This window comes from Streptomyces sp. NPDC029292, from assembly GCF_055569295.1.
Map to the genome: position 1 here is coordinate 1 of NZ_JBVHXR010000036.1, position 56,110 is coordinate 56,110.

Below are 56,110 nucleotides of genomic sequence, written 5' to 3' on the forward strand. Positions count from 1 at the left end.
GGCTCCACACCTACAATCACCACCGCGGACACACCGCGCTCAAGGGCCAACCACCCGCCAGCCGCGTCCCCAACCTCACGGGTCAGTACAGCTAGTGCTCCAGTGCGCGGACTGCCCTTATGGGAGCTTCAGTGAGTAAGCTGTCCCATCCCTGAGCACCGGGTGAGGAAATTCAGGGGTCTGGTCGGCATTTCGTGACGGTCACGATCGCAGCAGGACGCGGGTGCGAAGGAGCCGGAAGGAGCCTCGGCCGTACATCTGCCGCTTGATCGTCTTAAACGGTTGACGTGCCCTTCGACGACTCCGGAGCTGTAGTCGAGCGTCATGCCGGCCAGGACGGCGTCCCAGTCCTGGCGGAGGAATCCGGCGAAGCCCTGCACGGGTCCGGGCCCGTTCGTCTCGGCCTCGCGGACCCAGTCGGCGAGGAGATGCCCTCGCCGGTCGCGGACCAGGCCGGCGAAGACGCGGGCCAGGTCGCAGGCGGTGGCGATGTCCGGGCAGGCGATGCGCACATCGTCGAGTTGGTCTTGTTCCTCACGGCTGAGCCCGTCGCGCGGTCTCATGATCCATGAGGTGATCTTGCGTGGTGTGGGGATGGGACGGGGAGGCTCCGCCGCGGCGGAGCCGCCGCGCATGGAGCGGATGTAGAGGCGGACGGCCTGATGGTTGCCGCGGTAGCCGTGCTCGTGGATCTCGCGGTAGAGCTGGGCGGCGTTGGTGCAGCCGTCAGTGAACCGTTGTTGCAGGTAAGGCCGGTAGGGGTCGAGTTGGCGGGGGCGGCGGTCGCGGGCCGAGGCGATCAGCACCTCAAGATCGGTGGTCAGGTAGCGGCGGACGGTTTTGCGGTCCAGTCCGAATCGGCGGGCGATGGCGCTGATCGTCCACGCAGCCTCTCGTAATCGGTGGATCTCCGCATGCCGTTCAGTCACCCGCTGCATGAGGGGGGTGGCGGGGATGTTGTCGAGCGGCGGCGTCAGCGGCAGCAGAGCCCTGGGCGGTGCGGTCGGCGGTGCCGGTGCGTCCACGTCGTCCAGGGCGTATTTGTGCAGGCAGGAGCGGTGTTGGTGGCAGGTTTTCTCGATCGCTGTGGATAGGTTTTGCAGCATGTGCCAGCGGTCGGCGACCTCGGTGGCATCCGGTATCGCCTCCTTGATCGCGCGGCTGTAGCCGCTGTCGCGGTCCCGGCAGATGATCTCGGCGCCGGGGTGTGCGGTGAGCCAGGCGGCCAGCGTCTCGCTGGTGCGGTCGGGTAACAGGTCGATGGGTGTGGAGGTCTCGACGTCGAGCAGGATGGTCCCGTAGGTGCGCGAGCGGCGGAAGGCGAAGTCGTCGACGCCCAGCACTCGCGGGCTCCGGGCGGGCACGTCGGGCGCGTGCAGCTGGCCGAGCAGCCGGGCACGGCCGGTGGGTACGGCCAGCGAGCGGCACAGCCGCATGCCCGGCCGACCGCCCGCCGTGAGTGCAACGGACCGCCAAAGTGTTTTCACCCACGGGCATAGCGCGTTGTCAGCCCCTCGACCTGCTCGACAAACGTGCGCCGTCCGCAGCTGGCGGCGTCGCAGAAGAATCGCCGGACCTCCAGCTTCACCACCACGCGGCGCCCGCTGACCGGGAACTCGGCGAGCCGCCGTCCGTAACGACTGTGCACCCGGCGCGAGACGGTGGCGCAGCCCGGACACGTCAACTCCGGTACGACGCTGTGGGCTTCGGCCACAACCACCCCGTCCACCTCGGCCAACCGGTCCAGCACCATCCCCACGGCATCCGGGAACAGCACGTCCTTCAACGCGGACAGAACCCCCATGACCAGGGCATTCCCGCAGCCAAACACGAAAATATTTCCCCATTGACGGCGGCTTGAGCATCCTGCAATTCCCCAGACGGAGGCACCCCCGGCGGCGGCGCGCACGCTCGTGGGATTGATGCCCTGGCGGTAGTTGCTCGCCGTACGGAGGCGAGCGAGCGGTCCTGTGGCTGGGTCGTTTGCGCAGGGCAGTCAGCTCTGCGGTGTGATGCCCAAGGACCGGATGAGCTGGGCCAGTTCTTCGCGGAAGAGCTTTTCCGGGCTGAGGGCCTGGGTCTGCAGGTGGCCGTAGATCTCCAGTGACACCAGGCCGTGCAGGTGGCTCCAGATACGCAGGGCAAGGGCCACGGCGGCCGGGGGCAGGTCGGGGAAGGCCGGGCGAACCTTGTCCAGCAGACCGAGGTCGAAGTCGGACCACTCGAAGTCGCTGTCCGAGTAGCGGAGTTCGGCGTGCGGCCAGGCCGCGGCCGCGAGTGTGGTGATGCCGGTGCAGACACGGCGGGCGGCTTCCGGAGCGGCGCCGCCCTCGGGCGGCCGGTAGCCGGGGACGGGGTCGCCGTAGATGAGGCGGAAGCCCTCGGGGTTGGCCAGCGCCCAGTTCCTGAAGGCGCGGGCCCATGCCTGGATCCGGGCGGCCGGATCCTGAGCGGGGGCGGCGCCCCAGGCGGCGTCCACGGTGTCGGCCAGCGAGGTGTAGACGTTGCTGATCAGCGTGGTGACCAGGTCGTCGCGGGTGGCGAAGTAGCCGTAGATGGCGTTGGCCGTCATGCCCATCTCGCGCGCGATGGCCCGCAGCGTGATCGCGTCCGGTCCCCCCGAGGCCATCAACTCCAGCGCGACCTTCTTGATCTCGGCGGTCGTCTCGGCCCTCAGCCGCTCGCGGCGCCCCTTGGTGCTTCCCACGCTTTCCATGGCCACTCACTCTACAGCGTCACAATACTGTGCGCCGTATTGATACTTCACGCCGTATAGTCACTGCATGCCGTGAAGGGAAGCGGCGGTACGAGCAACTACCCAGGGAGAGCCATGCACATCGGAGTCATCGGGGCCACAGGCGGCATCGGCAGTCGCGTCGTCACGGAAGCCCTCAACCGGGGGCATCACGTCACGGCCTTCAGCCGCGACGCCACCCGGATCGACGAGGACCGCAAGAACGTCGTCTGGAAGAGCGTCGACGTCCTCGACGCCGACGCCGTCGCCGCCGCCATACCCGGCCTCGACGTACTGATCAGCGGATTCCAGCCCGGAAACGCAGCCAAGGACATCGCCGACACCGTGGCCCGCTCGATCGCCGATCCCACGGTGTACGCCACCGCCGCACGAGCACTCCTGAAGGCGCTGGAAAGCCACCCACGGACCCGGCTCATCGTCATCGGCGGTGCCGGCAGCCTGGAGATCGAGCCCGGAGTCGTACGGGCCGACTCCGACGAACTCCTGCACGAAACCCTCGACGAGATCGGCCTGCCGAGGGAGTACGCCGCCGCGGTGCGCGGCCACCGCGACGCCCTGAACGTCCTGCGCACCTCCAACCGGCTGTGGACCTACTTCAGCCCTGCGGAGGACATCGCACCCGGCGAACGTACGGGCCGGTTCCGAATCGGTGGCGATCAGCCGGTACTCGACGCGGAAGGGCGCAGCCGTGTCTCTATGGAGGACTCCGCCGTCGCCCTGGTCGACGAGGTCGAACTGCCGCGCTTCGTTCAACGCCGCTTCACCATCGGCTACTGACCGACACCAACGGACCAGGGCTGCATCTGTCGGATGGCCCTGAGTGTGCGCCGCCGCGACGCTAGCACCGGAAAACCACGGAGGCGCGTTCGGGAGCCCATGGGGAAGTCCATCAACTTCCCCATGGGGCATATCGTGACAATTCACAGATGGCGAGGGCTACGCGATCGTGACCGTCACGAAATACCGACCAGACCCAAATTCAGGGATCCTCATCACCTTTCCCACCTGAGCCGTCTCGTCGACGTATGACGTCGTCCCCCGGTGAGGTGCCGGTCGCTCAGCCGATGGTCCACCGCTGAGTCGTCTGGTAGAGGCAGAGGCGGGTCGCCGTGTTCCGGAGCATGACTGCACTTCCCGCCGCGGGTTGGATGACCTGCCACAGCGGCGGTACTTGTCGTGGTCGTAGCCGCGGTCACCGAGCACGCTGTCCGGTCGGCGCCTGGGTCGGCCACGCTTGCCGCGTATGGGCGGCACGGCTTCGAGTAGCAGGATCAGTTGGGTGACATCGGGGCGGTTGCCGCCGGTCAAGGTGACAGCAAGCGGGAAGCCGGTGGCATCGGTGATCAGATGATGCTTGCTGCCCGTCCTGCCCCGGTCAACAGGACTTCGTCCGGTCTTGGAGCCCCCTTTAGCGCCCGGATGTGCGAGCCGTCGACCGCTGCCCGGGAGAAGTCCAGGGCGTTCGCGCCGCGCAGCTTGCTCAGAAGAGTCTGGTGCAGCCGGGGCCACACGCCGGCCTCGGTCCATTCGGCCAGGCGCCTCCAGCAGGTCATACCCGAGCCGAAGCCGAGTTCCTGCGGCAGGTGCTCCCAGGCAATCCCGGTATGCAGCACGAACATGATGCCCTGGAACACCAGCCGGTCCGGATGCCGCTTGCGCCCAGGATGCCGTCTCCGACGCTCCACCCTCGGCAGCAACGGCTCGATCACCGCCCACAGCCCATCATCGACATCCCACGGCTTCGGCCGCGCCATCCAGCACCCCCGGATCATCAGTCCCGGAGTGATCCAACCACCTCGAAGATCATTTCGTTAGGAGTTCTAAGCCAGTCTGCGACCTACCGTGCGCCTATCCCACGGCCGGTGGGAAAGGCACTTAGATATCGAGGCATGACTACCGAGCCGCAGCGCTTCACTATCTTGCTGGTCCCCGAACACGTCGAGGACTCAGACGGTGCTTCCCCGGAAGACTCAGCTGTGCGATCGGCAGTCGTCCAGGCGACTGGCGAAACAGGCGAGACGGGTTACCCCCGCTACGCCGGGGACGGGATCGTGGCCGACATCGACCCCAGTACGCGCACGGTCGAGGCGGTGCTGGTCGATGGTGCAGAGCTGGACTACGGACTCAACGCTACGGTCGCTTCCTGATCGAACCAGTTCTCCCGAAGCTGCCGTGAAATCAGTACCGCTGCCACTTCTGCGACCCGCTGCGAGCAGCGGGCCATCCCGACCGGGCCTCGCCGGAAGCCGCCCGCACCGTTTGTGACAAGCGATCACAGGTCCGGCAACCGTCAACTTCCATTACGGGCAGGTGAGATGCTGTGCCAGACTACGGTGATCGGAAAACACCCCTGATCGCCTCGCGCGCTGGAGCCCGTCATGACGCCCGACATACCCAGCCCCTCGCGTTTCAACACGGACACGGCGCAACCCGCCAGGGTCTATGACTGGCTCCTGGGCGGCAAGGACAACTACCCCGTCGACGAGGCAGTGGGCGAGAAGCTACCGCCCGAAGCACGTGACGCGGCCCGGCAGAACCGTCAGTTCATGCACCGGGCGGCCGCCTGGCTCGCCACACAGGGCATCGATCAGTTCCTCGACATCGGCACCGGCATCCCCACCCGGCCGAATCTGCACCAGGTCGTCCAACAGATCACGCCGACGGCGAAGGTCGTCTATACCGACAACGACCCGATCGTGCTGCGGCATGCGGAAGCCCTGCTGATCAGCCATCCCGAAGGGGTCACGGACTACATCGAGGCCGACGTACGGCAGCCGAACTCCATCCTCGAACGCGCCCGTGCCGTACTGGACTTCAACCGCCCGATCGCACTGTCCCTGATCGCACTGATGCACTTCATCACCGACGAGCAGGACGCCCACGGCATCGTCCGCAACCTGGTCGCCACCCTGCCACCAGGCAGTCACCTCGTGCTGTCGCACGCCGCCAGCGACCTCTACCCGGAACTGGCCGAACAGGTCACCGCCGAATACGCCAAGGGCGGCATCCGCCTCGGCTTCCGCACCCGCCCGGAAGTGACCCGCTTCTTCGACGGCCTGGACCTTCTCGACCCAGGCCTGGTCACCGCCCCCCAGTGGTTCAAGACGGTCCCCGCACCCGCGCCCGAGGGCAGCGGTATCTACGCCGGAGTGGCACGCATTCCCTGACAGGCCGTCACCATGCTCCTCCACCTCGTCCCCCGATGGCCGGCAACCCTGCTCCGCCGGCACACAGGGTGCAGGGGATGCACCATGGGCAGGGTTGCGCCTTCAGCGTGTGCTGTCCGTGCGGGTCTGATGCACGATTGGGTGACATCTTGACGTGCCCCACCTCTCAAGTTCCAGTTCTGGTGGCTAACTGACGGCCTTCACGAAAGGCTGCCGGCATGCCCCGCGCCTACCCCGCTGAGTTCCGCGCCCGTGCCATCGCGCTGGTTCGGGCAGGGAAAGAACAGAAGCAGACCGCCGTTGAACTCGGCATCCATCCGGTCACGTTGTCGAAGTGGTTGCGCCAGGACGACATCGATAGCGGCCGACGGCCTGGCAGGATCTCGGAGGAGTCCGCAGAGCTGCGTGCAGCGCGTCGACGGATCCGTGAGTTGGAAACCGAGCTTGAGATCGTCCGCAAGGCTGCCAAGTTCCTCGGTGTCGGCGTTCGCGTGAAAGTACCCAGCTCAGTACACGGAAACGTACCCAGCAGGCTGGACGCCGGAGTGCTGGGGCCATCCGATAGCCGGCCCCGCCCAGAACGGCGGCTCCCACGTCCTGGAGACGCCACTGAACGCCTCGCCTGCCCACTTCCGTTGGGGCGCGGACGGTCAGCGGGGGATCAGCGTGCCCTCTCTGGTGACCGTCAGGCGCACCTGGGAGCCGTCCGGCGAGCAGTTGCGGCCGTTGGAATAGGTGGGCTGCGGGGTGGTGGTACTGATCTGTCGGTCGAGCACGGTGGCGCCCCGCTGGTTCTTGAATACCAGCGTGACCTGTATCGGCTTACTTGATGGGAGGTCCCGTATGACCACGAAGCCAGGCCAGGGGAGAGAAGGCTCGGGGTTTTGCGGGGCCCTCGCTGCCGGGGGTTCTGTGGCGGTAGCGGATTCCGTGGTCATTACGGGGTTTCCTGGGGTCGCCGGTTCTTCCGGCCAGGTGTCCAGCTGCAGCGTGCGCTTCCGGCATGTGCCGTCCCAGCAGGCTGTGAGGGTCGCGTCGGCCACGCTGTTCGCCAGTTCCGGGTGGACAGCGACCCGGATCCCGGCGGGCGTGTCGATCAGGGTGCAAATGTCTTGCGTGTAACCTCCGCACGCGGTCAGCAGCGCCAGAGCCGCCAGGGGGACCGCCAATCCGATGCTGCGTCTCACGCTGGCTCCTCGGCAACCGTCTGCGTCTTGATCATGGCCACTCATGTTGGCACAGCAGCTGCAGCACGTCGCTCGACCTGGACTGTCACGTGCCATCCTCTCTCCTGTTGCTGAGTCAGGGCTGCGCGGAGCGTGGCTGGAGAAGCGGAAGCGATTGCCCCGTGTGGCCGGTGGCATGAACACGGGTCGGCCACAGCGCGGCCGTCTTGCTCTTGGAGCGAGCAGGCTGCGTCAACAGGCGGGCGCAGCCCGTATGTTGCCTGCGGAGGCTGGGTACGTAGCCGTGTACCTGCCTGAGCACGCCTGGGTGCACGCCGACAGGGGACATCCGACTACGCCGAAGCCCTGCTCCCCGGGCCATGGCGACCTGGTGCAACGTCGTCATAGGCGCCCTCAGGCTGGGCGGTGTCAAGAACATCGCCGCCGCCCTCCGCCACAACGCGCGTGACGCCCGCTGGACTCTCGCGCTGCTCGGCCTCGCATGATTACAAAACGGATTTTCAGCCGACTACGACGAAGCCCCGGCCGAACGGGAAGCCGCGGGTTAAAGATCTACACGCCCTAAAAATCCGTTACAAGAGGGCTCCAGGGTGGATAACTTGACATGAAACCTGGTGTCTTCCCTTATGGCTCCCGTACGCTCCGCATGTCCATACTTCTCCAGGTGGACCACCTGTTACCCGCGACACGGAAAACGGAATGCCAAGTTCGGAAGTAATCCGCGTCTCGTCGGACACGGGGATTCGAAAAAGGACATAAGGAAACAGCTTCACACAGAATCGATCTGCCGCAAGGAGTTGCAAATGCCAATGAGTTCGGGAACGAAACGTGGAGCTGCCGCAGCCGGAACTGTGGTCTTGGCTGCGGCGGTGAACATCGTCACGGGACTGCTCACTCAGCACTGGGCGTTGGCCTGGTGGGTGTGCATCGTCGTTCTGGTCGTCCTAGGCGCTGGCATTCAGTGGTGGCTGACCGTCGCGCCGAACAACCGAGCGAAGCGCGTGTCGGCTTCCGGGGACGGGGCGATCGCCTCGGGTGGTGCCATGCGTAACGTCGCCACCAAAGTCCGCGGCTCGTCAAGCAGTCCGGGAAATCCGAGCCCAGGCGCCATACCGCCTGGAGTGAGCGCCCCAGGGCGCGGTGCGATCGCGGCAGACGGCGGCATTACCGGTGCACGCACCGACGTCCGCAACGATAGTGCCGCGCCGTGATCGGACCGGGCCGACGCCGCCACGTCGAGGCTTCGGGAACGGGATCGATAGCGGGCAACAAGATCATCAATCCGCGTACTGAAGTGCATTTGCACTACGCGGATCAGCCGGTCCGAGAAGCGCATTCCGTCGACGTGACGGAACCAGTGACGTTCTTACCTGTTAGAGTCCGGTCCTTCGTCGGCCGAGAGGATGCATTGAGTAATCTCGACCAACTGCTCGAAGCATCCGGAGCAGCAGTAGTGCACGGACTGGGCGGTATCGGCAAGAGCGCGCTTGCTGCACACTGGGCCGAACGGAACCTGACCAAGCCCACCGTCACATGGTGGGTTACCGCAGATAGCCCGAGTTCTCTGGAGGAGGGTCTCGCTGACCTTGCCGCGGCCCTGCAGCCGGGCCTAGCAGCAGAGAGTCCAACCGTTTCCTCCCGGTGGGCGATCCAATGGCTGGCGAGTCACTCCGGTTGGCTGATCGTCCTCGACAACGTGGCGGAACCAGCAAAGATTCAGCAGCTGATCGCCTGCTGCGGAAATGGCCGGTTTTTGATCACCAGCCGCTACGCCCATGGCTGGCACCAACTGGCAAAGAGCTTCCGGTTGCGCGAATTTTCTCCGGAAGAAGCGGTTGATCTCTTGACTTCAATCGCCGGCACGGATTGCACCGATCTCGCCGGGGACTTGTGCGACGAACTCGGCTTCCTGCCTCTCGCCGTTGAACAGGCTGCCGCCTACCTGTACCAGAACCGGATTTCCCCTGCGGATTACCTTGCGTTGCTCCGTTCCTCCCCAGCCGCTATCTACGACCGGGCCGCCCATGGTGCCGCACCCGATCATGCTGTCGCCCGTGTCTGGCGCATAACCCTCGACCGCCTCGCCGCGAACCCGGTCGCCGTGACTGTTCTACGCGTTCTGGCCTGGTTGGCGCCGAGAGATATCCCCCGCGAGCTTTTTGCCTCGTTCGACACCGTCAGTGTGCATGAGGCCCTCAGCGACCTCGCCGCGTACAGCATGATCGATATTCATGCTGACTCCATTACCGTCCACCGTCTCGTGCAAGCCGTCACACGTACTCCCGATCCGGCGGACCCGCATCGTCAGGCACCCGCCATAGAGCAGGGCCGCGCCGGAGCCGCAGCACTGCTCGCCAAGATGCTCCCGACGGCACCGGAAGCCCCGGACGCCTGGCCAACCTGGCACCGCATCGCTCCCCACATTCGCGCGCTGCTCCAATGGACTTCGCCCAACCAGACGGACAACCTTACCGTGAGGCTGCTCTGCTTCGCATCTGAATTCCTTATAATTTATGGATATGAAACGGAGGCGATGGTATGGCTCCGTCGCGCCCACACAGCTTCGATGAATGCCCCCGGAACGTCGTTTCCTCGAGCAGTGGATGTTCAAGAGCGACTCGGCAATGCCTGTTTGGCAGCCGGAGATTTCGACGAGGGGGTGGAGTTGATGGAGAGCGCATTGGCCAATCGGTTGGCTGCCCTGCGAACAGCAGATTCTGCTGTTCGCAGGGCAGCCAACTCCTTGGCGAACGCCTATATGACTACCAGGCGATACAATGAGGCAAAGGATCTTTACCAAAAGAACTTCGATGACTGTCTGCGCATGCACGGGGAAGAGCACCCATACACGCACAGCTCAAGGCACGGGATGGCGACAGCCGCCTCATGTCTGGATGATTATGATACTGCAATCATGTTGCATGAGCGAAACCTGGAATCTCGTACCCGACTATTGGGTAGCAATCACCCGGACACCATCGCGACCCGACTGAGCTTGGCCCACGCATACTCGCTTCTGGGAAACCATGATCGTGCCATCGAGCTTGGAACAATGGCCGCTGCCGACTACCGGCATACGATCAACCCTGATTATCCGGTAGCAATGACAGCTCGATTGGAGCTGGCGAACATATACGAGAGGGCTGGAGACAGGGGAAATGTTCGCATGATGCTAGAGGGCCTGATTGCTGACTATGTGCGTGTCTTGGGTAAGGGCCACCCAAAGACAAAGAATCTAATGCGCCGCCTTGCCGAAATGGGTGATGAGCCCAACGTGTAGCTCAGGGCTTCGGCGTGGTCGCGGGTTGAGCGGGTTGTCCTGATGCAGGGCTTCGGCGTAGTCGCGTGATGTCCGGTTCGTGATCACGTGAGGCCGAATAGTGCGAGTGGGCGTTTCGGGTCGCGGGAGTTGGCGCGGAGTGCAGCGGTGATGTTGTGGGTGCCGGCGATGCGTAAGGCGCCGATGGCGAGGTTGCGCCAGGTCGCCATGGTGCGGGGCGCGCTGCCGGTCCGAAGCTGTGAGGCGTCCTCGGCGAAGGTGGTGTCCCTCACGTGGTGCAGGGCTTCGATCTGCCAGTGCGAGCGGATCATGTGCGCGAGCTGAGCGGGTGTGGCCTGCTCGGCGCTCAGGCTGGTGACCGCGTAGACGGTCTTGATGGTGACCTTGCCGTTCTTGCGGTCCACGCGACGCCGTTTGAGTTGGACGGCCTGGCGGGCGCCGGGGAAAGGCAGGTTGTTCACCGTGCACACCTTGATGCGGCGGATCTCTCCGCGGCCGTGACCGCTCTCGCGGGTGCGGCTCTGGAGCGGGATCTGCTGCCAGGGAAGGGCCTTGAGCTGCTTGCGGAGCTTCTTCTGATTCCCTTTGACGATCACGATGTAGTGGGCGTCGCGGCTGGCGAGGTACTCGGCGTGCTCGCGCTGAGTGTGCATGGCGTCGCTGGTCACAACGGTGTCGGCAAGATCGGCGAGGGCGTCCAGCAGGGGTTGGAAGCAGGTGATCTCGTTCGTCTTGTCCCCGACGTCCAGCTGGGCGAGGACCAGGCGGCTGGTGTGGTCGAGTGCGGCCAGCAGGTGGATTTTGCGGCCGCCGGCCCTGGCGGCACCGCGCGGGCTCTTGCCGTCCACTGCCACCGCCCGCCTGGCCTTCGGGCCGGGCTGGATGCGGCGGTCGGCCAGCCACGCGCCCACCGCCCGGTCGAGTGCATCGGCATCGAGGCGGGCCAGGGCACGGCGGATGGTCGTCTCGCACGGCACCGGCCGGGTGCCGCTCAGCGGGCAACGGCGCGCGCCGAGACGGTCCAGGACCGCCGGTGGCGCATCGGCGGCCCACTCGCTGATCGCCAACAGCGACGTCGCGCCGGTCAGCACTGCGCAGGCCGCCAGTGCCAGCACGTACACCAGGCCATGGCGCACGCCGCGCGGCGTGCGGGGGTCGGGAACCTCGGCCAACCGGGCCAGCAGCCCGGGCAATTCGTCCTCGCCGGCGTCAGGCTGATCGCAGAGTTGGTCAAGGACAGGCGGGACCGGAGAAGATACGACGGCAGGCACGGACTTCCGTAGGGGTCACTGGACTCGACACCCACATGATCTTGGAAGCTCGTGCCTGCCCTACATTCCGGGCCCGCATCAGGACAACCCGCTCAACCCGCGACTACGCCGAAGCCCTGGCTCGGCGGTCAGTGTGGCTGGAGGCTTCTCGATCTCCGGGGCCTTGAGTATTCGGGCCCGGACTCGCTGGTGCTCGCCATTCTCGCCGCGGTGGTATCCAGCCGGGGCGTAGCGAAGGAAGCGGGGCTCGACCAGACGATCGGCCACCTCTTGCGGGATGCGGCCCTGAGCAGCACAGCAGCGCAGGAACTCGCAGACCGTGGTGAGGTGCGCGTTGACGGAGCCTTCGGAGGTTTTGGAACCAGCATGCCTTTCTTGCCGGTTCACTTTCCTCGCTGCTCTTTCTGGCTCTCGGCGCGACGCTCGTCGAGGAGTGGATCGCGCGGCGCGACGAGGCTCGGCTGCGATTGGTCATACTCGTGGCCTGCGGGGCGTTGGCTCGGGCACCTCTTGCTCAGCGGCGGGTGATGTGGTTCGTGTTGAACGCTGGCCACTTCATTGAGGCCTCGACCCTGAATCGGCAGACCGGATCAGGGCGATTCTGGCTCGCCATGATCTTGCCGAGGTCAAGGAGAACGACGTCATAAATGAGGTGGCGGTGCCGCCTGGGACGGCATCCAGGATCAGCGTGCTCGCCGCCGATCCGGAGTGGGTCCAGACGGCATACGACCTTCTGCGGGGATGCTCTCACGGGTTCCGCGTGATCATGGCCAGGTGGGCTCCGCTGCTAACCGGGACGGACACGAGTGCGGCGATCCTCGAGGAGATCGCCCTTCAGACGGAGCAGTTGACACAGGTCCAGGTGAGGCTGCTCCCTGTCGCGCGGGGGCGTGTGAGGGAGTTCCAGCCCGGAGAGATTGATGAGCTGGGTGAACTGTGGCGGAAGGAGTTCGCCAACTCGATCGCTCTCGATGAGGCGTTGACGCAACTCAGCGGGAAGAGGGGACCCGGCTGGGTCACGGACGGACGGAATCTGCTCGAGGCCACGGATCTGGAGGGGCTAAGGGCGCGGGAGTCGGTGAGGGTGAGGCGGTCCATGCGGCTGTACACGTGACCGCGCGGTTGGCGGGCAAGCGGACGGTTCAGGCGTCGAACGCCGATGCCATCTCGAAGTCGAGGAAGCATTCGGCACGAAGGCAACCCCTGCTCCAGGCCAGCAGCATGACCGCGACCGTGCTCATGTGGCAGGTGTCAGAGCCCACGCAGCACCTTGACGACCTCAACAGGTTCTTTCTTGCTGCTCCTGGGCTTGCGCATGTTCAGACGGAACCAGACTGGTTCGCCTTCCTCCAGTGTCCTGATTCCGTCTCCGAGAGCAGTGTGGTGAACGAAGACGTCTGTGCCGCCCTCGACTACGATGAAGCCGTACCCCTTCTCCGCGTTGAACCACTTGACCGTTCCCTTGATCCACCCCCCTCTCCCTCGGGGCGAGCGGGCGTTCTGGGGAGGCGGCGAGTACGCGGCCCGTGGGTTGGCTTGCTGCGCTGGTGTTGGCTGCGTCCGAGGGGCTTCCGCAGCAGCGCTCTTCGGGGCCCCCAAGGCCCACCTTCACTTTTACCTGCAGTCCGCCCACGATGCCCTGCTGTGGAAGCTCGAAGGAGGCTCTCGGAAGGCCACACCCGCCGCCCGCTGACGCCGACCGGCCACAACCTCCTGGGCCTGGTTAACACGGCGCGGAAGGTTCAGGACGGCACGAGTTCGAGGTGCACGGTGCTGTCGTAGGGGACGACCAGGGTACGTCCGCCGGGTGTAGTCCAGTGCGCGGGCACCAGGAAGAGCCGGCCGTTCGCCTGGGCGAGGAGCCGCAGCCCCTGGTAGCGGTAGCGGAGCGAACTCCCGCTGCTCTGCGGCAACTTCGTGCCGTCGGCGCCGACAGGGAGGTCGTGCAGCGGCTCCTTGGTGTAGAGGATCACCTCGGGCCGGCCGGGCAGCGAGTCGGCGTCGTCCATAGCCCTGCCGAGGCCATATGCGGCGGCGAAGCTGTTGGCCGTCCAAAACGCGCTCGCCACGATGAGCAACGTGACCCAGGCCATCGCGTATCTGCACAGCCGTACGACCGTGGGCGAGGCGAGCCAGTCCACCACGAGCACGGGCGCGGGGAGATCCGCGTCCTCGGGGAGGTCACGGCGCCGCCGCCGGCCCCGGCGGATCACGACCCGGCGCAGCAGCCAGCAGCCGTAGGCCAGCCCCGCGGCTCCGGCGCTCAGACATAGCGGGGTCGTCGCGATGGCCTCGGTACGGGCGATGCCCGGCACCAGGATCCCGACGAAGCCCCGGGCGAGCGCGAGACAGCCGAGCAGGGCGACGAACGCGCCCACCCAGCCGGTGATGTCGTCCCGGTCCTCAGACAGCAGCAGCCAACGGACGCCCGCATGGGCGGCGAGGGCGAGGAGGCCGATCACCGAGACCGCGATGAGAGGCGGATACACGGCCTCCACGCCGTACAGCAGCATTTCCTGGAGCGACTGGTTCATCAGCGTGAGGTAGACGCCAAAGTAGCGGAAGCGGGCGGTTGTCGCCACGTAGCCGAAATAGAAGAGCAGCGAGGTCACGACCGTGGCGGGGCCGAGGACGTTGACGACGGCACGGGTGCGTTCCAGGAGCTGGCCGCCGGGGGAGGCGGGGGTGCTCATGTTCCGGTGTCCGTGGGGGTGGAGGGCTCCTGGGAGGGCGGGGAGGTGTTCACGGTGGGTGACGGGGACGGTGACTCTTCCGAGCTGCCATCCTCGGACGGGCTGCCGAGGTAGACGTTGTTCGTCAATGTCGTCCGCACCACGATCGGGTGCTGCGGCGAGGGGGAGTAGGGGGCGAGGTCCGGGCTGGAACAGGGCCAGCCGGTGCGTGAGGTGCAGGTGGCCTCCACGCTGACGTAGACGGTGGCGTGGCCGTATGCAGGTGTGACGCTCTCGACCCACAGGCCGCAGCCGTTACCGGAGGCGGGTTTCAGCACCGTGCCTGAGGAGCAGTCCTGCGACAGGTTGTCGGGGAGGTCGTCGTCGCAGCCGTTGGTCAGGCTGGCGTTCACCGCGTTGACCAGCCCGACCTCCTTGACCGTCAGCTGAACACTGGTCGACGGATTGGCGGGGGCAAAGCAGCCGCGGCCGCCTGGTATCGGGTTGCCGTTGTCGTCCGCCCCGGCCGAGAAGTTCGGAAAGTTGTATATCGGATAGGAATTGTCGAACGTCGCGCCCCCGACCCTGATCGAGCCCGGCTGCCCACCGCTCTTGTCGGGAGTCGGTGATCCGCCTCCGCCTCCGCCTCCACCGGAGCCGCCCTCGCCCCCTCCGTTCGCGGCCGACCCCTCACCCGAGGTGCCGCCGCTCCCCTGGCCGCCCGATGCCACCCCCGACCCGGCCACATCCGGCACGGCACCGCCGCCGGTGGAGGAATCGCTGCCGGTCGCCGCCGTACGCGCGATGAAGAAGCCCCCCAGCAGAAGAAGAACGCCGGCCAGCGCCGCCAGCGTGATGTGCATGCGGATCGAACGCGATCGCGTCATCCGACTGCCCCCTTGTCCCCGTGCTCCGTTGTCGTCCGTACCTGATCGAGGATCTGGACGAGTTCCATCCAGCCGCTGAACTCCTGTTCGTCGTCCCCAGTGATGACGCGGCCCGACACTGGATCCGTGTCGGATGTGAAGTCGACGATCGCGCGGCGTAGGCCGCCGCCGGTGCGGGAATCCATAGCGGCAGGATGTGGCGCCTGCCGAGAGGACGCATCGTGGTGGCCACCGAAGTCTTATCCCGCGCCGGGCGGTCCGACCGATGAACCTGATGGAGCGCGAGCGCGAACTGCGCCGCGCCGACGCGCTGTTGACCGGGGCACGGGCAGGAGAGGGCGCCACCCTGCTGGTGGAGGGCACGGCGGGTATCGGCAAGACGGCCCTGCTGACGGCGGTGCGGGAGCGTGCCGTCGGGCAGGCGGTGATCCCGCTCACGGCACGCGGCGGCGAACTCGAACGCGACCTTGCGTTCGCGATCGTGCGGCAGCTGTTCGAGCCGCGCCTGCGCGCCGAGCCGGCCGACACCCGCGCGGAGCTCCTGTCCGGCGCGGCCGGCCTGGCCGCACCCGTCTTCGGCGCGGCGCCGGCCGGCCAGGACGCGGCGGCCATGGGTGCCGTCGTGCACGGCCTGTACTGGCTGTGCTCCAACCTGGCCGAGCGTGGACCGGTGCTCCTCGCGGTCGACGACGCGCACTGGTGTGACGAGGCCTCGCTGCGGTTCCTGTCCCATCTGACGCGCCGGATTGGCGAGTTGCCGGTGCTGCTCGTCCTCGCCGCGCGGCCGACACCGCCCGGGCAGGCCGACCCGGTGGACCGCGCGCTGAGCGGAGTCCGCCCCGAGACCGTGCGGCTGGAGCCGCTCAGCGAGGGCGCCGTCGGCACGCTGATCCGGCGGGAGCTGTCGTCCGACGCGGAGGACCCGTTCTGCCAGGCCTGCGCGCGGGCGACCGGCGGCAACCCGTTCCTGCTCAGCGAGGCGATCGTCAGCCTCCGTGCCGACGGGGTGCGCCCGGTTGCCACCGAGGCTCACCGGATCGACGCGCTGCGCCCCGAGACCCTCACCCGCGCCGTGCTCACCCGGCTCGCCCGGCTCGGCCCCGACGCCGTACGACTGGCCCGCAGCGTCGCCGTACTCGGACCCGCCGCCGAGCTGCGTCACGTGGCGGCCCTGGCAGGGCTCGATCTGCGGCAGGCTGCCGAACTCGTCGACGCGCTGGTGCACGACGGGCTCGTCGCCGCTGGCCCGCCGATCGAGTTCGCGCACCCCCTGGTGCGCGCCGCGGTCTACGGAGACTCCAGCGAAACCGTCCGGGCGGTCGCGCACAAAGAGGCGGCACGGATGCTGGCGGCGGACGCCGTGCCGTCCGATCTGCTCGTCCCGCACCTGCTCGCGGCCACACCGGACGGTGATCCGTGGATGATCGGCCATCTGCGCGCCGCGGCCGCCAGCGCCCTCGTTCGCGGCGCCCCCGAACCGGCGGCCGCCTGCCTGGAGCGTGCCCTGGCGGAACCGCCGGAACCCGGCCGGCGCGCCGAACTGCTCGTACAGCTCGGCCGGACCCTGGGCATGCTCAACCGGACCGATGAGGCGGCGGACCTCCTCCGTGCGGCGCTCGACTTCACGCCCGAGCCGGCCGAGCGCATCGAGATCACCATTGATCTCGGCCGCCTGATGGTGATGACCGGTCAGGGGCACCAGGCCACGGAACTCTTCGAACAGGCCCGGCTCACCAGTGAGGCCCTTGACGGCGAGGTCCCCCTGCCCATCCTGGTGAGCGTCGCCTGGGGCCGTCTCACCGCGATGGAGCCGCCCGCGGCCTGGATGCGCCAGTTGGGCGCGCTCGCGCCCCGCCTCGGCACGGACGACGACAGCCGTCTCGCCCTAGCGGCGCTCGCGTTCGGCGCCGCTGCGACGGGCGACAGGCCGAGCGCCGAGGTGGCCCGGCTCGCGGCCGCGGCGGCTGCGGGACCGCTCCCGGCGAACCCGTGGATCCTGGTCAACCTGGCCAGCGCGGCCCTTGCTATCGCCGACCACCTGCCGCCCGCCCTCGACCTGCTCAACCGCGGTATCGAGGCGGCACGTAAGGGCGGCGACATCGCGGCGTTCGCCTACCTGTCCGTGCTGCGCTCCCACACCGCCTTCTACGCGGGGCGCCTGCCGGAGGCCGAGGCCGACGCGCGGGCGGGGCTGGGGCTCGCGCTGGGAGAGTCCGGGGACACGCCGCTCGCGGCCGCGGTGCTGGTGGACGCCTTGGTCGACCGCGGCGACCTGGAGGGTGCGCAGCGCGTTCTGACCGAGCAGGGCGTTGACGGCGACCAGCCGCTCAGCATGCTCATCGCGCACTTCGTCCACACGGCACGCGGCAGGCTCCGGCTGCACCAGAACCGGCCTCGCGAGGCGCTTGCCGACCTGCTGCCGTGTGGTGCGGGCCTGGTGGCCGCCGGGTGCGCCAACCCCGGCTTCGCGTACTGGCGTTCCCCGGCCGCGCTGGCCCACCTGGCGCTGGGCGAGGTCGCAGAGGCCCGGGAACTCGCCGCCGAGGAGCTCGCGCTTGCGCGCGTGTTTGGGGCGCCACGGGCCGTCTCCGTCGCGCTGCGGACTTCCGCGCGGATCGAGGGCGGCGCCGCAGCCATCGCCTCGCTCCACGAGACCGTGGAGCTCCTCGACGGATCACCAGCCGAACTGGAGCACGCTCACGCCCTCGTCGACTACGGCTCCGCGCTGCGCCGGGCCGGCCGGCGGACCGCCGCCCAGGAGCCGCTGCGCCAGGGGCTCGACCTCGCGACCCGGTGCGGAGCCCGAGGCCTGGCCCGGCGCGCGGGCGAGGAACTCGTCGCGGCCGGTGCCCGGCCCCGCCGCGCGGTGCTGACCGGCCCGGACGCCCTCACCGCAGGCGAGCTCCGGGTCGCCCGCATGGCAGCCGACGGCAGCACGAACCGGGAGATCGCCCAGGCCCTCTTCGTCACCCGCCGCACGGTCGAGATCCACCTCACGAGCGCCTACCGCAAACTCGGCATCACCTCACGCCAGGAACTCCGCCGGACCCTGGATGCCACCACGTCGCCTCCCGACTGAGCCACGCCCGCAAGGCCACCGGCCTTGTGGCGAGCGTATCCCCGCTACCGTCTATGCCGGTGTCGACGTGGAGGCGAACGGGCTGTTCGCCGGCACCCGGGGCCGGCAGATTGTTCGGGTCTGTAAAGCGAGCGGCTCTGTCCCGTAATCGGTGGTAGCGCTGTGTAGTGATCACTGGAGGAGGATGCGGTGGCGGAGCAGGGGGAACCCCGCTCGGCCGTGCATCTGCCTCATGATCCGCTTGGTTCGCGTGTTGACGCCCTCGGTGCGGCCGTTGTGGTACGGGAGGGTGAGTCCGGCGTCGACGGCGACGCGGTCGAGTTCGAGGCCGTTCGCGAAGGAGTGCAGGTGGGGCACGTCGGCGGCGCGGACTGTGGTGATCCAGTCGGTGAGCTTGGCGTCGTTGCCCTCCGCTGGGGTCAGCAGCTGAGCGAACTCGCCGGTGAGGCGGGCGAGTTCGGTCATCTCGGGGCAGGCGTCGGTGAGTTCTCGCAGTAATGCGGTGTCCTTGTCGCGCAGGTTCTCGGGGCGGGTGAGCAGGAGGCGGGCGAAACGCTTCGGGGTGGTGACCGGCTTGTCGCCCTCGGCGCGGCCCTGGGTGATGTAGCGGTAGAGCAGGTTGAGGCTGCCGGTGTATCCCAGCTCCTTGATCTCCCGGAAGAGTTGGAGGACGGGGACTGCCGGGTCTTCCGCGCGGCGGGTGCGCAGGTGGTCGCGGTAGGGGTCGACGAGCGTGGGCTTGTAGCGGGGTGCGCGGCGGTCGCCGGTGGGCTCCTTCATGCGGGCGTACCGCTTGACGGTGTTCAGGGCGACATCGAGGCGGCGGGCGCATTCGTGCAGGCCGACACCTTGGCCGAGCAGATTGTGGACCCGCTGCCAGCGCTCGCGGGTGGTCTGCTCGCGTACGCCCCCGAGCCGGGCGGGGTTCACAGCGGTCGCCCAGCAGGCGGCGTGGGAGCGGACCTCGGCCAGGACCTTGCCGCACAGGTTGCTCCACAGGTGCCACCTGTGGACTGACCTGCACCGCTTCGGGGAGGGCCTGGCGGATCGCCTCGCCATAGGCGCCGGAGCCGTCGCGGCAGACGTATTCGGCCCCGGGATGCTGGCGCAGCCACGCGACCAGGGTCTGGGCGGTGCGGTCAGGCAGGACGTCGATCCGCTCGCCGGTCTCGGCGTCGATGATTACGGTGGCGTAGCGGTGCCGGCGCTTGAGGGCGAAGTCATCGATGCCGAGCACGCGCGGGACGCGCAGCGGCGGTACCGCCCTGCGCATGAGCATGCGCAGGGCGGTCGAGCGGGAGATCGCGCAAGCCAGCACGCGGGAGAGGCGAGCGCCCGCCCGGCCCGCTAACTCCTTGACCACGGAGCCGAGTTGGTCGGCCAGGCGGTTGGTGCGACGCTGGTAGCGCTCCACGACGCCGGGAACCTGCTCGCGGAACGTCTGCCGCGGGCAGTCGAGCACCGGGCAGACCAGACGCCGGACCCGCACCGACGCCACGACCCGCCGTCCGTCCACCGGGACGTCCGTGACCACCCGCCCGTGGAAGCCATGCACCCGCCCCGTCGGCTGCCCGCACACCGGGCACGGCACCGGATCGTCCCGGGTCTGCGCCGACACCCGGATGACCTCGCCCTCGTCCGTCACACCCTCGACGACGAGGGCCGACAGGCCCGAAAACACCACACCCACAAGCTCATTGACGTCGCGCACACCATGCCAACGACGGCCGTCACCCTTCGCTACCACCGATTACGGGACAGAGCCGCTCGCTTTTCAGACCCCGACCTGGCAGTTGGCCTGCTTGCCCAAAGCCCCGCAGTACTGGGGGGCGACCGCCACCGACATCTTCCCGTCCTTGGGGAACGACACGTCATCGACCGCCCAGGCATCCGGGCCGATCTGCGGCACCATCCGCTCCGCGATCCGCCGCCGCACCAACACCGGATCCCAGGTCGACTGGTTCACGAACTGCTGCAGGTTCTGCTCGTTGCCGTCCGGCAGCCGCTCCGCCATCGCCTGGATGGACTTGCGCCGCCCGTCCAGCATCAGCCCCCGCAGATAGCAGTCACCCTTCGCCCGCTGATCCTTGCGCGACACCGACGCGAACACATCAGCCACGAATAACCCCAACTTCGCCCGAGCCCGGTTCACTTCATGTGCATCCACACACCCACCATGCTCCCGAACACGACCGACCGAAAGACCTAACGGAGTCCTACTAGTGTCCTGCGCCGGAGATCCGTCGGCAGAATCGGGCGAGGGAGTCGAGGATTTCTTTGGCTGTCTTGGTCCAGATGAACGGCTTGGGGTCTTCGTTCCAGTCTTTGACCCATGCCCGGATGTCGGCCTCCAGTGCCTGGATGTTCTTGTGTGCGCCGCGGCGGATCATCTGGTGGGCCAGGTAGCCGAACCACCGCTCGACCTGGACGCGGCCGAGTTGGCCGGCGGCGTGGGTGGTGAGCTGGTCCAGGGGGAGCGCTCCGGCGTTCGTGTGGGCGGCCTGCTCCAGTGCGTCGACCTGCCGCGGGCGGGCCTGGGCGGCGAAGACCTCATCGAGGTGGGGGCCGCGCAACTGCACCGGCCCGATGCGGCGGCCGTGCACGCTCAGGGAGATGTAGTGCTCGAAGCGTTCCATGGTGGCGACCCGGTCGGGGCTGGGCTGGTCGCCCCACTCGGCGGTGATCGGCGCGATCGCGGACTTCGACCCGGCGGTGGTGGCCAGCGTGGAGGCGTTCTGCACCAAGGACAGCCGCACCGCGGTGGGCAGGCGGGCCAGCAGCTGTGTCATGCCGTGGACCTGGCACTTGTACTTGCGGAAGTCCTCGAACATGGCGGCGATGGTCTCCGGGGCCGCACCGGTCAGCGTGATCAGCTCATCGAAGTACGGGCGGAACGGCACCCGCTGGTCCTCGGGGGTGTCGCGCCGGGAGCGAACCGCGCGCAGCAGATCACGGGCGAGTAGCGCGGTCAGCAGCCGGTCGGTGGGCCCGTTGCCGCCCGGGCACACCCACACGATCATCCGACGGTCCATCGCCGCGCGGATGTTGTAGACGCCGACCGGCTGACCGAGGAACGCACGGGTGACCGGGTTGGCGGCGAGGCGGGCGATCGGGTTGAGGACCACGGCGAACGCGTCGGCCGGCAAGGTGGGGAACACCGTCTGCCACCAGGAGCGGGTCTCCTCATCCAGCCGGCCCGCCACCGCGGCGAGGGCCGCCGTACGGAAGGCGGCATCGGTGAGCAGCGCCCGCACGTGGAAGATGGTGGTCTGGTCCTCGGGGCGGCCGGCCTGGCAGGCGGCCTCGTTGACCGCCACCAGGACGGCCAGCGCGGCGGTCAGGATCGTGATCGCGCGCGGGGCGTTCGCGTCATCCCAGCCGAGCGCGGAGGCGTAGGCGTCGGTGACCGCCTCGACGACCTCGTACGCAGCCTGACGCTGGTGCATGCCGAGCGGATTCCACGAACTCACCCGCGGGGAGGCGCCGAGCCCGTTGAGGTCGATCAGCGCGATCCGCTGCATGAGGGTCTCGTGCGCCAGGAACGTGGTGGCGCGCGGCCAGGAGTCGCGGTGCGGGTCGAGGAACATCAGCCCGCCACCGGCGTGTGCCCAGCCGATCGCCTGCGCCAGGGCCCGCTCCGTCTTGCCGCCGCCCGCCTTGCCCACCCCGACCTCGAACAGTGTCTCCGCCGCGTAGGTGGCGACCAGGCGCTCCCGGCCGTCCGGTCCGCGGTAGATGCCCTGCAGCAGCAACTCCGGCTCACCGAAGGCGAAGGTCGGCAGGTCTCCGGCGAGCAGCGGTAGCCGGCAATGCGTGGTGGGGGGCTTGAGCAGGCCGGTCAGCTCCTCCAGCCGGACCCAGTTCGCGCGCGGGGGCCGGCAGTGTCCCAGCTGCCAGCGGCGCTCGAAGCCGCGGCGCGTGGGCCAGTGGTCAGCGCCCACCCGCCACGGTCCCAGGCGCCACCCGCGCATGGCCCACCGGGAGCGGCCGCCGAACACGTCGAAGGCGGCCTGGAGTTGGGCGAGCCGCGCTTGCGCGCGGCCTTCGGTGTTCGAGGCGCACATCACGAGCAGCTGCACCCGTACGAGGTGGTCGTCCTCGGCGAGCTTGCCCAGCGCCTGGGCCGGCTCGACCCGGCGCGGCACCGGCGGCATGACCAGCCTGCGCCCGGCGCCTCCTGCGGGCTTGTTGCTGAGCAGCTGTTGCATTTGCCAGCCCAGAGAGTCCTCGATCCCGCTGGCGTCCTGCCGCAGCCAGCGGGCTGCGCGCTGTGCTTCCCGCCGCTCGGAACGACGCGCGGCGCTCATCAACTGCAGGCGGCGGGCCCGCAGTGCCCACTTGGGGGCGCGCTGGATGTCGAGCCGTATCTCGGCGAGGTCGCCGAGCTCGGCGCGCAGGTCGGCCACGGCGTCCACGAGCGGCTGGAGCGGGTCGGGGTCCAGCGGGACCTCGCGCAGCGGGGAAGTGAGTTTGCCGCGCAGGAGGAACTCGGCGCGCACGGTGTGCGTCCGGGGCTCATCCAGGATCGGCCGGGCCCGGTTGACGGTCACGTTCGGTCCGAACGGGGTGATGGACAGCAGCCGTTCGCCCCCGGCAGGCCCTTCGATGCGGTAGCACAGCGGGCTGGAGCCGTCGGCGCGCAGCCGGATCTGTACCGCCTTCGACCTTCGCGGCGCCCACCAGGGCATGGACGTGGAGGCGCGGGCGAGTTGCACACCGCGGCGGAAGATTTCCTCCAGGCTCGGAGCGAAGTGCCGGTTGGGTACGAGCTCCAGGGCCATCCGCTCGGCCGAGGCCCGCGCCGCGAGCCGACGCACCACGGCTTCGCCCACGCCCCAGGGCACAGCGACGGCCAGGGCGAGCAGATACCAGTGGTCGTACAGCCAGTCGGCGGCGTTGACGAGCCCTGTGATCAGGCCGAGTACCTGACCGGCCGCCGTCTCATCGGCCCGGTCGGTCAGGTACGGGGCTGCGGAGTCCACGTGGATGCTCCCTTCGTCGAGGTCGTACGGGTGAAGTGGAGGTCGGTGATGCGGCCGTCGGTGTAGGTGCCGCCGCGGTCGGCGCCCGCCCACACCAGGTGCACCACAGTCCGGTCGGGTCCGCCGCCGCGGCGGGCGATCGCGGCCTGGATACGAAACCGGGTGAACGCCGGAGCCACTGCCCCGCCTTGAGCGGTGAAGACCGTGGGCCACGTGGCGCGACCGATGCCGGTGGCGTCCGCGCGCAGCACGGAGCGGCCAGCCGCCAGGAGCTGCTGCTCGTCGCCGGTGGGAAGGTCCGCGGGCCAGGCGTCCTTAAGCGCCTGCTGGATGGCCGGATCACCGGCGGTGCCTTCGCCGTGCGGCGGCAGCGCGGACGCGGTGACCGGACCCGTCGGGGCGCCAGCCGTTGACGGCCTCGCGCGGAGCCCGGTGGGCGAGCCAGCTGGGTGGTGGGTCGCCGGCGCGGCCACGCCCGAGGTTTTCGGTGAGGCCGGCCGGTCCTGACCGTGGGGCATGGCGAGCAGGAGCACCCCGCCCGCGGCGAGTAACACGGTGGTGATCAGCAGTAGACGTGCCGAGCGTGGCGAAGGTGTAGGTTCCGATCTGGCTTGTCGGACGACGCTGTTTCTCGAGCGGCGCAGGGACTCTGCGGTGCCTTCGACAACGAGAGATGACCCAGTGCGGCAGTGGGATTCGGCCCCACTTGGCGATCTTTCGGGCATGATCTGGCAATGGTGTTTGGCCTCATCTAGTCCGCGCGGCATGCTGATCCGGGCCCGACGCGCGGGCGTGGCCACCGGGGTGGGGAGAATCGCGTTGATCGTCTGGGTGAACGGTGCGTTCGGCAGCGGGAAGAGCACGCTGGTGGACGAGTTGTGTCCGCGCTGGCCCGGGGCACTGGTCTATGACCCGGAGATGGTCGGCTATGTGCTGCGGGAGATCGTGGAGGTGCCGACCAGCGACTTCCAGGATCTTCGGCTGTGGCGGCGACAGGTTGCCGACTTGGCAGTGGGGCTCGTCGAGGAGTACCGCCGTCCGGTCCTGGTTCCCATGACCTTGGTCAACCCCGGCTATATCGGTGAGATCTTCGGCGTGTTGAAGGACGCAGGCATCGACGTTCACCACTTCTTCCTCAAGGTCTCCAGAGAGGTCTTGGAGAAGCGGATCGACGGTCGGATCCATGCCCCGGATGATCCCGAGCGGGAGGAGCGGGTCCGGCGCTGGTGCAAGGACAGGATCAAACCGTGCATGGCCGCGGCCGACACCCTGCCCAGCGACACGGTGTTCCTGGACGGCGAGCTGGCGCCCAAGGAGTTGGCCGGCCTGGTGCTGGCCCGTGTCGGCGCGGGTGCAGGCCGGTAGGACATCCGGTTCATGATCGCGGTGGTGGCTGGTTGACGAGTGGGGCTTCGAACTGCTGTCAAAGCCACCGAAAAGAGGGCGCCGACCGACAAGTTGACGACAAATCACTTGGACACCGTCATCTCTTTTCGGAACCTGCACGAAGGTGTGGTCACAGCAGCCGGGCCCCTCCCGCGTAGCCGGACATTGCGTCGACCGCGTCCAGGCGGACGACGGTGCCGGGGCGGGCGGCGTTGACCATCTGTCCGCTGCCGAGGTAGATGCCGACGTGGTAGATCGTGGAATCGCGGCCGGGGGCGTAGGCGTAGAAGACGAGGTCCCCGGGTTTGAGTGCGCTCTTGCCGAGGCTGGCGGGGATTCGCTGGCCGGAGGAGGCCTGGGCGGCTGCGGTGCGCGGCAGCCGGATGCCGGCCTTGGCGTACGCGTACAGGGTCAGCCCCGAGCAGTCGAAGCCGGTGATGTTCGCGCCGCTCTTCCCGCTCGGTGAGCAGCAGAAGCCCTTGCTGGGCTCCTTGGCGTTGCCGCCGCCCCAGGAGTAGGGCACGCCCCGCTGCGAGAGCGCTGCCTCGAGCACGGTGCGGACCTTCCCCGAGATGTTCTTCAGGTCGGGGTCCTTGGTGGCCGCCGTGTACTGGTCGATCCAGCCCAGCACGTTGGAGAGGTACGCGTTCGAGTGGTTGTACTGCAGGATCGCCGTCTTGAGCTGGGACCGCTTCGCCAGGTCGCGGCCGCCTCCGCAGAGGTAGATGGCGGCGCCGAGCGCGGCGTCGTCGGCGTTGTGCGGGTCGGCGGTCTTGTCACCGTTCGCGTCCTTGCCGATTCCCTCCCACGTAGAGGGCAGGAACTGGAAGGGGCCGACTGCCCGTTCGCCCTGCGCGGTGCCGTCCCATTTGCCGCCGTCGGTGTCCGGGAAGACGGTTGTGTTGCCGCCGGCCCCGGAGCCGTTGAGGAGCACCCCGTAGATGCGGGGGCGGATGTCCCCGCCTGCGGCGATGTTCCGGCCGATGGCGTGATTGGACTCGACTTTGGCGATGCCGGCGAGGATCGGCCAGCGCATGCCCTGGCACTTGGGCACATACCGGCTCACCAGCTGGACGGCCTTCTTGTAGGCGGTGAGCATGCGTGGCGGGATGTCCGCGGCCGTGCCGCCCTCGGCGATCCCGCCGTCGTCGGTCGCGCCGGTCTGCAGTGCGACGACGGCGCTGATCGCGCTGGATACGGGGGCGGCGCAGCACACGGCGGCGAACAGCAACAGCACCACCACACACCCCCACCGCCCCAGGCGGCGCCGGGACTGCCTCACTCGCCCTCACCGTCCTCGCGCTGCCGCCGTGCCCGCTCCTGGCGCAGCCGCTCGGCGTCGGGCGCGGTCCGTCGCATCAGCTCCTGCATCCGGGCCCGCGCCTCGTCGCGCGCGGCACTTTGCGCGCCCCCACCTCCGGGAAGAACCGGCCGGGCCCGTGCTCCGCTCGCCGGAGGCCGCGGCGCACTGCCTCCCACCCGCGGAGGCGATGCCGGAGCGGGCGCTGGTGCCGCGGTGCCGCCGCCCGGATACGTCGGCGCGCTGGGCCGTGCGGAGGCTGGCCCCGTACGGCCTGCGGGGCCGCCGGACCTGGCAGGCCGCGGGGGAGCGGCCGGGCCGGTGGCCTGGGCCGGTGCCGCCCGGGTCGGCAGGCGACGGCTGCGGAACGGGCCGGGCCCGCCGCGGTCGTCGGCGTTCTCCCTCAGGACACGGGACACATGTCGTCCCGAGTCGCCCCAGGCCCGGCCGTCCTCGCGGACGGTGTTGGCCCACACCCGCACCTGCTGGCGGGCGTCCTGGGAGTAGCGCGAGCCGCCCGACCGCGCCCGGCGGACGCCTGCCGGCAGACCAACGGTCGCCCCGTAGGCGGCCCGGCCGCCCCGGTTGAGGATGCGGTAACCGCGGAAGCGGACCAGCCGGTTGTGGGCGCGCGTCGACAGCAGGGTGCGGTCGGTGTTCTGGTCGTGCAGCACCTGACCGGAGTTGCGGTCGACGACCTGACCCTGCTCGTTGCGGTACCGGTCGGGCGGCCCGCCGGGCCTGCGCGGCCCCCCACCGCCTGGACCGCCATCTCCGCCGTTGGACGGACCGCCCGTCGGCGGGTCGCCGTCGGCGGTGGGCTTGCGCCACTTGGCCAACTGCTCCCTGTCCGGCCGGCGGCCGATCAGCAGCCAGTGGGCCCCCTTCGCGCCGAGCCTCGCTCCCAGCCCGCCCACGGCCGCCGCCGCGGTGAGCGGTGCAAGACCGCGCCCGGCCTCGGCGGTGGCGTCGGCGAGCAGCCCGCCGGTGTCCACCGGCATGCCCGCGCCGTCGGCCAAGGAGGTGAGAGCGCCCATCAGCCGCTGGCGGGTGCCGAGCATCCCGAACCGGCCACCCCCGCCGGTGAAGGCGCGCAGCCCGCCGCCGTAACCGCCCAGAGCGGCGGGGGAGTTCATCGCGAGGGCAGCGCCGAGCTCGGAGGTGTCGCCGGGCATATGGGTGCCGCCGACCTTGGCGTAGCGCATCCGCATGGCCATGCGCCGGCCGAAGGAGGTGATGCCGGTCAGCAGCCTGCGGTGCCCGGCAGCCCCGGCGATGGCCAGCACGTCGATGAGCAGGATCCGCTCCACCATCAAATCGGGGCCGTTGGTGATGGTGGCGTCGACGGCGATGCCAAAGAAGGGGACGAACGCGCAGATCCCGACCAGTGCGAGGATCGCGATGCCCCACAGGGACAGCCACTTCCACACCGACTGGCGTGCGGGGCCGGGCAGCATGCCGGCGACGAAGGTGACGCCGCCGGCGGCCGCGGCGGCGGCGCAGATGCCCTGGGTGCCGAGCAGAACGATCGCGGAGGACAGCAGCATGCCGCAGATGAACAGCGCGGCAACCAGCAGCAGCCCGGCGCCGCCGACCCGCCACCAGGTGGGCTTCTCGGCGTAGTCGGCGCAGGCTTTGCCGACCGGACCGGCCTTCTTCAGGTCGGCGAGGAACGCGGCGAACTCCTGGTCCTCCTCGCTGACCACAGGGCTCGCGGCGTCGAGCAACTCGCCGCCAGGGGTGAGGGACGGCAGCTTGTCGCTCCCGCGGACGACGTCCGCGGCGTTGCGCTCGCAGTACTTCTTGCCCGGACCGTGGACCAGGCGGCAGGCGTCCTTCTGCTTGTCCGTGGTCGCGCCCGGCTTGTAGCCGCCGGTGATCCACTTCAGATGGATGGCATAGGCCTTGCGGTCGGCAGTCTTGGCGGGGTCGAGGATCCGTCCGTACTGCAGCAGCATGTACGGCTTGACGATCAGCGCGTTGGTGATCGAGTCCTGGATGGGGCGGGCCACCTCGGCCGCGGAGACGGGCCCTTCGCCTTCGCGCTGAAGGCACTTGAGTTCGGCGTTGCCGGCCAGGCCGGCGCACGGGTCTGTGCTGGCGAGCTTGCCGCCCCAGTCGTAGGAATTGACGGATCGCTGGGCGACCTCGGCGGCCACTTGCTGGGACTGGCCCAGCGGGCCGTTCTGGGTGAGCAGGTAGTCGGGGCGGACGAACGCGGAGGCGGCGAACGCGCCGATCAGCAGGGTCAGGAAGATTTCGCCCAGGCCGCGGCCGACGCGGCCGCGCACAATCATGAACCCGGCGAACACGAACGCCCAGGCCAGCAATAGGCCCTTGATGCCGAGGGTGTCGACGACCACGTTGTCGTAGGTGTCGGCGACCTTCTGAGCTGGACGGATCAGGATCTTCAGCAGCGGGAACCGGAAGGCCAGCTCGATCGCCCACCCGGCCAGTCCCACCAGCAGCCGGATCAGCGTGAACAGGCCGGACAGGGCGAAGGCAAGGGCTTGGGTCTTGAAGCTGACGATGGAGCCGCCTTCGGCGTTCAGCTCGTAGCCATTGATCGCCACCCCCTCGGAGGAGGTGATGTTCAGCGGGGCGAGCAGGTCACCGGTCTCACTGTTGCTGCTCGCCGCGTACACGACCTGGCTGTTGACCATGACGAACACGCCAGTGAGCAGCGCCACGAAGCCGGCCGAGCGGAGGGTGCCGCGGTCTGGACGCCACATTGTCAGCGCCGCCTTTGCCCAGCGGCACTGCGGCGCCGCCACACAACGAGGGCGCCCAGACCCGCGCCGGCGGTCACCAGCCGCCACGCGGCACCGGCAACGCCGTGGTGCTGGCGGGAGGCGGAGTTCTTGGTGCCGCGCTCGCAGTACGCCTTGGCGGGTCCCACGATCAGGTTGCACGGGTCCTGGTGCGCGGAGTGGGCGTCGGTGGCGAAGGCCTGCCCGGTGTGCGGCCACCACGCTTCCGGCATGCTCATCCCGAGGGCCAGGACGAGCACGTCGGCGGCGACGGCGATCACCATGAGGACGCTCGTGGCCGCGGCGACGTTCCGGGAGGAGCGGTCCCAGGAAGAAGAGGTCATCAGAGGTGTTCCTTCGGACGGGCACCGACGGCCTCACCGGCGAGCGGCCCAGAGGCTGAACCCGGGTGCGGGGCAGGGTTCGTGCGGCGTCCCGGGGTGGTGGTGATGGACGACTTGATGCGCCGGATGTCGGGGATGGCGACCTTGACGCGGCCGGTGTTCTGCCGGGGGCAGGTCAGCAGGAACTCGCCCTCGCGGCCTTTCTGACCGACGGGGGACAGGCCGGTGGTCACCAGCCGCAGCAGCTCGGGGTCGTTCGGGTCGAGGCCGACGAACTCAAGGCCCCGGCGGGCGCGTTCGCGGCTCGAGGTGCGGGCGAGTGCCCGGTAGGCCATCAGGCCGCGGTCGGGGCCGAGTTCTTCGGCGTCGTGGGATCCGGCGAGCAGGCCGGCGCCGTGCTTGCGGCCGTCGTGGAGGATCTCGTGGACCAGGGCGGTGCCCTCGGCAGAGCTGGTCAGCCAGTACAACTCGTCCAGGACCACCGCGGTGAACCGCTCGGGGTCCTCGAACGCTGTCTGGCGGGCGATCGCGGCGATCAGGTAGAGCACCGCGCGGCCGATCAGCGCCTCCAGCGGCTGCTGGTGCAGCACTTCGGGCTTGTCGAATGCCGCCTGCGGGGGCAGCTTCAGCCCCGTGGTCGTAATCACGATCATGTCGGAGGCGCTGGAGGCGTCCAGCCGGACCGGCGGCAGCGTCGGGTCGAACACCATTGCCGCGAGCGGGTTGCCGGCCACCACGCGGATGAGGCCGGCGAGGGTGGCGGCCGCGTCCTGCCGCTTGCCCGCCTCCCTTGTGGCCATCTCCTCGAGCACCTCCAGCACACGGTGCATGGACGGCTGCTCGCCGGCGGCGGCCTGCTCGACCGCGTGGTGCAAGACCTCACCGCCTGTGCTCATCGGGCCGATGCCGAGCTGCAGCGTGAGGTAGGACAGGGCGTAGTGGCGGCCTTCGGGGCCGTCGAACATGCGCAGCGGGTCGATCGACACCTCGGCCTGGGCGGCGTCGATGATCTGGCAGCGGCCCTTCGCGGCCGTACGCGCGAAGGTGGCCCACTCGCGTACCGGGGTGCGGTCGATGCAGATCGCGCAGCCACCGCGCGCCCACACCGCCTCAGCGATCAGCTTCTCCAGGACGCTCTTGCCCGCGCCCAGATCCCCGACGATCCCCATCGACGCGCTCGCGTCCTGCTTCGGCGCATCGGCGACGTTGATCATCACGGGGCGGGTGGTGCCGCGGTCCAGGTCGATGCCGAGGAACATGCCGTTCGGGTCGCCGACCTCGCCCACGGTGAAGGCACCGGACAGCGCCCAGTCCTCGGACACCTGATGCTGGGTGAACTCCCGTATGACACCGGGCCGCACCGTGCCGGGCAGGCCGAGCGTGAACAGGGCCTCCTGCAGGCCGGCCGGGCGCACGGCCCGGTAGTCCGCGCCGCCGAGCAGCGCCGCCAACGCACGGGCCCGCGCGTCGCAGATCGCGGCGGTCGGCCCCCACACGGTCAGCACGGTCACCGACTGCACCTCGACCTCGACGCTGGTGCGCGAGAGCCGGGCGTCCAGCTCGCCGAGATCACGGGCGGCCTCGGTCAGCGAGGCGGGCATGCCGGTGGGGCGGGCGTCGTACTGGTCGGCCTGGTCGATGAGCTCGTTCTTCTTGCGCCGCACCTGATCCCGCGCCTTCTCCGCGGGCACGAGGGTGAGGTCGACGGTGTAGTCGACGGGGAAGTCCAGGAGTTCCAGCTGTGCGAACAGGTCGGCGGCGTCCTGGCTGATGGCGGGCGGGCATTCGGCCAGCGCGAGCTGCGCCTGATAGCCCGTTCCGGCGTCGGACTCGACCTGCAGCCAGCGACGCCGCAGCGGGGAGGCCGTCTTGATCCGCCACCAGGCCTTGCGGCCCGACCGCGTTACCTGACCGGCGCTCCCCAGGTCGTCGACGTCGTCGAGTGCGGGGTCGATGCCGCCTTCCTGGAGGCGGACCTGGCCGAGGTCGGCGTAGCTGGGGGAGCGCAGCACGCCCTCCCGGATCTGCCCGCGGTACAGATCGCTGGTCTCGGCCTGGGCCAGCAGCGGCTCGGCCAGGCCGCGGTGCAGGGCGTGCTGGATCATCCATACGATTTCCGCGGGCCGGGCCGGGCGGAAGGCAATGCCGCCGGCGAGGGCGGCCTCCGCCCGCAAGGCCTGCTCGCGGTAGGCGCTCACCTCGCGGCGCGCCACCGGCGCGGCCCGCATGCCCAACGTCGGAGCCAGCTCCGCCCACGCCGCGCCGAGCGACGCGGACACCTGCAGGCCGGCTGCCTCGGTCTTAAGGGGCACCGCCAGCCACAGGGTTCGGCGGTGCATCTCCTGACCGTCCAGCAGATCCAAAGTGGCTTCGACGTTTTCCACCCACGGATGCGGGCCTTCGCCGTCCGCCGTCTCGGCGGGCTCGATGCCCTCGATCATGCGCAGGGCGATCTCACCCGGATCAACCTGCGCACACATGCCGAACAGACGCGGCGACCCGGACAGAGAGCGGATCAGGTGTGTGATCTTGGCGAGCTGTTCGTCGCGGACCGCGGCCGGCACGTACGTGCCCTGGACGGTCTCCTCGCGGCGGCCCTGCTCATCCGGGCCGGGGTGCAGCCGGTAGAGGGCCCACACGCTGCCGTGCGTCGACCAGACCAGGTGCCCGGCGATGTGACGGATCGGTACCCTCACCGCACACCCCCCTGCTCGGCCAGCGCGCGCAGCTCCTGCAGACCCGACACCGGCCGCACCGGCGCCGCGGGAGCAGCCGGCGCCGGGCGCCGGCGAGCGGACGGGCGCTGTGCTGCGGGGCTCCGGCGCGGTGTCCGGCCGGCAGGCCGCTGCGGCGCACGGGCGGGTGCGGCGGCCGCGGCGGGAGCGACCGCCTGCGCCTCCTCGATGGTGAAGCCGCCGAGCAGCGCGCGGGGCGCGCGGTCGCGGGCGGCCCGGCCGCCGATCCGTCCGCCGCGCGGCTGCCAGCCGAGCAGCACCCAGCCCAGGGCCGCCTGCATCGGAGCGCGGCCCTTGATCTTCGCTCGGCGCACCGCCCAGATCGCCAGCACCCAGGCCGCGATCGGCACCGGGCCCATCCCCGACCACCAGCTCATGGTCTTGACCAGAAGGAAGCCGCCGCCGACGGCGACCGCGATCTGCGCAGGCGTGTAGGGGCCGAGGGGGATGCGCCAGTCCGCGACCTTGCCCAGCACCCAGGGATGGCGGCGGGCGGAGGTGTAGAAGCGCCCCATCCGCACCGGGGCGGCCGCGCTCACAGCCGGCCTCCCGCGCCGGCGGAGTGGTCACGGACGAGGGGATCGGTACTGCGCACCATGCCGGGCATGGCGGGCGCGCCCTTGGCCGGGTTCTTCACCTCGTCGGTGAACATGTTCGCCAGGTCGTTGCGCGAGTTGTACAGACCCAGCGCGATGATCATCAGCAGCAGCGCGCCGATCCCGGCCTTCAAGGAGAACTTCTGGATCATGATGACGACCACGAGGCAGACCAGACCGGCCTGCAGACCCTTGGTCGCCCAGTCCTTGAACATCGTGATCCACGAGTCGCCGAGATCGCTCAACTGCCCGGCGAGCACCACGCTGTGCACCGTGTTCATGACCGGGCACCCCCGGCCTGGACGGTCCCGGACTGAAGCGCTGCGACTTCCCACCGGCCCGAGCGGGCCTTGAGAGCGAGCTCGTACGCCAGCGGCCACCGCCCGCCCTCGTCCCGGGCTTCCACCTGCGCGAGGATGCGGACCTCGGTGCCGTCGGCCGGCACCTGTTCGGCGGCCGCCGCCTCCTCGACGGCGAGGACCTGCTGCACCGTGACCGTCGTGTACGGGGCGGGGGAAACGGCCGGCACCTTCACGCCGGGCGCGAGGTAGCGGCTCACCTCCCCGGCGCCAGTCAGATACGCGGCAAGGAACTCCCCGACGGCGGAGGACAGATCACCCTCCGGGACGGTCACGCCGTACGACGACGTCGGCACCTCGGCCCGGGCCGGTCCGGCCACCACGCCGGGCGCACCGGTCACAGCGAACGAGGCGCCTGCGCGGTCCGCGGCCAGCGGCACGGCGTAGTACCGCACCCGGCCGTCGGCGTATTGCGCAGCCACCGTCACCGACCAGGTGCCGCCCTCGCGCTGTGCACTGCGCACCGCGGTCACGGACTGAGGCTTCGACTGCGCACCCGCGGCCGGGTCGGGCAGTTCGACGTCCGGGGCCATCGACTGCGCAATACGGGCCTGCGCACTCGTGGCGTCGTCGGCGCTGCTGCGCAGCCACGCGCCGACGAACAACTGCGCATAGCCGCCCGGGTCGGCGGCGTTGGCCGTGGTGCGCACGGCGGCGGGCTTGTTCGGTGTGGCCGCCTCGACGACGGTCGGCGTGGAGGTGACAGCGACGACCAGGGCGACGGGGCCGGTCGCGATGGAGGTCAGGACGGCCAGGCCCGAAAGGCGTACGCGGCGCCGCATCTGGTCCAGTGCGACACCCGCGGCCATCGGAGCAGCGGCCTCGCTGCCTGAGGCCTGCTTGCCAGGAGACATGGTCAAACTCCCAGGTCAGAACGTGTGATTGCTGACCTTGAGAAAACCCGGCGACCCCGACCCGACCACCGACCACGAGAGGCCGACCACGGTCACGATGGGGATACGAAGCTCATGGTCGGGGTCATGGTCGGCCCGACCACAGGCCCGACCACGGGTCGGCCGTAGGCCGGTGGGAGCTCAACCCGTCGGCCACACGTCCCCGGCCGACAAGCGCAGTGACGCCCACATGCCACACCGCGGCCGGCCCCGTACGCCGTTGCGCAGACGGACGTCGCCCGGGTCGCGGCAGGCGCCTGCGCATCGCGGCACCCGGCTGTGCGCAAGAGGACGTCGGGCGCCGCAGCGGAATGCGCATCAGCTCTCCGCAACCTGACTGCGCACGATCCCCGATCGGTTGCGCAGGCCGATTGCGCACCGCCCGGCCGGGGCTGCGCAATCGGCCTGCGCAACCACATGCACGCCGGGGCTGAAGACGCGTGGTCGGCCCGGCCATGAACCCGACCACGGCAGCCAGAGGGCTGCGTTGCCCGATCGTGACCGATGGCCGGGGCTGGTGGCCGTCAGCCTGGTCGGGGTCGGCGGGTGAGCTGACGGCATGGAACGCACGTACGCCTCGGCACCCGTGCCCACCGGCCGCCCCACCCCGGTGGGCACGGTGCGCTGCAGTGGCCACCGCACACGGCGTGCGCCAGGGCCAGCGCGATGAGCGGCTTCGGAGCCGGGGTCCGCCGTGGCGTGATGGCGGCTGACCAGTTCACCCAGATCGCCAACGGGTTGTTCCGCGACAGCCGTATCTCGTACAGGGCGAAAGGGCTCTTCGGCTACATCAGCACCCACCGCAACGCCTGGCGGGTGACCATCGCCGCACTCGTCGCCCTGGGCCCCGACGGACGAGACACGGTGCGGGCAGGGCTGAACGAGCTGGAGAGGTGCGGCTACCTCGTCCGCGATCGCGTGCGCCGCCCGAACGGCACCCTCGGAGAGATCGCTTACAGCATCACCGACCGCCCTGCCGCCCCGGACGTTCCGCTGACCGACCCGGCATCGGCACCCGCCCGCCAGGAGCCCGGCAGCGACGCCGGGTTCGGCGCGGGGATCCGCCGGGGGGCGATGGCCGGAGACCAGTTCACCCAGATCGCCAATGCGCTGTTCCGCGACACCCGGATCTCCTTCAAGGCCAAGGGGCTCTTCGGCTACATCAGCACTCACCGGGACGGCTGGCAGGTCACCGTCGCCAACCTGACCCGACACGGCCGCGAACGCGTAGACGCGGTGACCACCGGCCTGGAGGAACTGCAGAAGCAGGGATTCCTGCTGCGCGACCGCGACCGCAACGCCGACGGCACGCTCGGGCAGGCGCTGTACTTCATCACCGACCTGCCTGCCCTGCAAAACCCCAGCTCACAACCAGAGTCGGGTTATCCAGGATTGGCTGAGCCAGTGTTGGCTGATCCCGGCACTAAGAACACCATCGTTAAGAAGACCAACAAGCAGAACACCAACCCCCTCCGTCCGTGCGATCACGGCGACGCCGCACACACGAACGGAAGAACGGGCCCCGCGGACCGGGCAGCGTCCCCGGCGCCGCCGCCCCCGGCAGACGAGATGCATCCGGGGATCCGGCTGCTGCTGGAGATCGGGGCGAGCCGTCCTGAACTGCTGCTGACCGGGCCGGCGCTGACCGATCAGAGCCGCGTGGCGACCGCGATGATGGACGCCGGCTGGAGCCCCGCGCAACTGCGCCATGTCATCACCGACCGGCCCCTGCCGCACCCGGTGCGTACCTCGGTCGGCGCGATCATCGCCGCCCGGCTCCGCGCCGCCCAGGCCTACCCGCCGCCCGCCATCGCAGCAGACCCCCAGGACGCGCCCCCGTGCAACGAGCCGCTCGCGTCGGCGTCAACCGAGCGGCCATCGACAGCGTCCGCCGCTCGCAGCGTGAGCGAGGCCCTGACCTACCGGGCCCTCGTCGAATGCGCCGACTGCGGCGTTCCCGCAACCGCCCCCGGTGAGGACCTCTGCCCGGCCTGCCTCGGCTGGCCGTTGTGCCGCACCTGCCCGGGCCCGACTCGCAAGCGAGCCCACCCCGACGGCGACGGCCGCTGCACGACGTGCGCCTCCGCCTGACCAACCAACCGGAAGGAAGCAGCCCGTGACGGAAACGCTCCGCACACCACCGCCGGCCGCGGCCGCGCAGTACCGGCGCCCCTTCACCCTCGACCCGGGCCGGTGGGAGGAGGAACGGTCCCGCGCCCTGCGGACCGGCCACGTCCGCGACAGCACGTGCTCAGCCGAGTGCCAGCCCGTGCTGGTGTACGAACGCACCCGGTGGGGCTGGCTCGCCTGGACCGTTCCCGGTGACGGCACCCTGCCCGAGCAGCCCCATCAGATCGGGGTGCTCACCCCGGCCGCGACGCGCACGCAGCGCCTGACCCTTCGCTGGCTGACCAGGCGCCCCGCCAGGCGCATCGCCCTGACTCCGGCCACCCCCGGATCCCTCCGGTTCTCCTCCGCTGCCGTCGCCCTCATCAGCCTGATCGCCGGACTGTTCGCCATCGCCCACAGCGTCCCCGCCGACGTTGCGCTGCCGGGAATGGTGCTCGCCCCGATGCTCGCCGAGCACCTTCCGGGACGGCTGGATGCACGGGCCCGCGCACACGTCCGCAGCGTCGAAGGCGACGGCGCCTGCCGCTACCTGCAGCGCCTTGCCGCCTTGCACAGCTACCTCGTCCAGGCTTCCACCAGCAGCGACCGCTACGAACTGCAACGCCCCGCCGAGATCGGCCAGCACATGCTGTGGGACGCCGCCGGCCTGCTCCAGACCCAGGACACCCGCTCGGCCTCGGGCCAACTCATCGCCCGCGAGCGGCTGATGGTCCAGCTCGCCGACCAGGTCGCCCAGACCCTGAAGCGCACCCACACCAAGGACGCCCCAGCCGATGCGGGCCAGCCCCGCCAGCACGAGCGGCCGTTGGGCCCGTACCCGCCCGGCGCCGAGCAGCCAGCACCTCGACGCACGCCCGGCACTTCACCGTTGAAGGGATACCACCCCATGACCCAGACCCAGCCCGACGACGCTGTCCGCACCGCGGACGTCTACCTCGTCTTCGCGCACGAGCTCTACTACCCCGGCCCCGGAGCCCGGGAGATCAACACCACCCTGGTGGCCGCTGCCTCTCTGCTCCACCCGCGGGTACGGCAGCCCGACGGCGCCCAGATCCACGACCGCCTCACCCAGGGACGCCAGCCAGGAGAGATCATCCCGCTGGCCACCCTCACCCACGAACTGAACGGCGGCGCCGGCTGGCCGACGGTCGGCGACTGGGAGAGCGTCACCACCGACCTGCTGCAGCTCGTCCGCACAGGGGAGTGCGACGCCCTCAGCCTCGGACTGCCCGAGATCGCGCGAGCCCTCATCTGCACCGGACCGCACAGCCACGTGCGCGCCTTCGACGCCGCGGCCGACCAGTTCATCGCCTACGGGCCGACAGAGCGCGCCGCTGTCCTGGCCGAGGTCGGCACGTTCCTCGCGCCCCTCGTGGCCGAGCAGGCCCTCTGGCCTGGCGACGACCTGCTGCCCCCGCTCTGCCAGCGCGAGTGAGAGGGCGATGGGCCGCGGGCGGTGTGGGACCGCTCCCCGTTGGCCGCGTGAAAGGGGGAGTGAAGACGATCTGCCGGAAGCCGGAACACCCCCGCGTCGGCGGGGAGAACGTGACGATTGCCGCGCTGGAGTGCGCGGTCGTCGGAACACCCCCGCGTCGGCGGGGAGGACAAGATCGGGGGGAGCAGGTTGACGAGGATGTCCGGAACACCCCCGCGTCGGCGGGGAGGACTGGGATAGAGGCATCCGCGAGCGCCCGCCCAACTTGGGGCGGGCGCTTTGCGTTCAGCTGTCGCAGCCGATGCCGTCGCCGTCTCGGTCGAGGTGGGAGGCGTAGCCGGGTTCGCCGCGGTGGATGGGTGCGGCTCCGGCGGCGCGGGCTTCGCTGCAGTTGGCGTAGTAGACGCTGCTGCTGTCGTCGCCGCCGGTGGTGGCGCTTCCGCCGCTCGTGCTGCTGCCGGCCCGGGCGGTGACGGTCACCTTGACTTTGACCTTCTGGGTCTCCGTCACTGTTGGCGCTGGCTCGGGGTCGGTGGTCTTGGTGGCTGTCGCGGTGACGGTGACGGTGGGCTGCGGCTTGGCTGCGGCGGCCTTGGCGTCGTCCGTCTTCTTCTGCGTGTCGCTGCCTCCGATACCGACGCCGATGAACAGGGCGACGCCGAGGGCGGGCAGTACGTAGCGTTTCCGAGCCCATCGCGGGGCGGTCCTGACGGTTGGCGGCGCGGGCGGGTTCGTGTAAGGGCTGGTCATGTGTCCCCCCAGGGTTGGTTCGAGGGGGATGACGGTAGTGCGATGGCGCTGGTGATGTGAAGGAAATGGGGAGATGGCCGCCCATCGGTGATTGCCGGAACACCCCCGCGTCGGCGGGGAGGACGTCCCCGAGGTTCACGGCCCACGGGAAGCGGGCGGAACACCCCCGCGTCGGCGGGGAGGACTTGATGCCGAGGGTCTCGACGTCGGCGAGGAACGGAACACCCCCGCGTCGGCGGGGAGGACCCGCCTGCGGGGACCACCATCGGCCGGGCGAACGGAACACCCCCGCGTCGGCGGGGAGGACACTTCCTGACCTGGGGCTCAGCAATGGCTTTGCTGTTCGTTTGCCCTTCCCGGGGCTCCTGCCATACGGATGAGAGTAAGGCCTTCGAAGTCCATGGGGATGCGGCGGCGAGTACCAGCCGTGTGGAGGGCGTAGCCCTGTTCGGTGGGGGCAGGGTGAATGAGAAGAGCAGCCCCATGGGCGACAGTTTCAGTGACGGCGGACCAAAGCTCGTCGCGGACGCGAGCGGAGACGGTGCCGACGAAGATCCCGGGTACGACCTCGCTGGTCCAGCGACTGAGGGCGCCGCGCAGGTGGTCGGGGACAGCGGTGGTGGCGATGACGACCATGGACGCCATCACTCACCGCCTTCAGAGGCGTAATTGACACCAGCGGGCAGGACGCCGACCTGAGGATCCCAGAGGTGGACCATGTCGACGTCCCGTCGCTCGGAACGGTCCTCAAGCTCCGCGCCGGGAGCGAGCAGTGTCTGGACGTCGCGGACCACACGGGGGAGGAGGCGCAGGAGACGGAGTTCTTCGCGGAAGCGGCGGCGTGCTTCTTGCTCCGGGTTGGGAGATTGGTGGAGGGCGAAGGCGACGGGGAGGGTGGTCTCGGCTTTGTACAGGTCGGCGATGTCGTAGACGAAGGCGTGCTGAGTGCCTGCATGGACGAAGCCGAGGGCGGGGGAGCAGCCGAGGGCGAGCAGGGCGGCGTGCACGACGCCGTAGAGGCAGGTGTTGGCCCCGGTCGGTCAGGAACCGCAGGTGCCGGGTGGACAGGTCGAGGGCAGACGGGTAGACAAGCACATGAAGCTCCTGGCGGCACAGGCGATCTTGGTCGTGAACCCGTCTACCAGGAGCTTCATCGCGTGCGCAGACCAACCGGCGGATTCAAAAACCAAGTTGGCCGTCGACATCATCGCTGCGGGCTCTGCATAGGCTGGTGCGCGTGGATGTGACGGGGTGTCTTGGGTGTGACCTTCTGACCGGGCGCCGGGAGTTGCCCGGGGGCGTCCTGCACGAGACTGCTGCTTGGGTGGTGAACCACGTCGTCGGTCCGATGAATCTCGGCACCTTGATCCTCGGTCCGCGGGAGCACGTCGTGGCCATCGCGGAGCTCGACGCCACGGCAGCGGCGGAACTCGGCCCCTTGCTGCGCGATACCGCTCGTGTCGTGGAGACGTTGTGCCGGCCCGAGCAGACCTACGTCTGCATGTGGTCGCACGGCCGCGACGCGCGCAAGCACCTGCACATCGCGGTCCAGCCGGTGACCGCTGAGGTGCGGGCCCGCTACGGCGGGCTGCGCTCGGAGCAGCTCCAGGCCCGGATGCTGGCGGACGGTGACGAGCCGGACATCACGGAGGTCGAGCAGTTCTGCGAGCGGGCTCGCGAGCTGTTCCGAGCGATCACCGACAGCAGCGCCGAAGACCGCAGCTGATCACCGGTACCGCGCCGACGTCACGACGCAGTCGGGCAACCATATGCGACGAAGCACTGCAGTCTTCTCCATCACGCACCCTCAACGTGAGGTTGGAAAAGGCTCCGTGAGGTGGCGGGCTGCGCCGCATCGAGCAGCCGGTAGAGGTGGCAGACGCGGCAGCGGCCATGTCCGACCCTGCGGCCGTCGCGAATGACCTCTGGCAGGTTTTCGCCGGCACGGTTGAGGACAGCACCGAGGAGGCTCCGGTCACCCCTCCATCCGCTGACGACGTCCGAGCGGCCATCGACGTACTCGTCTCCCGCCATGGCCGCCCCCTGACCGGTGCCTTGCGGGCCGAGCACTTCGGCGTGTCCGAGCGCACCGGTCGCCGGTATCTGGCGCTCGCCGAATAGCCCAACATCCGCACGGAGTTCCTCATGGTCATCTGCGTCGTCTGCGCAGCCGCCCGTCCTCGCGCAGGGTTCGTGCGCGATCGTCGTCGTCCTGGTGGTCGTCGCTCGACGTGCCGCGCCTGCCGCTCCACAACCTGATGCAAGCCCCCGCCTCGCGCCATCACCGGTGTGACAGGCGGGGGCTTTTGTCATATCTGCATGCCGTCATATCCCTTGCCGCGTAGCGCCGCGAACCGTGCCGCTGATGCATGCCCCCTTGACGCTGTTCCGCCCTGGAGATGACGCTCGTGCACGCTGGTGCAACCCACTCGACAGCGGGAGCGACCGTGACCTTAAAGTTCCTCGGCATCATCCCGAACACGCCGACCGACGAGTCTCCGACGATCTGGCTTCACGAGGAGACGGGAGACCTGCTGATCCAGTCGTACAAGGCGACTGAAGAGGAAGTGAAGGCGTGTCAGGAGGTTGGTTCGATCCCTGGCCATTCCACGGATGTCCCCGACCACGAGACGATCATCAGGCTTCCCGCGGTCATGCTGAAGCACATCCCCCGCCTGGACGACGGCAACGGAGAGACGGCAAGTGCAACCACCGGCGCGTAACGCCCTGGCGACGGCCCAACGCTCAGCGGTGCACCTTGAGTTGCGCGATAGCTACATGCTCGATGACCCCGAGTTCATCGCATGGCAGCGAGGCAAGCGACCAGACCCCGCTGACCGGTCCTCGTGGTGGGGCGGCTGGCATGACGCGGTGCGTGATGCGGTCGCCCGTGGCGTCGTAGTCCGGCGCGCGCGCATCGTCTCTGAGCCGATCAGTGACTACGTTCGGTACGAGTACGACGGCACGTTCACCAACATCGCGGCGGGTGAGTCGGTCCGCTGGTTGCCGAGGCGTAAGACGACCGATCTTGCGCTGCCCGGTACGGACTTCTGGGTGTTCGACGACACGCAGGCACTCTTTCACCACTTCACTGGGGATGGGCAGTTGGACGAGGACGGGCGGGAGTACACGGACGATCCAGCGCGGGTAAAGCTCTGCGCTGACGCCTTCGAGGCCGTGTGGCAACGGGCCATCCCTCACGAGGAGTACCGGCCTCGCTGATCTGTCGGAACCATGGCTCTCTCACCGTCTTCAAGCGCCCAGCAGGCTCGGCAGGCTCTAGCGGATCGGCTCGCCGAGCTGTGCCGGGATGCTGGGCTGTCCGGGCGCGATATCGCCGAGCGCTGCGGCTGGCATCCGTCCAAGTCGTCACGGATCATGAACGCACGTACGCCCCCGTCAGAGGCTGACGTTCGGGCCTGGTGCCGGGCGTGCGGGGCGGAGGAGCAGACCGCCGACCTGATTGCCTCGCTGCGGACCGCTGAGGGCATGTGGGTTGGCTGGCGGCGCATGGAGCGTGCCGGACTCAAGCAGGCTCAGGAAGCGCGCTTGCCGCTGTTTGAGCGGACCCACCGTTTCCGCTCGTACTCGTCTTGGTTCGTGCCGGGTTTGATCCAGACGTACGGCTATACCGAATCCGTGTTGCGCGCTGTTCAGCGCCGCAGAGTAGAGGTGGACGACGTGGCCGAAGCTGTGGCCGTCCGCATGGAACGTCAGCGCGTGCTGTACGAGAGTGACCGACGGTTCGCGTTCTTGATTGAGGAATCCGTCTTGCGTAACGGACTCTGCGGGGCAGACGTGCTGATCGGGCAGCTTGGCCACCTGCTCACGATCGGCTCATTGCCCAACGTCAGCTTGGGTGTGGTAGCCACGGGGCCCGATCGGTCCCGGATGCCGGTAGAAGGGTTCTGGATCTTCGACGCGGAACAGGTCAACGTCGAGTTGGTCTCCGGCTATCTCACGCTCACGCAGCCCAGCGAGGTAGGCGCGTACGCCGACACGTTCGCGGAGTTGGCAGATCTAGCCGTCTACGGCGCGAGCGCCCGCGCGCTGATCACTGCAGCCATGGACGCGCTCGGGTGATTGCCATGCAATCCCGTGCAATCTCCTGGGAGTTGGAGTCTCTGGGTTCCTAGCGTTGTCGTCATTCGCACGACGCGAGGGGACGCCATGAGCGAGCCGACGAGATACGCAACTCCGCCTGTTGAACTGCCGCTGAGGCTGGACACGGATCCGCCCCTAGTACCCGAGTGTGATGTATGTTCAGCGCTCGGCAGGGAGCGCAGCGAGGCACGGGCCAAGGGCAACGGGTCCAAGGTCTCTGACTGCAATGTGGAGATCCGCAGCCACCCGCACCAGGGGCGCCGCTCATGATCCCCATGGACCGGTACAAGAGCGCTCGCGCTGAGGCGGATCACACGGCGGCTCTTTTGCGTGCAGCCCTCACGCGCGCTGGAATCCCCGAAGAGGCAGCCGCGCGCGTTCGGGCCCTGGTAACCGGCAAGGGCCGCGCGTACGTGGAAGTCGGGGCGCTCCCGCTCGACTCAGCGGTGAAGCTGCTCAACGCTCTCCCTCTGGCCCTGCCCCAGGGCGGCACCGACGATAGCCCCATGCTGCCCGCTGAGGCGTTCGGATGAGCCGCGCGGTCCTGCGCTACGTGCGCCACAGCATCCGGCATGAGCCCGGCAGCGGAGCCACGTTCGAAGCGTCCTGCGTCACGGCGGACTGTGGCGAGGAATCCGGCCCTCTGGAAGAGCAGGAAGCGGCTCAGGACTGGTGTCTGCGCCATACCGGGCGCACCGGCCATGACCTCTTCCGCCGTGTCGTCACTGACCATGCCCGCGTGACCCGCGAGGAGTAGAGACTCCGGCCCGGTGAGGACGGCCCGAGAAGGGCTCAGCGGGTCGGCTGCCCCGCCTGTGTGCCCTCCCCCGTGGCGCGCAGGCGGGGCTTTCCTTCGTCCATCCTCCACGGGAGGGGGAGCGGCACTGAGCGGAGTAGTGATCAGTTCGCGTGGATGTCGTCCACGAGTATCGCGGCGACGAAGGTCAGGACCAGGACGGTGCCGACCGGCCAGAGGCGCAGGCGGCGCCGCTCGGTCGGCGTCTGGGCGGATGTGCTGTCACGCATGATCAGACAGGGCAGGCTGACCATCGGTTGCGATCCCATCCCCACCGCGTGTTGCCCACCGTGGGCTGGACTCCGGGCAAGCTCCCCCCATCCGGTGCACGTACCGGTTCCTGGCCTTGCTGAGGGGCGCCAGCTGCAGCTGGCGCCCCTCAGCAGTTGCGCCGGCCCCGGACTCCTCATCTCTGACCCCAAGCGCAAAGTAGGGGGTTCTCGCACAGTTCCCCGTAGCGATATCGGCCGCGGGCGCCGGCCAGGCGAGATCGTTCCGCTGGCCGCGCTCACCCACGAGCTGGGCGGTGGCGCCCACTGGCCTCAGGTCGGCGACTGGGCGGCAGTCACCGAGGACCTGGTGCAGCTCATCCGCACCGACGGCTGTGACGCGCTCGGTCTGGGCTTGCCGGGGATCGCCCGCGCCCTCGTCTGCACCGCTCCCCACAGCCACGTGCGGGCCTACGACCCGACGGCAGGGGAGTACCGGGCTTACGGGCCCGCCGACCGCGTTGAAGTCCTGGTCGAGGTCGGCAAGCACCTGCTCTGGGCGGAAGCAGGACACATCCTGTGGCCCGGCGACGGCCTGTTGCCCCCGATCAGTCCTGAGGAATCCACGTGATGTTCGGCTACGAGCCGCACACAGTCTGGGCGGACCTTCGACGGCTGCTGCGTCTCCCCTCCAGCCGCATCCCGGGGGCCGGTCAGGTTGTGGGAACCCGCGCCCTGCGCTCAGATAGCGTGCCCTGCATGACGGGCACGCAGCGCACCGACGCAGAGTCGGCCTCTCCAAGGGCCACGGACGAGGAGGGCGTACATCTGCCGCGGCTGCGCTTCAAGAACGTGGTGGTGCGAGGCGCGGTCCAGGGGATCGCCGCCGTCGCCCTGCTCTGTGCGGGCACGCCGTTCGTCGCCGGCCATCATGACCGCGAAACCTTCCTCGCCGTGGTGGCAGGGTTCTCCGCAGTGCTCGCGGGGACGGGGATCGTGATCGGGGGCTTCTTCTGGACGGCCTGCTCGGGTGACATCAGGCGTTGGCGCGACTGGCGAACGATCACCGGCCAGACAGGCGGCATCATGATCATGGCGCCGGTACTCGTACGGTCGGGCGTCCTCGCCCTGGTGCTCTTCCCCGGTGCCCTCGGGCTCTACCACCTGGTCGACAACGCCGCGTACGACAGCTGGTTGTACGGGAGTTGAGCCGGAACGCGGGACTCCCCAGACAACTGCCCGGGGCAGCCTGGTGGTTGCTGCCTACCGTGCGCGCAGGACGCTCAGCGGGAGTGGCCGGCCGTCGCCGCGGCGGTCACGGAGAATGCTGACGTCGCCGAGCATCTCGCGCAGTTGCTCCTCCTGGGCTTCGGCGCGCGTACCGCTCGGGCAGGACCTGCAGCAGGTGCCTCCACAGGCGCTGGCCCGGGCGCACGCACGTGCCCCCGCAGTTGCTGTGCCCGAAGCCGAGGTCGTACAGGCGGGCGGTGCGAGGCCAATAGAAATCCATAACTTCCGATCAGGTGAACGCTAGCGAAGCTCTGCCCTCACTCGGTTCACGGCCAGGCGTGTACTACCGTTCGTCGAACCTTAGATCACCGGTCGGAGGCGGCACCGTGGGAAGCCACCTGCGCGTTTGGATCGCGCTGACGTTCTTCGTCATTGGTATGGCAGCACTCGTCGATCGGCTCGAGCCGTCCGCGCACGTCTTCACCTACGCACGTATCTGGTGGCCCCTGCTTCTCGTGGTCCTCGGGGTCGGCGGCGGCATTCGGCTGCTGACCACCCGGAACGTCCTGCGTGGTCCTGCCGTCCTCACCGGCACTGGCCTTGTGCTTCTGCTCGTGACCCGAGATCCGCTGCCGCCCGCCGTCCGCCCGTTGCTGTGGCCTGGGCTACTCGTCCTGGCTGGTACGGCCATGCTTGTACGCCTTGCGATCGCAGCCCACGCCCCTGCGCCTCGCTCCGCTCTGCCTCCCCGCCAGCAGTACGCTCCCCGGCTTGTGTGCGTCGCCGAATCACGTCGACTCGCCTGGCCCAGGGATACGTTCTCACTCGGCATCGTGACCGCGGTGGCGAGTGGATGCGAGATCGACTTGCGCCGCGCCAGCCCGCTAGGCGCCGAGGCGCGGCTGGACATCACAGCATTCTTGAGCGGGGTGGACCTCATCCTGCCCGAGGGTTGGCGGGTGACGTACGACACCCGCAGCGTCGGCGGGCATTGTCCTGGCCCCGCCGACAACCGGCTTGGGCAGGCTGGGGCCCCTCAATTGCAGGTGCACGCGCTCGTGGTCGGGGCGGGCTTGGAAGTCCGCTACCTCCCCGATCAGCCGCCCGTCGATGGATCGGATGGCGCTTCGGCCGCTGGCACCGTGTAGTCCACCGAGGGGAGTTGACCGCCTCCACGTCGCCAGAGCGCTCCCAGGTTCGCGTTGATCATCCGCTCCTCGTCCGTATTCCTCGGCAGTTTGACGCCCGCATCCTGCAGCATCTTCAGACGGTAGACGTCAATCACGGCCCAAAGAGCCAGCCCGTATGTGGTTGCCGCATGGACGGCAGAACGGTAGGCGAACCACGACAGCACAGCGAAAGCACCTGGGAAAGCCAGCCACCAGGTGTGGGACAGCAGGAGGCCGACACTGATCAGCGAAGTCAGGGCAAAGGTAAAGCAGAACCGAACCGCTATGTCCAGTTGGTTACGATAGTCCGACACCTTGCTCAATGCTTCAGCGGGGATCGTGAAATACATCCGTGGCCAAGCCAGCAACGCATCGAGCTCGTAGGGGCGCCCCGCTCTCTCCTCCACAGCGCGTAGCCGGTTACCGAGGGAGGTGGGAAGGACGCCCCATGTGTCTGGTAGGAGATTCAGTTGACGGTCGAGATGGCCCCCCAGCACACCGTCGATGCGGCCGACGGTTGCTCGTAACCACCGGAGCCGTGACCTGCGCCGGTGGTGGATCCATTCACCGAGACGCCCGACCGCGCCGAGTGGACCGACTGGACTCCAGTACCCCTCCAGCATTCTGATCGACGCGAGTTCCAGCGGCTGCAACAGCAGCCCTGCCGCGAGCGCCCCGGCTGTGGAAACGACCGCCCCCGTCCAGCCGTAATCCTTGGCGTTGTCAATCATCGTGCTGAAGTCCGGTGCGCGGTCGGGCGCGCCGCTGAGCAAGAGCCCGCCGACGGTCGCCATGAGCAACAGCGACGGCAACACATTGACGAACTTCAGACGTGGGGAAAGATCCGCATCCGTAAAGCCGAGCGCGCTCAACTGGCTCATGCCGGCCCTCTATGTTGTCCGCACCGCAACGTGCCCCGGTGATGAGTGGCGGGTTTGTAGAACGGCGTGATGGACACCGGATTGGGGCAAGCGTCCTCGAAGCATCTGACCGTGATGTCCTTGGCGCCGTACACGAGTTCGCGGCAGGCGTCTATCTGGTGCTGCTGACAGCAATTGCCTTCGTTGAGGCCCCCGTCAACGAAGTCTCTCCATTTGCACCCCGGCGTCGTGCAAATGGCCAGAGGCGGCGGGCCCTTACCCGGGAAGTCGATCAAGGCGATGCTGACCCACATGATGACGGCCAACATCCCGAGAACGTTCCACCGAGCTCTTCGACGCGGTCTGTACGACGACATGAGCCCGCCCCCGGAAAGTGGTTGGGAATCCAGAAGGTAAGGCCGGACAGCCGCCCGTGTCGAGTGGCCGGAGTTGATCAACGCCGCGCAGGAACGGCACTGGGACGTTGGCGTCGTCGCCACCCCGCAGGGCCTGGGCTTCCTCGATACCGAGGGGATCGAGGCGCAGACCGGCTACTCGATCCGCTCCGCCTGGCGCACGCCCGGCGAGGCACGCCCGCTGCCGCCCGCGGATGCCATCGCGGTCGCGCCGGCCACCTTCAACACGGTCAACAAGTGGGCTGCCGGAATCTGCGACACTCTGGCCCTGGGCATCCTGTGCGAGGCGGACGGCATGGGCATCCCCACTGCCGTTCTGCCCTACCTGAATGCCACCCAGGCCGCCCATCCCGCCTACCCCATGAGTCTGGAACGGCTGTGCGCTATGGGCGTATTGATCGGCAGTTACGAGCCTCACAAGCCCAAGGCTGATGGCGGCGCTGACCGCTTCCGATGGGAAGAAGCGCTGGACCTTCTGGAGCCCGGAGCGCGGTAGGGCCTGTACGTATCCTCCGGCGGTGGTGGACGTGGCGGGTCCTCGTCAACGAGTACTCACCAGGGTTCGGCTGGCGTGCCATCAGCAGTGAGCGCCCGGGTGGTGCGTGGACACGATGGAGGGTCTTTTCCTGACGGATGCGTGCAGGCCGCCGGTCCGAGAGCGACAGGAAAGGAGGCCGAGGGCCGTGTGCGGACACCGCTCGTCGGCGGGCCGTGAACCGTTCCGGGTTCGGTAGGGACTCGATCGTTTGAGAGGATCGAGTTATGGCACGTCCTTCCCAGTACCCGCTTGAGCTGCGCCGTCGTGCGGTGCGGATGGTCGCCGAGGTGCGACCGGAGTACGAGACCGAGTGGGCCGCGATGAAAGCAGTCGCCCAGAAACTGGGCATCGGCACGACCGAGACCTTGCGCAAGTGGGTCCGGCAGGACCAGATCGACGCCGGCGCCCGTCCGGGTACGACGACGGAGGAGTCAGCCGAGCTGAAGCGGCTGAAGAAGGAGAACGCCGAACTGAAGCGGGCGAACGACATCCTGAAGGCTGCGGCGTCTTTCTTCGCGGCCGAGCTCGACCAGCCACACACACGCTCGTAGCGTTCATCGACGAGTACAAGGACCGCTTCGGCGGCGTCGAGCCGATCTGCCGGGTCCTCACCGACCACGACTGCAAGATCGCACCGTCCACCTACTACGCCCACCACAAACGCCAGGCCGCACCCGCAGCCCGCACCGTCCGCGACGCCGAGCTGAAGACCCTCATCACGGAGGCGTACGACAGGGGGAGCCGGGCGGCCTTGCACAGGTAGCGCTCGGCGGCGAGTTTGCTGGTGGGGCCGCCGTCTGTCTGGAAGATGACGAGGGCGGGGGAGCGGCTGCCGGATGCCATGTAGTGGTCGATGACCTCGTCCATGGCCCAGTGGTAGTTCGTGCGCCCCATATGGCCCAGGTTCTCGTGCAGCTTGTTGATGCGGCCGCGGTGGCCACCGAGCCTGAGGTCGGTGGATCCGTCGACGTCGGTGGAGAAGAACACCACCGGCACGCAGCCGTCGTCGTCGAGGTGGGCGGACAGCGAGAGAACCTGCTCGGCGAGATGCTGCATGGTGCCGTCCTTGTAGTAGGGCCTCATCGACCCGGAACGGTCCAGCACCAGGTACACCGCAGCCCGTATCCCCTCCATCCCGTGGCTGCGCACACTGGCGCCCGCCGACTTGTACAGGCTGACCAGGTCCGGGGCCCGCTCCCGCACCTTGGACAGGCTGATTGCTGCAGTGCGCTCACCACGGTTCGTCGCAATCACTCCATCATGGTGATCCGTCGCCCCCCAACAAGGTGCAGCCTTTGCCCAGTTCGTCTCTTCATTCCGCCGTTCAAGCCCGGCCGCGGGGATACGCCGACCAGTGAGGCAGTGGCACGGTGCTGAATCAGAGTCCGGGCTGGACCAGCCACGCACGTACTCCCGCGCACTCCCTCCCCGGGGGGGCGCCGGAACCATGCCGGCATCGCCCCGCCCGAGGCCGGTCCACACGGCCGTGAAGTGCCTTGACCGGCTTGGCTGGTGTGCGGTCTGCCGGATTGTCAGTACCGCGTCCTACCGTGAAAGGCAGGAGTGCTTTCACGGGGGAGGGCGGCACTGGCTCTGTCGGTGAGTCGTGATGTCGTTTGTCGTTTGTCGTTGGGTACGGATGGCACCCTCATATCGGCGAAAGTGAAGTCGCCGAGCTTTAAAGGCACTTGGGGCCTTGTGGCGGGACGATGGGTGTGCTTCTGCCGCTGGGGGCACCGATGCGCCCGTCGAAATCCAAGACCGATCTGTACGCGGCGATCCGCAGGTGTACGACGTCGTCCGGAAGGGGCTGCAGGCCCAGACGCTGCCCTTCGGGCCCGTTGATCCACGCCCGCAGGTCGGTAGTGGCGGCACAGATCGAGGTGTGCGGGAAAGATGGGTGGCGTCGGCCTTTGCCAGGGCACGGGCGATGCGTGCGGCCTCGTACGCCTTGGCGATGACGACCCATAAGGTGCGGTCCTGGCCTTGGCTTCAGCTGAGGTGGGGGTCTTCCCACTCCACAGTGGCGGTGCAGCGGACGGAGTCGGTGCGCTCCGCGCTGAACACCAGGGTCTTCGCCTGCGGATCGAGGTCTTCGACCAGTTTGTGGGAGTCCTGACCGTCTGTGAGTGTTCCCTCCGCCACGGTCAAGGTGTCGGCTTTCAGGGACCACTCCACGTTGCCTCGCAGCCGCCCTCGCCTCTCGTCCGCAGCGTGCCCGTCAGATGCCGCTTGTCGCTGTCGGAGTCGAGGGCGAATGTGGTCTCGACCGGCTCAAAGGGCCCACCCCCCCAGAAACTCCAGGTCCATGGCTCGGACTTGCACGCGGCGTTGTCGCACGTGCGCGGTTTGTCGCCGCTCTGATAACGGGGCTCAGACGGGAGGGTTTGGCGCGTCAGGTAGAGAAGTGCGGAAACGGCGATGACCATGCCCACCAACACACCGAGCAGGCCAACCTTGCTCCTCCGCCGCCGTGGCGCTGACGACGACCGCGTGTCGTGCAGGAAGGCGTCATTCAGCACGTCAGCGACGTTCACACTGGTTTGCGGAGCCGCGGCCTGCTGCGGCTCCTCCGCTATCGTGGGCCCCGGCTCGGACACTCTTGCCTGAGGCTCAATCGGGGTAGCCGACCCCCAACGATTTCGGGTCAGCGCGATACTGTGCCCGGCGTTGCGGGCCCGCTGCTGCGGTGCCGGGTGCCCTTTGGCGATCGGCTCTGTCGGTGAGTCGTGATGTCGTTTGTCGTTCAGTGTGCCCTCATTGCTGGGGTCAAGGGCTGCCTGCAGTTGCTGGAGACGCTCGTGGACCTGCCGCGCCGTCTGGGGGCGCCGGTCAGGGTCTCGTTGCAGCAGCTCGGCAACGAGCGCCGTCACCGCCGACGGCAGGTCGGCGCTGTCCCTCCCCTCGTAGCGTGAAGACTGTGACTGCTGGGGAAGTTGGGTCATGGCAGAGCAGCGTCGGAAGTTCGAGCCGGAGTTCCGTGAGGGTGCGGTCCGGATCGTGATGGAGACGGGGAAACCGGTCGCGCAGGTCGCGAGGGATCTGGGCGTCGGCGAGGGGACTTTGGGGACGTGGGTGAGCAGAGCCAGGAAGGCGTCCGAGGGCGCGAAGTCGGGCGGGCTGAGCGAGTCCGAGCGTGAGGAACTGCAGCGTTTGCGCAGGCAGGACGCCGAGAAGCTGAAGCGGATCAAGGAGCTTGAGATGGAGCGCGATGTCCTCAAGCGATGCATGGTCCTCTGGGTGAAGTAGCCGCCAGAGCGGCGGCCGAGCTGGCCGCGTTCATCGGTGACCAGAGGACCGAGCACGGTATCCCGCACCGAACGGCCTGCCGGGTGCTGCGGGTCAGCGAGTCGTGGTTTTACAAGTGGCGGGACAAGCCGCCCACCCGTCGTGAGCTGCGCAGACAGCAACTCGAAGAAGAGGTCAGGAAGATCTTCACAGATTCCGGCGGCACCTACGGATCGCCGAAGATCTTCATCCTGCTGGTCCGCAAGGGCTGGCGGATCTCGGTGAACACCATCGCGAAACTGATGGCCGAACTCGGCCTCGTCGCCCGCGTGGTGAGGCATTGCAGGGGTCTGACCAGGCAGGGAAAGCGCCCGGCCGCCCCGGACTTCGTGAGGCGGGACTTCACCGCCGATGAGCCGGATCTCGTCTGGGCCGGCGACATGACGGAGATCGTCACCGGCGAGGGCAAGCTCTACCTCGCCACCGTCATCGACCTGTTCTCACGCCGCCTGCTCGGCTACGCGATGGCCGCCCAGCACGACGCCGGTCTGGTGGTCGCCGCGCTGAACATGGCCGCGGCTACTCGTGGCGGGGACGTCCGCGGTGTCATTTTCCACACGGACCGCGGCTCGGAATATACGTCTCGGCAGTTCGGCCGGGCCTGCCGCAAGTTGGGCGTTTCCCAGTCCATGGGCAGAGTCGGATCCTGTTTCGACAACGCCGTGAGCGAGGCGTTCAACAGCGTCCTCAAGGTCGAGTACGTCCACCGGCACACCTTCGCCACCCGGGCTGAGGCCCGCGTCAAGATCGCCACCTGGATCGCCGACTTCTACAACACCCGTCGGCTGCACAGCATTTGTGGCTTCAAGAGCCCGATCGACTACGAACGCGAGCACCGGACCGGCCTCACCGTGAGGCTTGCCGCATAGAGGAAGTCTCCACGTTGCCGGGGGATTGACAGCGCGGAGCGTATCGAGGCGGGGCGCTTCTTCGTCGATTTTGCGCCGGATGACCGAGAGCCCGCTGTGACCGGTGAACGGCGGCCGACCGCCGAGCAGGGCGAACAGTACGCCGCCGAGTGCGTACAGGTCGGAGCGTTCGTCGCCGCGCTCGGTGAGGAACTGTTCCGGCGCGCCGTACTCCGGGGTGCCGGCCGGGGTCAGCTGGGAGGAGCGTGCCACAGAGAACGTGCTCTGGATGAAGCCCGCGATGCCGAAGTCGACGACCTTCACCTGCCCGTCGGGGGTGAGCATCACGTTGTGGGGCTTGATGTCGTAGTGGATGACGTGGGCCCGGTGCGCGGCGACCAGCGCCGAGCAGATCCCGCTGGCGAGCTCCAGCGCACTGGCCAGGGACATGGGAGTCTCGGCATGGATGTGTTCGGTGAGCGTCGCGCCCTCGACCTTTTCCATGACCAGGAACAGCATGTCCTCGTGGACGCCCCTGTCGTACAGGGCAACCACGTTCGGGTGGTTGATCTGCGCGGCAGCCACCTCCTCGCGTTCAAACCGCTGGGGCAGCTCCTGGTGGACAGCGCCATCGAGGTCGAGCAGCTTGAGTGCGACGTCACGGCGGAGAGTGCCGTCCCGCGCGGCCCACACCTCGCCCATGCCGCCCCGGCCGAGCCGCTTGACCAACTCGTACCTACCCGCGATCAGCGCCCCGCGCTCCACCGCCACCCCCCTTGACTCCGGCATGCCAAGTGTCAGGGTACGGCTGGCGGCCCGTACGCGATCAGCCCAAGGGACTTCTTCACAGCTTCCGACTGAGCTGCCCGCGCACCCGAGTGACATCGAAACTCGCCGACATTCAGAGGCTCACAAGCTCTCGGATGACATCCGAACTCATCGACAAACGACTCTCGTTGAGAGGTGCGCAGCCAGGTGGTCGAGGGCGAAGGCGCTTGCCAGTACCTGCAGCGCCTGGCCGCCCTGCACAACTGCCTCCTCCAGGCCGCCGCCGACAGCGGCCGCTACCAGGTGCGGCGCGCCGCCGAGATCGGCCAGCACCAGATGTGGGACGCCGTCGACCTGCTCCTGCGTCAGGACACCCGCTCGACCTGCGCCCAACTCGTCGCCCGCGAACGACTGCTGGTACAGCTCGTCGCCCTGGTCGACCAGGCCCTCGCCCGCACGGAAGGCGGCGCAGGCAGCCCGCACCAATGCCGCGCGCGCACGAGGCCGTTGGGCCTCTACCCGCCCGGCGCCGACCGGCCGGCCCGGCCAACCCCACCGGACCCGCTCCGGACTTCACCGATGAAGGGACGCCATCCCATGCCCCAGCCGCACACTGACCACGACGCGCAGGCCGCCGCCGTGTACCTGCTGTTTGCTCACGAGCCGTACTACCCGGGCCCCGGCACCCAGGAGATCAACGCCTCGTTCGTGGGCGCGGCCTGCCTGCTCCACCCCCGTGTCCGGCAGCCCGACGGTGCCCGGATCCACGACCACCTCACCCGGGGACGCCGACCGGACGAGATCGTCCCGCTGGCCACCCTCACCCACGAGCTGGGCGGCGGCGCCGACTGGTCGAAGGCCGGCGACTGGGAAACTGTCACGGTGGACCTGCTGCAGCTCGTTCAGGCCCGTGACGTCGACGCCCTCAGCCTCGGCTTGCCCGAGATCGCCCGCGCCCTCATCTGCAACGGCCCGAACAGTGAGCTGCGCGTCTACAACCCGGCCGATGAGGAATTCGTCGCCTACGGACCGCAAGATCGCGCCGCCGTCCTGGCCCAAGTCGACGGGCACCTCGCCCGAGCCACGGCCGCACAGCCCCTACGGCCCGGTGGCAGCCTCCTGGACCCGCCCACCCCACACACATGGAGGGCAACCGACGGAATGCGGAGCGTCGAGTGATGAAATGAGGACGTGGGCTCGGCAAGCGGGTTGACCGCAGCTGTGCCTGTGTGCTCCAGGCGGTCGGCGATCGAGAGCACCGTCGCGATTGCTACCGCTTCACCCGGTTGCGGACCGCGAGGACGGCCAGGCCGAGGAGGACGGGTTCGGTGATGCGGGAGAGCATCTCGGTGTAGGTGCCGGCGGTGGTGAGGTTCTGGCCGGAGGAGCGGAAGACCACAGAGTTGATCACCACGCGGAGGCTCTTTTCGAACCGTTCGGCCGTGATCCGTTCGTGGGGTGGGCCGGTGGGGTTGACCGGGTCGGGGGTGTCGGTGGTGAGCCGGATGTTCTGGCCGGTGACCTTCCCCGTCGACACCGGCTGCGGATTGTCCGCGGGCAGACCCCACAGCATCATCGCCAGCAGCGTTGCGGTCATGGCCAGCAGCAGCCAGCCCAGTGCGCGGGTGGCGCGCAGTCCGTATCCGGACAGTGCCCAGTAGGCGGCGAGCAGGCCTCGTTCGGCGCGTGGTGTACCGGGGTCGTGGCGGCGCATCTCCATTTCGCCGTAGTAGAAGTCGGCGGCTCCCGGCTCGTTCTTGCTGTCCTCGAAGGACTTGCGCAGTGCCCGGTACACCGGCGCCAGCTGTACAGGCCCGGCGTGGTTGGCGCCGAACACCGCCGTGTTCCAGCCGCGGATCGCTGCCAACCGGCCCGCGCGCCAGTGTTGTTCCTCGGCCAGGGTGCGGCGCTGGGTGAACCGCACCGGATGTCGGCGCCGCCAGTGCGTGCGAGGCGGTGTTGTGTCGAACGCACACGCGCCTTCCAGACGTAGTTGGTCCAGGTGGACGGTCCCGGTGAACAGGCACCGCGACAGGTCGACGTCGGCAAGGACCAGATGGGCGGCGTCCACGCCACGCAGGGAGACCAGCCGTACTGCGGCGTCGGGTGTGCCCGTGAGGAGGTGTTCGTCCACGGGTGTTCCGTCACGGAGCAGGTACGGGTCGGGCTCAGTAGCGATCGTAAGGGGGTGTTCGAAGACCGCGTGAGCGAAGTCGACTGCGGCATATCTCAGTTGCAGCACAGCCGTTGACGACCAGCGCGTCCGCCGGCACTCGACGCGGCGTGCGGCGATCATGATGGTCACTGGGCGGTGGAACACCGCCTGGAACAGTGTCACCCGCCCGGCACACACCAACGGCCCCACACTGGACGCCCCCTCGAAACTTGCTGCCTCGAACCGGGCGTCACCCTCGAAGGTTGCCGTCCCGAAGCCGACTTCACCCTTGAAGGTCGCCATCGAGAACGCCGCGTCGCTCTCGAAGGTCGCCGACCAGAACCAGGCGTCGCCCTCGAAGGCCGCAGCCCCGAAGCCGGCGTCGCCCTTGAAGGTCGCCGGCCCGAAGTCGGCGTCGCTCTCGAAGGCCGCAGCCCCGAAGCTGACTTCGTTCTCGAATGTTGCCGACCCGAACCGGGCGCGGCTCTTGAAGGTCGCCGACCTGAAGTGGGCGATGCCCTTGAAGGTCGCCGCTGTGAACGCGGCGTCGTCCTTGAAAGTCGCCGAACTGAACCCGGCTTCGCCCTGGAAGGTGCCGAACCCGAACGTGGCGCCGCTCTCGAAGGTCGCCGACCCGAAGTTGGCGCCCCCTTTGAAGGTCGCCGACCCGAAGTTGGCGCCCCCCTTGAAGGTCGCCGACCTGAAGTCGGCGTCGCTATCGAAGGTCGCCGACCCGAACCCGGCGATGCCCTCGAAGGTTGCCGAGCGGAACTGAGCATCAGCGAAGCGGGCAGTGCCGGTGGACGGGTCGTATACGGCTGCGAGCAGTTGTGAGAGCAAGGAGGTGTCCAGCTCGGTGCCGCGGTGGTCCACGCTGCTGCCTGGTCCGAGACCGCCGAAGTACGTGTTTTGCTCAGCAGTGGTGAGATGGTGCAGGCACCGGTCATGGGGTGCGGTGATCCGCCCGGTGCAGCCGAGCGGATCATCCGGGCTGGTGCCCTGTGCACAGTGCGGCCAGGACGGTGGGGCTGCGGGGGGCGTGGGCGTCATATCGAAAACGGACGGCCGGGCAGACCGACCGGTTGCACAGACCGCGCCACAGGTCCAGGACGCGCTGGCCGACCCGCAGCCGCGCTCGGCAGGCGGGTGTCCTCCAGCGGCCACCGGCTCCTGGCCCACATCGCGGACGAGGAGGAGCGGTTCCCCGCGATCCTCAGGCCGCCGGAGGGGAAGCCGCAGTGGACACCGGACTGCGGCGCGGGTGGGCTCGCACGCCTTGAGGGCGGGGATCCGGAGCCCGGCTGGAGCCTGCGCGTAACTGTGACGGCGTACGTCAGTTGGCCAGGCGTGGACGACTTCGAGCGGATCTTTGAGCTGAGCGACGTGGACTTCGCACCCGTGGAGGCCAACTCCGAAGGGTGCGGTTCGTTTCGAGGGAAGGTCGTGATCAAGCGGTCAGGTCGCAGTCCTGCTGGTCGGGGGTGGGGGTAGAGACGCTGGTGCTCGCGGGCGGTATGAAAGCGCTAGTTGGCGTCGAGGTCGCGTTGGCGGTCACGGTGCGGGGTGTGAGGACGGCATCGGTGCCTTGCAGTCCCAGGTCTGGGGGTCCATACGAGCGCCGCCGGACTCGCGGCGGCCACCCGGGCCGCTGACTCGTGAGGCGCATTCCGTCACCTCGCGAGTCGCATTTCGACCGAACGGCGAATGGTGGTGCTTCCTGACGGCTGGTCGCTCTGGGCACGAGACAGGCACGTGCCTGAGTGATCATGGA

The 56,110-nt window shown here is 68.7% G+C and carries 48 protein-coding genes and 10 pseudogenes; 27 read left to right on the top strand and 31 right to left on the bottom strand.

The features are described from left to right. Nucleotides 1-128 precede the first annotated feature (128 nt). The 3 genes from ACZ4WS_RS44745 to ACZ4WS_RS44755 form a co-directional block, all read right to left on the bottom strand. Nucleotides 129-1,487: an ISL3 family transposase gene (locus ACZ4WS_RS44745; RefSeq protein ID WP_467989517.1), complete on the bottom strand. Its 1,359-nt coding sequence runs from the start codon at nt 1,485-1,487 to the stop codon at nt 129-131. Then, nucleotides 1,484-1,804, bottom strand: coding sequence for a transposase family protein (locus tag ACZ4WS_RS44750; protein ID WP_467989519.1), 321 nt, complete (start codon nt 1,802-1,804; stop codon nt 1,484-1,486). Before ACZ4WS_RS44750 ends, ACZ4WS_RS44745 begins: the two co-directional genes overlap by 4 nt. 192 nt (nt 1,805-1,996) lie before the next feature. Beyond that, entirely contained in the window at nt 1,997-2,716 is a 720-nt protein-coding gene (locus tag ACZ4WS_RS44755) for a TetR/AcrR family transcriptional regulator (protein ID WP_467989521.1), read from the bottom strand. Nucleotides 2,717-2,830: 114 nt separating this feature from the next. Between ACZ4WS_RS44755 and ACZ4WS_RS44760 the strand changes: the two genes are divergently transcribed. Then, a complete protein-coding gene (locus tag ACZ4WS_RS44760) occupies nt 2,831-3,532 on the top strand; it encodes an NAD(P)-dependent oxidoreductase (protein WP_467989523.1) in 702 nt (233 codons plus the stop codon). A 384-nt stretch (nt 3,533-3,916) separates the two neighbouring features. On the opposite strand, the pseudogene ACZ4WS_RS44765 reads toward ACZ4WS_RS44760, so the two are convergent. Further along, nucleotides 3,917-4,509 (bottom strand): annotated as a pseudogene (locus ACZ4WS_RS44765) (IS5 family transposase); the annotation flags it as partial. A 135-nt stretch (nt 4,510-4,644) separates the two neighbouring features. Between ACZ4WS_RS44765 and ACZ4WS_RS44770 the strand changes: the two are divergent. From ACZ4WS_RS44770 to ACZ4WS_RS44780, 3 genes and pseudogenes are all read left to right on the top strand, one after another. Then, complete coding sequence (locus ACZ4WS_RS44770; RefSeq protein WP_467989525.1) at nt 4,645-4,902, top strand: hypothetical protein; 258 nt, start codon at nt 4,645-4,647, stop codon at nt 4,900-4,902. Nucleotides 4,903-5,133: 231 nt separating this feature from the next. Further along, nucleotides 5,134-5,922, top strand: a complete 789-nt coding sequence (locus ACZ4WS_RS44775) for an SAM-dependent methyltransferase (protein WP_467989527.1) — start codon at nt 5,134-5,136, stop codon at nt 5,920-5,922. A gap of 263 nt (nt 5,923-6,185) precedes the next feature. Then, nucleotides 6,186-6,308: pseudogene (locus tag ACZ4WS_RS44780) on the top strand (hypothetical protein); the annotation flags it as partial. Between the two features lie 264 nt (nt 6,309-6,572). Here the strand turns inward: ACZ4WS_RS44780 and ACZ4WS_RS44785 are convergent. Beyond that, entirely contained in the window at nt 6,573-7,109 is a 537-nt protein-coding gene (locus ACZ4WS_RS44785; protein ID WP_467989628.1) for a hypothetical protein, read from the bottom strand. Nucleotides 7,110-7,468: 359 nt separating this feature from the next. Here ACZ4WS_RS44785 and ACZ4WS_RS44790 point away from each other — a divergent pair, with 359 nt between their 5' ends. The 3 genes from ACZ4WS_RS44790 to fxsT all read left to right on the top strand — a co-directional run bounded on the left by ACZ4WS_RS44790 (nt 7,469) and on the right by fxsT (nt 10,389). Further along, nucleotides 7,469-7,594, top strand: coding sequence for a hypothetical protein (locus tag ACZ4WS_RS44790; RefSeq protein ID WP_467989528.1), 126 nt, complete (start codon nt 7,469-7,471; stop codon nt 7,592-7,594). 384 nt (nt 7,595-7,978) lie between these two features. Beyond that, the gene (locus ACZ4WS_RS44795; protein ID WP_467989530.1) at nt 7,979-8,320 is read left to right on the top strand and encodes a hypothetical protein; all 342 of its coding nucleotides are present in this window, start codon (nt 7,979-7,981) and stop codon (nt 8,318-8,320) included. Beyond that, nucleotides 8,317-10,389 carry an FxSxx-COOH system tetratricopeptide repeat protein gene (gene fxsT, locus ACZ4WS_RS44800; protein ID WP_467989531.1) on the top strand — a complete coding sequence of 691 codons (2,073 nt, stop codon included), beginning with the start codon at nt 8,317-8,319 and terminating at the stop codon, nt 10,387-10,389. The genes ACZ4WS_RS44795 and fxsT overlap by 4 nt, the downstream gene beginning before the upstream one ends. 83 nt (nt 10,390-10,472) lie before the next feature. Here the strand turns inward: fxsT and ACZ4WS_RS44805 are convergent, their stop codons facing one another. After that, nucleotides 10,473-11,582: an ISAs1 family transposase gene (locus ACZ4WS_RS44805; protein WP_467989533.1), complete on the bottom strand. Its 1,110-nt coding sequence runs from the start codon at nt 11,580-11,582 to the stop codon at nt 10,473-10,475. Nucleotides 11,583-12,312: 730 nt separating this feature from the next. Between ACZ4WS_RS44805 and ACZ4WS_RS44810 the strand changes: the two genes are divergently transcribed. After that, nucleotides 12,313-12,774 (top strand): hypothetical protein, encoded by a 462-nt coding sequence (locus ACZ4WS_RS44810; RefSeq protein ID WP_467989535.1) that lies wholly within the window; start codon nt 12,313-12,315, stop codon nt 12,772-12,774. Nucleotides 12,775-12,911: 137 nt separating this feature from the next. On the opposite strand, the gene ACZ4WS_RS44815 is transcribed toward ACZ4WS_RS44810, so the two are convergent. Beyond that, nucleotides 12,912-13,127 (bottom strand): cold-shock protein, encoded by a 216-nt coding sequence (locus ACZ4WS_RS44815; RefSeq protein ID WP_467989622.1) that lies wholly within the window; start codon nt 13,125-13,127, stop codon nt 12,912-12,914. Between the two features lie 151 nt (nt 13,128-13,278). On the opposite strand from ACZ4WS_RS44815, the pseudogene ACZ4WS_RS44820 reads away from it, so the two are divergent. Further along, nucleotides 13,279-13,412 (top strand): annotated as a pseudogene (locus ACZ4WS_RS44820) (mycothiol transferase); the annotation flags it as partial. Here ACZ4WS_RS44820 and ACZ4WS_RS44825 read toward each other — a convergent pair. The 3 genes from ACZ4WS_RS44825 to ACZ4WS_RS44835 are packed head-to-tail and all read right to left on the bottom strand — an operon-like array spanning nt 13,403 to nt 15,404. Continuing rightward, a complete protein-coding gene (locus ACZ4WS_RS44825) occupies nt 13,403-14,353 on the bottom strand; it encodes a hypothetical protein (protein ID WP_467989537.1) in 951 nt (316 codons plus the stop codon). The pseudogene ACZ4WS_RS44820 and the gene ACZ4WS_RS44825 sit on opposite strands and share 10 nt — an antisense overlap. Beyond that, nucleotides 14,350-15,219: a hypothetical protein gene (locus ACZ4WS_RS44830; RefSeq protein ID WP_467989539.1), complete on the bottom strand. Its 870-nt coding sequence runs from the start codon at nt 15,217-15,219 to the stop codon at nt 14,350-14,352. Before ACZ4WS_RS44830 ends, ACZ4WS_RS44825 begins: the two co-directional genes overlap by 4 nt. Continuing rightward, nucleotides 15,216-15,404: a hypothetical protein gene (locus ACZ4WS_RS44835; RefSeq protein WP_467989540.1), complete on the bottom strand. Its 189-nt coding sequence runs from the start codon at nt 15,402-15,404 to the stop codon at nt 15,216-15,218. Before ACZ4WS_RS44835 ends, ACZ4WS_RS44830 begins: the two co-directional genes overlap by 4 nt. Nucleotides 15,405-15,484: 80 nt before the next feature. On the opposite strand from ACZ4WS_RS44835, the gene ACZ4WS_RS44840 reads away from it, so the two are divergent. Further along, complete coding sequence (locus ACZ4WS_RS44840) at nt 15,485-18,298, top strand: ATP-binding protein (protein WP_467989542.1); 2,814 nt, start codon at nt 15,485-15,487, stop codon at nt 18,296-18,298. 171 nt (nt 18,299-18,469) lie between these two features. Here ACZ4WS_RS44840 and ACZ4WS_RS44845 read toward each other — a convergent pair. The 4 genes and pseudogenes from ACZ4WS_RS44845 to ACZ4WS_RS44860 all read right to left on the bottom strand — a co-directional run bounded on the left by ACZ4WS_RS44845 (nt 18,470) and on the right by ACZ4WS_RS44860 (nt 23,834). Next, nucleotides 18,470-20,009: pseudogene (locus tag ACZ4WS_RS44845) on the bottom strand (ISL3 family transposase). 66 nt (nt 20,010-20,075) lie between these two features. Then, nucleotides 20,076-20,465: pseudogene (locus ACZ4WS_RS44850) on the bottom strand (transposase); the annotation flags it as partial. A 52-nt stretch (nt 20,466-20,517) separates the two neighbouring features. Beyond that, nucleotides 20,518-23,280, bottom strand: coding sequence for an ATP/GTP-binding protein (locus ACZ4WS_RS44855; protein ID WP_467989544.1), 2,763 nt, complete (start codon nt 23,278-23,280; stop codon nt 20,518-20,520). Next, entirely contained in the window at nt 23,256-23,834 is a 579-nt protein-coding gene (locus ACZ4WS_RS44860; protein WP_467989545.1) for a hypothetical protein, read from the bottom strand. Before ACZ4WS_RS44860 ends, ACZ4WS_RS44855 begins: the two co-directional genes overlap by 25 nt. 265 nt (nt 23,835-24,099) lie before the next feature. Between ACZ4WS_RS44860 and ACZ4WS_RS44865 the strand changes: the two genes are divergently transcribed. Then, nucleotides 24,100-24,645, top strand: a complete 546-nt coding sequence (locus tag ACZ4WS_RS44865; RefSeq protein WP_467989624.1) for an AAA family ATPase — start codon at nt 24,100-24,102, stop codon at nt 24,643-24,645. 151 nt (nt 24,646-24,796) lie between these two features. On the opposite strand, the gene ACZ4WS_RS44870 is transcribed toward ACZ4WS_RS44865, so the two are convergent. The 7 genes from ACZ4WS_RS44870 to ACZ4WS_RS44900 are packed head-to-tail and all read right to left on the bottom strand — an operon-like array spanning nt 24,797 to nt 33,604. Next, nucleotides 24,797-25,948 (bottom strand): C40 family peptidase, encoded by a 1,152-nt coding sequence (locus ACZ4WS_RS44870; protein ID WP_467989546.1) that lies wholly within the window; start codon nt 25,946-25,948, stop codon nt 24,797-24,799. Beyond that, nucleotides 25,945-28,698 carry a hypothetical protein gene (locus ACZ4WS_RS44875; RefSeq protein ID WP_467989548.1) on the bottom strand — a complete coding sequence of 918 codons (2,754 nt, stop codon included), beginning with the start codon at nt 28,696-28,698 and terminating at the stop codon, nt 25,945-25,947. Before ACZ4WS_RS44875 ends, ACZ4WS_RS44870 begins: the two co-directional genes overlap by 4 nt. Nucleotides 28,699-28,700: 2 nt before the next feature. After that, complete coding sequence (locus ACZ4WS_RS44880; protein ID WP_467989550.1) at nt 28,701-29,060, bottom strand: hypothetical protein; 360 nt, start codon at nt 29,058-29,060, stop codon at nt 28,701-28,703. Beyond that, a complete protein-coding gene (locus ACZ4WS_RS44885; protein WP_467989552.1) occupies nt 29,060-31,756 on the bottom strand; it encodes an ATP-binding protein in 2,697 nt (898 codons plus the stop codon). The genes ACZ4WS_RS44880 and ACZ4WS_RS44885 overlap by 1 nt, the downstream gene beginning before the upstream one ends. Further along, nucleotides 31,753-32,334: a hypothetical protein gene (locus ACZ4WS_RS44890; RefSeq protein WP_467989554.1), complete on the bottom strand. Its 582-nt coding sequence runs from the start codon at nt 32,332-32,334 to the stop codon at nt 31,753-31,755. Before ACZ4WS_RS44890 ends, ACZ4WS_RS44885 begins: the two co-directional genes overlap by 4 nt. Then, a complete protein-coding gene (locus ACZ4WS_RS44895) occupies nt 32,331-32,672 on the bottom strand; it encodes a hypothetical protein (RefSeq protein WP_467989556.1) in 342 nt (113 codons plus the stop codon). Before ACZ4WS_RS44895 ends, ACZ4WS_RS44890 begins: the two co-directional genes overlap by 4 nt. Further along, a complete protein-coding gene (locus ACZ4WS_RS44900; RefSeq protein ID WP_467989558.1) occupies nt 32,669-33,604 on the bottom strand; it encodes a conjugal transfer protein in 936 nt (311 codons plus the stop codon). Before ACZ4WS_RS44900 ends, ACZ4WS_RS44895 begins: the two co-directional genes overlap by 4 nt. Nucleotides 33,605-34,309: 705 nt before the next feature. On the opposite strand from ACZ4WS_RS44900, the gene ACZ4WS_RS44905 reads away from it, so the two are divergent. After that, complete coding sequence (locus ACZ4WS_RS44905; RefSeq protein ID WP_467989560.1) at nt 34,310-35,734, top strand: hypothetical protein; 1,425 nt, start codon at nt 34,310-34,312, stop codon at nt 35,732-35,734. Between the two features lie 25 nt (nt 35,735-35,759). Then, on the top strand, nt 35,760-37,208 hold the full coding sequence (locus ACZ4WS_RS44910; protein ID WP_467989562.1) for a hypothetical protein: 1,449 nt from the start codon (nt 35,760-35,762) through the stop codon (nt 37,206-37,208). 285 nt (nt 37,209-37,493) lie between these two features. Here ACZ4WS_RS44910 and ACZ4WS_RS44915 read toward each other — a convergent pair whose 3' ends face one another. From ACZ4WS_RS44915 to ACZ4WS_RS44925, 3 genes and pseudogenes are all read right to left on the bottom strand, one after another. Then, nucleotides 37,494-37,958 carry an excalibur calcium-binding domain-containing protein gene (locus ACZ4WS_RS44915; RefSeq protein ID WP_467989564.1) on the bottom strand — a complete coding sequence of 155 codons (465 nt, stop codon included), beginning with the start codon at nt 37,956-37,958 and terminating at the stop codon, nt 37,494-37,496. Nucleotides 37,959-38,282: 324 nt separating this feature from the next. After that, nucleotides 38,283-38,603 carry a type I-E CRISPR-associated endoribonuclease Cas2e gene (gene cas2e, locus ACZ4WS_RS44920; protein WP_467989565.1) on the bottom strand — a complete coding sequence of 107 codons (321 nt, stop codon included), beginning with the start codon at nt 38,601-38,603 and terminating at the stop codon, nt 38,283-38,285. Continuing rightward, nucleotides 38,603-38,995 (bottom strand): annotated as a pseudogene (locus tag ACZ4WS_RS44925) (type I-E CRISPR-associated endonuclease Cas1e); the annotation flags it as partial. The gene cas2e and the pseudogene ACZ4WS_RS44925, both read right to left, overlap by 1 nt. Before the next feature lie 311 nt (nt 38,996-39,306). Here ACZ4WS_RS44925 and ACZ4WS_RS44930 point away from each other — a divergent pair. The 6 genes from ACZ4WS_RS44930 (at nt 39,307) to ACZ4WS_RS44955 (ending at nt 42,819) form a co-directional block, all read left to right on the top strand. Beyond that, nucleotides 39,307-39,684 (top strand): hypothetical protein, encoded by a 378-nt coding sequence (locus ACZ4WS_RS44930; protein ID WP_467989567.1) that lies wholly within the window; start codon nt 39,307-39,309, stop codon nt 39,682-39,684. Between the two features lie 167 nt (nt 39,685-39,851). Then, nucleotides 39,852-40,079, top strand: coding sequence for a hypothetical protein (locus ACZ4WS_RS44935; protein WP_467989569.1), 228 nt, complete (start codon nt 39,852-39,854; stop codon nt 40,077-40,079). A gap of 326 nt (nt 40,080-40,405) precedes the next feature. Continuing rightward, complete coding sequence (locus ACZ4WS_RS44940) at nt 40,406-40,681, top strand: hypothetical protein (protein ID WP_467989626.1); 276 nt, start codon at nt 40,406-40,408, stop codon at nt 40,679-40,681. Then, nucleotides 40,662-41,180 (top strand): DUF6879 family protein, encoded by a 519-nt coding sequence (locus tag ACZ4WS_RS44945; protein WP_467989571.1) that lies wholly within the window; start codon nt 40,662-40,664, stop codon nt 41,178-41,180. The genes ACZ4WS_RS44940 and ACZ4WS_RS44945 overlap by 20 nt, the downstream gene beginning before the upstream one ends. 12 nt (nt 41,181-41,192) lie before the next feature. Continuing rightward, a complete protein-coding gene (locus ACZ4WS_RS44950; protein WP_467989573.1) occupies nt 41,193-42,041 on the top strand; it encodes a helix-turn-helix domain-containing protein in 849 nt (282 codons plus the stop codon). Between the two features lie 550 nt (nt 42,042-42,591). Further along, nucleotides 42,592-42,819 carry a DUF7848 domain-containing protein gene (locus tag ACZ4WS_RS44955; protein WP_467989575.1) on the top strand — a complete coding sequence of 76 codons (228 nt, stop codon included), beginning with the start codon at nt 42,592-42,594 and terminating at the stop codon, nt 42,817-42,819. Nucleotides 42,820-42,962: 143 nt separating this feature from the next. Here the strand turns inward: ACZ4WS_RS44955 and ACZ4WS_RS44960 are convergent, their stop codons facing one another. Further along, nucleotides 42,963-43,088: a hypothetical protein gene (locus tag ACZ4WS_RS44960; protein WP_467989576.1), complete on the bottom strand. Its 126-nt coding sequence runs from the start codon at nt 43,086-43,088 to the stop codon at nt 42,963-42,965. Between the two features lie 349 nt (nt 43,089-43,437). Between ACZ4WS_RS44960 and ACZ4WS_RS44965 the strand changes: the two genes are divergently transcribed. The 3 genes from ACZ4WS_RS44965 (at nt 43,438) to ACZ4WS_RS44975 (ending at nt 45,445) form a co-directional block, all read left to right on the top strand. Beyond that, nucleotides 43,438-43,698 (top strand): hypothetical protein, encoded by a 261-nt coding sequence (locus tag ACZ4WS_RS44965; RefSeq protein ID WP_467989578.1) that lies wholly within the window; start codon nt 43,438-43,440, stop codon nt 43,696-43,698. A 128-nt stretch (nt 43,699-43,826) separates the two neighbouring features. Beyond that, nucleotides 43,827-44,276 (top strand): DUF6336 family protein, encoded by a 450-nt coding sequence (locus tag ACZ4WS_RS44970; protein ID WP_467989579.1) that lies wholly within the window; start codon nt 43,827-43,829, stop codon nt 44,274-44,276. Nucleotides 44,277-44,683: 407 nt separating this feature from the next. Continuing rightward, nucleotides 44,684-45,445: a LiaF transmembrane domain-containing protein gene (locus ACZ4WS_RS44975; RefSeq protein ID WP_467989581.1), complete on the top strand. Its 762-nt coding sequence runs from the start codon at nt 44,684-44,686 to the stop codon at nt 45,443-45,445. On the opposite strand, the gene ACZ4WS_RS44980 is transcribed toward ACZ4WS_RS44975, so the two are convergent. Then, nucleotides 45,394-46,347 carry a hypothetical protein gene (locus tag ACZ4WS_RS44980; protein WP_467989582.1) on the bottom strand — a complete coding sequence of 318 codons (954 nt, stop codon included), beginning with the start codon at nt 46,345-46,347 and terminating at the stop codon, nt 45,394-45,396. The genes ACZ4WS_RS44975 and ACZ4WS_RS44980 overlap by 52 nt on opposite strands. A gap of 426 nt (nt 46,348-46,773) precedes the next feature. On the opposite strand from ACZ4WS_RS44980, the pseudogene ACZ4WS_RS44985 reads away from it, so the two are divergent. After that, nucleotides 46,774-47,238: pseudogene (locus tag ACZ4WS_RS44985) on the top strand (flavoprotein); the annotation flags it as partial. 317 nt (nt 47,239-47,555) lie between these two features. Next, nucleotides 47,556-48,010: pseudogene (locus ACZ4WS_RS44990) on the top strand (transposase); the annotation flags it as partial. A 2-nt stretch (nt 48,011-48,012) separates the two neighbouring features. Here the strand turns inward: ACZ4WS_RS44990 and ACZ4WS_RS44995 are convergent. From ACZ4WS_RS44995 to ACZ4WS_RS45005, 3 genes and pseudogenes are all read right to left on the bottom strand, one after another. Continuing rightward, nucleotides 48,013-48,534, bottom strand: a pseudogene (locus ACZ4WS_RS44995) (VWA domain-containing protein); the annotation flags it as partial. Between the two features lie 738 nt (nt 48,535-49,272). Next, nucleotides 49,273-49,425, bottom strand: coding sequence for a hypothetical protein (locus tag ACZ4WS_RS45000; protein ID WP_467989583.1), 153 nt, complete (start codon nt 49,423-49,425; stop codon nt 49,273-49,275). Between the two features lie 17 nt (nt 49,426-49,442). Continuing rightward, nucleotides 49,443-50,225, bottom strand: a complete 783-nt coding sequence (locus ACZ4WS_RS45005) for a hypothetical protein (RefSeq protein ID WP_467989585.1) — start codon at nt 50,223-50,225, stop codon at nt 49,443-49,445. Between ACZ4WS_RS45005 and ACZ4WS_RS45010 the strand changes: the two genes are divergently transcribed. Both ACZ4WS_RS45010 and ACZ4WS_RS45015 read left to right on the top strand, forming a co-directional pair. Continuing rightward, the gene (locus ACZ4WS_RS45010) at nt 50,224-50,529 is read left to right on the top strand and encodes a transposase (RefSeq protein ID WP_467989587.1); all 306 of its coding nucleotides are present in this window, start codon (nt 50,224-50,226) and stop codon (nt 50,527-50,529) included. The two genes, ACZ4WS_RS45005 and ACZ4WS_RS45010, sit on opposite strands and share 2 nt — an antisense overlap. Continuing rightward, nucleotides 50,505-51,437 carry an IS3 family transposase gene (locus tag ACZ4WS_RS45015; protein WP_467989589.1) on the top strand — a complete coding sequence of 311 codons (933 nt, stop codon included), beginning with the start codon at nt 50,505-50,507 and terminating at the stop codon, nt 51,435-51,437. Before ACZ4WS_RS45010 ends, ACZ4WS_RS45015 begins: the two co-directional genes overlap by 25 nt. Before the next feature lie 120 nt (nt 51,438-51,557). Here ACZ4WS_RS45015 and ACZ4WS_RS45020 read toward each other — a convergent pair. Next, a pseudogene (locus ACZ4WS_RS45020) lies at nt 51,558-52,301 on the bottom strand (serine/threonine-protein kinase); the annotation flags it as partial. Nucleotides 52,302-52,379: 78 nt separating this feature from the next. Here ACZ4WS_RS45020 and ACZ4WS_RS45025 point away from each other — a divergent pair. Then, nucleotides 52,380-53,363 carry a hypothetical protein gene (locus ACZ4WS_RS45025; protein ID WP_467989591.1) on the top strand — a complete coding sequence of 328 codons (984 nt, stop codon included), beginning with the start codon at nt 52,380-52,382 and terminating at the stop codon, nt 53,361-53,363. Nucleotides 53,364-53,454: 91 nt separating this feature from the next. Here the strand turns inward: ACZ4WS_RS45025 and ACZ4WS_RS45030 are convergent, their stop codons facing one another. Continuing rightward, nucleotides 53,455-55,389, bottom strand: a complete 1,935-nt coding sequence (locus tag ACZ4WS_RS45030; protein WP_467989592.1) for a pentapeptide repeat-containing protein — start codon at nt 55,387-55,389, stop codon at nt 53,455-53,457. Nucleotides 55,390-56,110: the final 721 nt, after the last annotated feature.

Coding starts and splice junctions, on each gene's coding strand:
- ACZ4WS_RS44970 (WP_467989579.1), top strand. CDS start 43,827: ATGACGGGCACGCAGCGCACCGACGCAGAGTCGGCCTCTCCAAGGGCC.
- ACZ4WS_RS44775 (WP_467989527.1), top strand. CDS start 5,134: ATGACGCCCGACATACCCAGCCCCTCGCGTTTCAACACGGACACGGCG.
- ACZ4WS_RS44750 (WP_467989519.1), bottom strand. CDS start 1,804: ATGGGGGTTCTGTCCGCGTTGAAGGACGTGCTGTTCCCGGATGCCGTG.
- ACZ4WS_RS44840 (WP_467989542.1), top strand. CDS start 15,485: ATGAACCTGATGGAGCGCGAGCGCGAACTGCGCCGCGCCGACGCGCTG.
- ACZ4WS_RS44880 (WP_467989550.1), bottom strand. CDS start 29,060: ATGACCTCTTCTTCCTGGGACCGCTCCTCCCGGAACGTCGCCGCGGCC.
- ACZ4WS_RS44950 (WP_467989573.1), top strand. CDS start 41,193: ATGGCTCTCTCACCGTCTTCAAGCGCCCAGCAGGCTCGGCAGGCTCTA.
- ACZ4WS_RS44960 (WP_467989576.1), bottom strand. CDS start 43,088: ATGCGTGACAGCACATCCGCCCAGACGCCGACCGAGCGGCGCCGCCTG.
- ACZ4WS_RS45015 (WP_467989589.1), top strand. CDS start 50,505: ATGCATGGTCCTCTGGGTGAAGTAGCCGCCAGAGCGGCGGCCGAGCTG.
- ACZ4WS_RS45030 (WP_467989592.1), bottom strand. CDS start 55,389: ATGACGCCCACGCCCCCCGCAGCCCCACCGTCCTGGCCGCACTGTGCA.
- ACZ4WS_RS44900 (WP_467989558.1), bottom strand. CDS start 33,604: ATGTCTCCTGGCAAGCAGGCCTCAGGCAGCGAGGCCGCTGCTCCGATG.
- ACZ4WS_RS45010 (WP_467989587.1), top strand. CDS start 50,224: ATGGCAGAGCAGCGTCGGAAGTTCGAGCCGGAGTTCCGTGAGGGTGCG.
- ACZ4WS_RS44895 (WP_467989556.1), bottom strand. CDS start 32,672: ATGAACACGGTGCACAGCGTGGTGCTCGCCGGGCAGTTGAGCGATCTC.
- cas2e (WP_467989565.1), bottom strand. CDS start 38,603: ATGGCGTCCATGGTCGTCATCGCCACCACCGCTGTCCCCGACCACCTG.
- ACZ4WS_RS44770 (WP_467989525.1), top strand. CDS start 4,645: ATGACTACCGAGCCGCAGCGCTTCACTATCTTGCTGGTCCCCGAACAC.
- ACZ4WS_RS44905 (WP_467989560.1), top strand. CDS start 34,310: ATGAGCGGCTTCGGAGCCGGGGTCCGCCGTGGCGTGATGGCGGCTGAC.
- ACZ4WS_RS44790 (WP_467989528.1), top strand. CDS start 7,469: ATGGCGACCTGGTGCAACGTCGTCATAGGCGCCCTCAGGCTGGGCGGT.
- ACZ4WS_RS44755 (WP_467989521.1), bottom strand. CDS start 2,716: ATGGAAAGCGTGGGAAGCACCAAGGGGCGCCGCGAGCGGCTGAGGGCC.
- ACZ4WS_RS45005 (WP_467989585.1), bottom strand. CDS start 50,225: ATGACCCAACTTCCCCAGCAGTCACAGTCTTCACGCTACGAGGGGAGG.
- ACZ4WS_RS44935 (WP_467989569.1), top strand. CDS start 39,852: ATGTCCGACCCTGCGGCCGTCGCGAATGACCTCTGGCAGGTTTTCGCC.
- ACZ4WS_RS44830 (WP_467989539.1), bottom strand. CDS start 15,219: ATGACGCGATCGCGTTCGATCCGCATGCACATCACGCTGGCGGCGCTG.
- ACZ4WS_RS44875 (WP_467989548.1), bottom strand. CDS start 28,698: ATGTGGCGTCCAGACCGCGGCACCCTCCGCTCGGCCGGCTTCGTGGCG.
- ACZ4WS_RS44825 (WP_467989537.1), bottom strand. CDS start 14,353: ATGAGCACCCCCGCCTCCCCCGGCGGCCAGCTCCTGGAACGCACCCGT.
- ACZ4WS_RS44930 (WP_467989567.1), top strand. CDS start 39,307: ATGAATCTCGGCACCTTGATCCTCGGTCCGCGGGAGCACGTCGTGGCC.
- ACZ4WS_RS44980 (WP_467989582.1), bottom strand. CDS start 46,347: ATGAGCCAGTTGAGCGCGCTCGGCTTTACGGATGCGGATCTTTCCCCA.
- ACZ4WS_RS44955 (WP_467989575.1), top strand. CDS start 42,592: ATGAGCCGCGCGGTCCTGCGCTACGTGCGCCACAGCATCCGGCATGAG.
- ACZ4WS_RS44915 (WP_467989564.1), bottom strand. CDS start 37,958: ATGACCAGCCCTTACACGAACCCGCCCGCGCCGCCAACCGTCAGGACC.
- ACZ4WS_RS44835 (WP_467989540.1), bottom strand. CDS start 15,404: ATGGATTCCCGCACCGGCGGCGGCCTACGCCGCGCGATCGTCGACTTC.
- ACZ4WS_RS44760 (WP_467989523.1), top strand. CDS start 2,831: ATGCACATCGGAGTCATCGGGGCCACAGGCGGCATCGGCAGTCGCGTC.